55 protein-coding genes, 1 other RNA gene and 3 pseudogenes (2 of these 59 only partly in view) are annotated in these 56452 nt (G+C 57.6%); 31 read left to right on the plus strand and 28 right to left on the minus strand.

All coding sequences use genetic code 11. From position 1 onward, the window contains the following. A protein-coding gene (locus ABJD00_RS18490) for a CocE/NonD family hydrolase (RefSeq protein ID WP_413831785.1) crosses the window boundary here: on the minus strand, window positions 1-1864 show its 5' portion. The gene continues 89 nt to the left of window position 1, outside the view; 1864 of the gene's 1953 nt are visible here — the first part of the coding sequence; the start codon lies at window positions 1862-1864; the stop codon falls past the left edge of the window. A 43-nt stretch (window positions 1865-1907) separates the two neighbouring features. Continuing rightward, on the minus strand, window positions 1908-3008 hold the full coding sequence (locus ABJD00_RS18495) for a glycerate kinase type-2 family protein (RefSeq protein WP_413831787.1): 1101 nt from the start codon (window positions 3006-3008) through the stop codon (window positions 1908-1910). A gap of 340 nt (window positions 3009-3348) precedes the next feature. Between ABJD00_RS18495 and ABJD00_RS18500 the strand changes: the two are divergent. The 4 genes and pseudogenes from ABJD00_RS18500 to ABJD00_RS18515 all read left to right on the plus strand — a co-directional run. Beyond that, window positions 3349-3504, plus strand: a pseudogene (locus ABJD00_RS18500) (BapA/Bap/LapF family prefix-like domain-containing protein); the annotation flags it as partial. Window positions 3505-3651: 147 nt separating this feature from the next. Further along, window positions 3652-6393 (plus strand): beta strand repeat-containing protein, encoded by a 2742-nt coding sequence (locus ABJD00_RS18505; protein ID WP_413832032.1) that lies wholly within the window; start codon window positions 3652-3654, stop codon window positions 6391-6393. A gap of 190 nt (window positions 6394-6583) precedes the next feature. Continuing rightward, a pseudogene (locus ABJD00_RS18510) lies at window positions 6584-6889 on the plus strand (transporter); the annotation flags it as partial. A gap of 578 nt (window positions 6890-7467) precedes the next feature. Next, complete coding sequence (locus tag ABJD00_RS18515; RefSeq protein WP_413849856.1) at window positions 7468-8853, plus strand: mechanosensitive ion channel family protein; 1386 nt, start codon at window positions 7468-7470, stop codon at window positions 8851-8853. Between the two features lie 84 nt (window positions 8854-8937). On the opposite strand, the gene ABJD00_RS18520 is transcribed toward ABJD00_RS18515, so the two are convergent. The 7 genes from ABJD00_RS18520 to ABJD00_RS18550 form a co-directional block, all read right to left on the minus strand. Beyond that, window positions 8938-9462 carry a J domain-containing protein gene (locus ABJD00_RS18520; protein WP_413831791.1) on the minus strand — a complete coding sequence of 175 codons (525 nt, stop codon included), beginning with the start codon at window positions 9460-9462 and terminating at the stop codon, window positions 8938-8940. 189 nt (window positions 9463-9651) lie between these two features. Next, complete coding sequence (gene dtd / locus ABJD00_RS18525; RefSeq protein WP_413831793.1) at window positions 9652-10098, minus strand: D-aminoacyl-tRNA deacylase; 447 nt, start codon at window positions 10096-10098, stop codon at window positions 9652-9654. Further along, entirely contained in the window at window positions 10095-10769 is a 675-nt protein-coding gene (locus ABJD00_RS18530; protein ID WP_413831795.1) for a nitroreductase, read from the minus strand. The genes dtd and ABJD00_RS18530 overlap by 4 nt, the downstream gene beginning before the upstream one ends. Then, window positions 10766-11887 carry a TFIIB-type zinc finger domain-containing protein gene (locus tag ABJD00_RS18535; protein ID WP_413831797.1) on the minus strand — a complete coding sequence of 374 codons (1122 nt, stop codon included), beginning with the start codon at window positions 11885-11887 and terminating at the stop codon, window positions 10766-10768. The genes ABJD00_RS18530 and ABJD00_RS18535 overlap by 4 nt, the downstream gene beginning before the upstream one ends. After that, entirely contained in the window at window positions 11884-12303 is a 420-nt protein-coding gene (locus ABJD00_RS18540; protein ID WP_413831799.1) for a hypothetical protein, read from the minus strand. Before ABJD00_RS18540 ends, ABJD00_RS18535 begins: the two co-directional genes overlap by 4 nt. 344 nt (window positions 12304-12647) lie before the next feature. Next, window positions 12648-12959 carry a cupin domain-containing protein gene (locus tag ABJD00_RS18545; protein ID WP_413831801.1) on the minus strand — a complete coding sequence of 104 codons (312 nt, stop codon included), beginning with the start codon at window positions 12957-12959 and terminating at the stop codon, window positions 12648-12650. Between the two features lie 21 nt (window positions 12960-12980). Next, complete coding sequence (locus ABJD00_RS18550; protein WP_413831803.1) at window positions 12981-13724, minus strand: SDR family NAD(P)-dependent oxidoreductase; 744 nt, start codon at window positions 13722-13724, stop codon at window positions 12981-12983. A 193-nt stretch (window positions 13725-13917) separates the two neighbouring features. Between ABJD00_RS18550 and ABJD00_RS18555 the strand changes: the two genes are divergently transcribed. The 5 genes from ABJD00_RS18555 to ABJD00_RS18575 all read left to right on the plus strand — a co-directional run bounded on the left by ABJD00_RS18555 (window position 13918) and on the right by ABJD00_RS18575 (window position 18228). Further along, window positions 13918-14619 (plus strand): GntR family transcriptional regulator, encoded by a 702-nt coding sequence (locus tag ABJD00_RS18555; RefSeq protein WP_413831805.1) that lies wholly within the window; start codon window positions 13918-13920, stop codon window positions 14617-14619. Window positions 14620-14643: 24 nt separating this feature from the next. After that, window positions 14644-15159 (plus strand): peroxiredoxin family protein, encoded by a 516-nt coding sequence (locus ABJD00_RS18560; RefSeq protein ID WP_413831807.1) that lies wholly within the window; start codon window positions 14644-14646, stop codon window positions 15157-15159. 188 nt (window positions 15160-15347) lie between these two features. Beyond that, window positions 15348-16328 (plus strand): TRAP transporter substrate-binding protein, encoded by a 981-nt coding sequence (locus ABJD00_RS18565; protein ID WP_108837134.1) that lies wholly within the window; start codon window positions 15348-15350, stop codon window positions 16326-16328. A 79-nt stretch (window positions 16329-16407) separates the two neighbouring features. Next, window positions 16408-16935: a TRAP transporter small permease gene (locus tag ABJD00_RS18570; RefSeq protein ID WP_413831809.1), complete on the plus strand. Its 528-nt coding sequence runs from the start codon at window positions 16408-16410 to the stop codon at window positions 16933-16935. A gap of 9 nt (window positions 16936-16944) precedes the next feature. Next, window positions 16945-18228, plus strand: coding sequence for a TRAP transporter large permease (locus ABJD00_RS18575; protein WP_413831811.1), 1284 nt, complete (start codon window positions 16945-16947; stop codon window positions 18226-18228). Window positions 18229-18239: 11 nt separating this feature from the next. Here the strand turns inward: ABJD00_RS18575 and ABJD00_RS18580 are convergent, their stop codons facing one another. From ABJD00_RS18580 to ABJD00_RS18600, 5 genes are all read right to left on the minus strand, one after another. Next, window positions 18240-19343, minus strand: a complete 1104-nt coding sequence (locus ABJD00_RS18580) for an SPFH domain-containing protein (RefSeq protein WP_413831813.1) — start codon at window positions 19341-19343, stop codon at window positions 18240-18242. Window positions 19344-19365: 22 nt separating this feature from the next. Then, window positions 19366-20247, minus strand: a complete 882-nt coding sequence (locus ABJD00_RS18585; protein WP_413853669.1) for a DUF2927 domain-containing protein — start codon at window positions 20245-20247, stop codon at window positions 19366-19368. An 81-nt stretch (window positions 20248-20328) separates the two neighbouring features. Next, window positions 20329-21525, minus strand: a complete 1197-nt coding sequence (locus tag ABJD00_RS18590; RefSeq protein ID WP_413831817.1) for a toxic anion resistance protein — start codon at window positions 21523-21525, stop codon at window positions 20329-20331. Window positions 21526-21547: 22 nt separating this feature from the next. Beyond that, window positions 21548-22447 (minus strand): 5-bromo-4-chloroindolyl phosphate hydrolysis family protein, encoded by a 900-nt coding sequence (locus ABJD00_RS18595; RefSeq protein WP_413831819.1) that lies wholly within the window; start codon window positions 22445-22447, stop codon window positions 21548-21550. 254 nt (window positions 22448-22701) lie between these two features. Then, window positions 22702-23499 (minus strand): pseudouridine synthase, encoded by a 798-nt coding sequence (locus ABJD00_RS18600; RefSeq protein WP_413832034.1) that lies wholly within the window; start codon window positions 23497-23499, stop codon window positions 22702-22704. Window positions 23500-23554: 55 nt separating this feature from the next. On the opposite strand from ABJD00_RS18600, the gene ABJD00_RS18605 reads away from it, so the two are divergent. Together ABJD00_RS18605 and ABJD00_RS18610 are read left to right on the plus strand one after the other, a co-directional pair. Continuing rightward, complete coding sequence (locus ABJD00_RS18605) at window positions 23555-24004, plus strand: nucleoside deaminase (protein ID WP_413831821.1); 450 nt, start codon at window positions 23555-23557, stop codon at window positions 24002-24004. 64 nt (window positions 24005-24068) lie between these two features. Then, window positions 24069-24455: a nuclear transport factor 2 family protein gene (locus ABJD00_RS18610; protein ID WP_413831823.1), complete on the plus strand. Its 387-nt coding sequence runs from the start codon at window positions 24069-24071 to the stop codon at window positions 24453-24455. On the opposite strand, the gene ABJD00_RS18615 is transcribed toward ABJD00_RS18610, so the two are convergent. The 5 genes and pseudogenes from ABJD00_RS18615 to ABJD00_RS18635 all read right to left on the minus strand — a co-directional run bounded on the left by ABJD00_RS18615 (window position 24452) and on the right by ABJD00_RS18635 (window position 28999). Next, complete coding sequence (locus tag ABJD00_RS18615; RefSeq protein ID WP_413831825.1) at window positions 24452-25402, minus strand: nuclear transport factor 2 family protein; 951 nt, start codon at window positions 25400-25402, stop codon at window positions 24452-24454. The genes ABJD00_RS18610 and ABJD00_RS18615 overlap by 4 nt on opposite strands. Further along, window positions 25399-26379: an adenylate/guanylate cyclase domain-containing protein gene (locus ABJD00_RS18620; RefSeq protein ID WP_413831827.1), complete on the minus strand. Its 981-nt coding sequence runs from the start codon at window positions 26377-26379 to the stop codon at window positions 25399-25401. The genes ABJD00_RS18615 and ABJD00_RS18620 overlap by 4 nt, the downstream gene beginning before the upstream one ends. Next, window positions 26367-27332, minus strand: a complete 966-nt coding sequence (locus ABJD00_RS18625; protein ID WP_413831829.1) for an adenylate/guanylate cyclase domain-containing protein — start codon at window positions 27330-27332, stop codon at window positions 26367-26369. The genes ABJD00_RS18620 and ABJD00_RS18625 overlap by 13 nt, the downstream gene beginning before the upstream one ends. Next, window positions 27329-28312, minus strand: coding sequence for an adenylate/guanylate cyclase domain-containing protein (locus ABJD00_RS18630; RefSeq protein ID WP_413831831.1), 984 nt, complete (start codon window positions 28310-28312; stop codon window positions 27329-27331). The genes ABJD00_RS18625 and ABJD00_RS18630 overlap by 4 nt, the downstream gene beginning before the upstream one ends. Then, window positions 28309-28999: pseudogene (locus tag ABJD00_RS18635) on the minus strand (metal-dependent hydrolase). The gene ABJD00_RS18630 and the pseudogene ABJD00_RS18635 overlap by 4 nt, the downstream one beginning before the upstream one ends. A 131-nt stretch (window positions 29000-29130) precedes the next feature. Here ABJD00_RS18635 and ABJD00_RS18640 point away from each other — a divergent pair. The 8 genes from ABJD00_RS18640 (at window position 29131) to ABJD00_RS18675 (ending at window position 34667) form a co-directional block, all read left to right on the plus strand. Continuing rightward, complete coding sequence (locus ABJD00_RS18640) at window positions 29131-29895, plus strand: ceramidase domain-containing protein (protein WP_413831833.1); 765 nt, start codon at window positions 29131-29133, stop codon at window positions 29893-29895. Next, window positions 29831-30118 carry an Asp-tRNA(Asn)/Glu-tRNA(Gln) amidotransferase subunit GatC gene (gatC, locus tag ABJD00_RS18645; RefSeq protein ID WP_413831835.1) on the plus strand — a complete coding sequence of 96 codons (288 nt, stop codon included), beginning with the start codon at window positions 29831-29833 and terminating at the stop codon, window positions 30116-30118. The genes ABJD00_RS18640 and gatC overlap by 65 nt, the downstream gene beginning before the upstream one ends. Continuing rightward, window positions 30118-31596, plus strand: a complete 1479-nt coding sequence (gene gatA, locus ABJD00_RS18650; protein ID WP_413831837.1) for an Asp-tRNA(Asn)/Glu-tRNA(Gln) amidotransferase subunit GatA — start codon at window positions 30118-30120, stop codon at window positions 31594-31596. Before gatC ends, gatA begins: the two co-directional genes overlap by 1 nt. Window positions 31597-31633: 37 nt before the next feature. Further along, on the plus strand, window positions 31634-32386 hold the full coding sequence (locus ABJD00_RS18655; RefSeq protein WP_413831839.1) for a hypothetical protein: 753 nt from the start codon (window positions 31634-31636) through the stop codon (window positions 32384-32386). Continuing rightward, window positions 32383-33054 carry an N-acetylmuramoyl-L-alanine amidase gene (locus tag ABJD00_RS18660; protein ID WP_413832036.1) on the plus strand — a complete coding sequence of 224 codons (672 nt, stop codon included), beginning with the start codon at window positions 32383-32385 and terminating at the stop codon, window positions 33052-33054. Before ABJD00_RS18655 ends, ABJD00_RS18660 begins: the two co-directional genes overlap by 4 nt. A 121-nt stretch (window positions 33055-33175) precedes the next feature. Beyond that, window positions 33176-33552, plus strand: an RNA gene (gene rnpB / locus ABJD00_RS18665) — RNase P RNA component class A. A gap of 255 nt (window positions 33553-33807) precedes the next feature. Continuing rightward, window positions 33808-33975 (plus strand): 50S ribosomal protein L33, encoded by a 168-nt coding sequence (rpmG, locus tag ABJD00_RS18670; RefSeq protein ID WP_058315632.1) that lies wholly within the window; start codon window positions 33808-33810, stop codon window positions 33973-33975. A gap of 215 nt (window positions 33976-34190) precedes the next feature. Continuing rightward, window positions 34191-34667, plus strand: coding sequence for a GNAT family N-acetyltransferase (locus tag ABJD00_RS18675; protein ID WP_413831841.1), 477 nt, complete (start codon window positions 34191-34193; stop codon window positions 34665-34667). 143 nt (window positions 34668-34810) lie between these two features. Here the strand turns inward: ABJD00_RS18675 and ABJD00_RS18680 are convergent, their stop codons facing one another. Further along, window positions 34811-35584: a Bax inhibitor-1 family protein gene (locus tag ABJD00_RS18680; RefSeq protein ID WP_413831843.1), complete on the minus strand. Its 774-nt coding sequence runs from the start codon at window positions 35582-35584 to the stop codon at window positions 34811-34813. A gap of 195 nt (window positions 35585-35779) precedes the next feature. After that, complete coding sequence (locus ABJD00_RS18685) at window positions 35780-35998, minus strand: DUF1127 domain-containing protein (RefSeq protein WP_413831845.1); 219 nt, start codon at window positions 35996-35998, stop codon at window positions 35780-35782. A 124-nt stretch (window positions 35999-36122) separates the two neighbouring features. Between ABJD00_RS18685 and ABJD00_RS18690 the strand changes: the two genes are divergently transcribed. From ABJD00_RS18690 to ABJD00_RS18710, 5 genes are all read left to right on the plus strand, one after another. Beyond that, window positions 36123-37007, plus strand: a complete 885-nt coding sequence (locus ABJD00_RS18690; RefSeq protein WP_413831847.1) for a LysR family transcriptional regulator — start codon at window positions 36123-36125, stop codon at window positions 37005-37007. A 443-nt stretch (window positions 37008-37450) separates the two neighbouring features. Further along, window positions 37451-37825, plus strand: coding sequence for a helix-turn-helix domain-containing protein (locus tag ABJD00_RS18695; RefSeq protein ID WP_413831849.1), 375 nt, complete (start codon window positions 37451-37453; stop codon window positions 37823-37825). A 71-nt stretch (window positions 37826-37896) separates the two neighbouring features. Then, on the plus strand, window positions 37897-38691 hold the full coding sequence (gene hisN, locus ABJD00_RS18700; protein ID WP_413831851.1) for a histidinol-phosphatase: 795 nt from the start codon (window positions 37897-37899) through the stop codon (window positions 38689-38691). After that, entirely contained in the window at window positions 38688-40028 is a 1341-nt protein-coding gene (locus tag ABJD00_RS18705) for an 8-oxoguanine deaminase (RefSeq protein ID WP_413831853.1), read from the plus strand. Before hisN ends, ABJD00_RS18705 begins: the two co-directional genes overlap by 4 nt. Next, window positions 40028-40444, plus strand: a complete 417-nt coding sequence (locus ABJD00_RS18710) for a CAP domain-containing protein (protein ID WP_413831855.1) — start codon at window positions 40028-40030, stop codon at window positions 40442-40444. Before ABJD00_RS18705 ends, ABJD00_RS18710 begins: the two co-directional genes overlap by 1 nt. Before the next feature lie 41 nt (window positions 40445-40485). Here the strand turns inward: ABJD00_RS18710 and guaD are convergent, their stop codons facing one another. Then, the gene (gene guaD, locus ABJD00_RS18715; RefSeq protein ID WP_413831857.1) at window positions 40486-41784 is read right to left on the minus strand and encodes a guanine deaminase; all 1299 of its coding nucleotides are present in this window, start codon (window positions 41782-41784) and stop codon (window positions 40486-40488) included. A gap of 119 nt (window positions 41785-41903) precedes the next feature. Here guaD and mgtE point away from each other — a divergent pair, with 119 nt between their 5' ends. The 6 genes from mgtE to ABJD00_RS18745 all read left to right on the plus strand — a co-directional run bounded on the left by mgtE (window position 41904) and on the right by ABJD00_RS18745 (window position 48960). Continuing rightward, window positions 41904-43298: a magnesium transporter gene (gene mgtE, locus ABJD00_RS18720; protein WP_413831859.1), complete on the plus strand. Its 1395-nt coding sequence runs from the start codon at window positions 41904-41906 to the stop codon at window positions 43296-43298. Between the two features lie 67 nt (window positions 43299-43365). Then, window positions 43366-43920, plus strand: coding sequence for a 5-formyltetrahydrofolate cyclo-ligase (locus ABJD00_RS18725; protein ID WP_413831861.1), 555 nt, complete (start codon window positions 43366-43368; stop codon window positions 43918-43920). A gap of 103 nt (window positions 43921-44023) precedes the next feature. Next, window positions 44024-44833 carry a TIGR00282 family metallophosphoesterase gene (locus ABJD00_RS18730; protein WP_413831863.1) on the plus strand — a complete coding sequence of 270 codons (810 nt, stop codon included), beginning with the start codon at window positions 44024-44026 and terminating at the stop codon, window positions 44831-44833. Beyond that, window positions 44830-45759 (plus strand): DMT family transporter, encoded by a 930-nt coding sequence (locus ABJD00_RS18735; protein WP_413831865.1) that lies wholly within the window; start codon window positions 44830-44832, stop codon window positions 45757-45759. The genes ABJD00_RS18730 and ABJD00_RS18735 overlap by 4 nt, the downstream gene beginning before the upstream one ends. A gap of 37 nt (window positions 45760-45796) precedes the next feature. Continuing rightward, window positions 45797-47575: an SLC13 family permease gene (locus tag ABJD00_RS18740; RefSeq protein ID WP_413831867.1), complete on the plus strand. Its 1779-nt coding sequence runs from the start codon at window positions 45797-45799 to the stop codon at window positions 47573-47575. A 446-nt stretch (window positions 47576-48021) separates the two neighbouring features. Next, on the plus strand, window positions 48022-48960 hold the full coding sequence (locus ABJD00_RS18745) for a threonine/serine dehydratase (protein WP_413831869.1): 939 nt from the start codon (window positions 48022-48024) through the stop codon (window positions 48958-48960). Between the two features lie 128 nt (window positions 48961-49088). Here the strand turns inward: ABJD00_RS18745 and ABJD00_RS18750 are convergent, their stop codons facing one another. The 4 genes from ABJD00_RS18750 to ABJD00_RS18765 all read right to left on the minus strand — a co-directional run bounded on the left by ABJD00_RS18750 (window position 49089) and on the right by ABJD00_RS18765 (window position 53285). Beyond that, on the minus strand, window positions 49089-49574 hold the full coding sequence (locus tag ABJD00_RS18750) for a RidA family protein (protein WP_413831871.1): 486 nt from the start codon (window positions 49572-49574) through the stop codon (window positions 49089-49091). Between the two features lie 170 nt (window positions 49575-49744). Further along, on the minus strand, window positions 49745-51160 hold the full coding sequence (locus ABJD00_RS18755; RefSeq protein WP_413849860.1) for an FAD-binding protein: 1416 nt from the start codon (window positions 51158-51160) through the stop codon (window positions 49745-49747). A 324-nt stretch (window positions 51161-51484) separates the two neighbouring features. Beyond that, window positions 51485-52336 (minus strand): transporter, encoded by an 852-nt coding sequence (locus ABJD00_RS18760; RefSeq protein WP_413831875.1) that lies wholly within the window; start codon window positions 52334-52336, stop codon window positions 51485-51487. Window positions 52337-52400: 64 nt separating this feature from the next. After that, the gene (locus ABJD00_RS18765) at window positions 52401-53285 is read right to left on the minus strand and encodes an NAD-dependent epimerase/dehydratase family protein (RefSeq protein WP_413831877.1); all 885 of its coding nucleotides are present in this window, start codon (window positions 53283-53285) and stop codon (window positions 52401-52403) included. A 376-nt stretch (window positions 53286-53661) separates the two neighbouring features. Between ABJD00_RS18765 and ABJD00_RS18770 the strand changes: the two genes are divergently transcribed. Then, complete coding sequence (locus ABJD00_RS18770; protein ID WP_413831879.1) at window positions 53662-54732, plus strand: DUF389 domain-containing protein; 1071 nt, start codon at window positions 53662-53664, stop codon at window positions 54730-54732. Between the two features lie 149 nt (window positions 54733-54881). Here ABJD00_RS18770 and ABJD00_RS18775 read toward each other — a convergent pair whose 3' ends face one another. Further along, window positions 54882-55895, minus strand: coding sequence for an ABC transporter ATP-binding protein (locus ABJD00_RS18775; protein ID WP_413831881.1), 1014 nt, complete (start codon window positions 55893-55895; stop codon window positions 54882-54884). After that, window positions 55895-56452 carry the 3' portion of an MGH1-like glycoside hydrolase domain-containing protein gene (locus ABJD00_RS18780; RefSeq protein WP_413831883.1) on the minus strand. It continues 699 nt past the right edge of the window, so only the last 558 of its 1257 coding nucleotides appear in the window; the start codon falls outside the window, past its right edge; its stop codon occupies window positions 55895-55897. The genes ABJD00_RS18775 and ABJD00_RS18780 overlap by 1 nt, the downstream gene beginning before the upstream one ends.

Consider the following 56452-nt stretch of genomic DNA (forward strand, 5'->3'; position numbering starts at 1 on the left):
GAAAATAGGTCGCATCAGACCACATTTCGCAGGATGTTTCGGTGCGAAGGGCGATACCGTCGCGTTCCAATTCGTCCGTCCAGTGACATTTGCCGCGCGCCGAAAGAGGATCGTCAGGGTGGATGTCCCACTGCTCGCGCGCGATTGATCCTGCGATCAGGCCGTGGTCGCAATCTCGGACTTTGCCGAAATCATCCTCGATCACGAGGCTGGTGACGCCAGTGACCATGTCGGTTTCCTGTCTGCGGACGTGGTTTTCGGCCCGCAGTTCTTCGGTGTCCCATGGGGGGGCGGCATCCGGCGGCGGAAAGGTCCAATCGCCTGCTGTGCTCAACCCTTGAACCTCCAATGCCCCGCCATGCAGTTGAAGAGTTGCGCGTGCCGGGCTTGGCCAGATGAGGGGCCAATAGGCTGTGGAAATTGCAACACGCAGACAGTGGCCTGCGGGCACTGTGTACGCAATGTGGTCCAGAGCGATTTCAATCTCTTCGCTCTGTCCCGGCACCAATGGACGTCCAAGGTAACGTGCGAGGTTAAGCACGCCGTAGGTGATCCGCGTTGCAGCACCATCCGGGTGCACATGGACAAGTCGAACCGCCAACTGCGCCACAGGTTGGTCAGAAGAAAGAGTAAGGCGCACAAGTGGTGCGCCCGTGACGGAAAGGTCAGCTTTCAATGGTCCTGTGTCAAAGGACAGACCTCGCGCATCATCGCGCCTCTGATCGCCTGGCATTTCAGGGCCCAACCAGATTGCACAGTACTCGCCCGCATCACTCCCGGTGTCTTGTGGAGAGGCGACAGTCTGTTTGAGCGGTCCGGGCGCGTCGCTAAGACCGCCGTCGGTCAGGTGCCATTTTCGAACCTCACTTTGCGCATCCGCCAGCCATCGACCGGAACGCTCTGTGTACCATGTGGCGGGGCGCACGCCGTCCATCAAATAGGTGCGCAGGTCGGGATCATTTTCGACGCCTGTGTCGATGTCCTTGAGCCACTTGTCCCACCATCTGAGCGCCTCTTGCAGAAAGCCGATGCGCGGTTCAGGTACAGCAAAATGTGGGTACTTGTGCACCCAAGGCCCGATGACCCCCTTGGCTCCGGGCAGGGCGGCCACCAGTTGTGGCACCGCGTTTTTATAGGCATCGCCCCAACCGCCGACGGCAAGGACTTTCGCCTTCATAGCGTCGTAGGACTCGATGACCGAACCGTGTTTCCAGTACGCATCGCGGCTTTGATGGCGCAGCCAGACGGACGGCAGGAACGGTTCATTCTCCAACCGCTCCAACCACATCTCGCGCCAATCCGGGCGCAAGGCAGGGTCCGGTGCACGCGAGGAATAGCTCCACATCGTTGCGCCCCAGCCAAGATTTTCGTTAAGCAGGCAGCCGCCTTTATAATGAATGTCATCGTTGAAACGATCCACGGTCGAACAAAGCGTGATGACAGCTTTCAGCGCCTCGGGGGCCATCGCTGCCACTTGGAGGGAATTGAACCCGCCCCAACTGATGCCCATCATTCCAACGCGGCCATTGCACCATGGTTGCGCGGCAACCCATTCGATCACCGCGACAGCATCATCCAATTCCCGTTGGGTATATTCATCTTCCATCAGCCCGTGGCTGTCGCCATTGCCGCGCATGTCCACCCGCAGACAAGCATAACCGCGGGCAGCGAAATAAGGATGGGTCAACGCATCGCGCGCGCAGGTGCCGTCACGTTTGCGGTAGGGCAGGTGTTCAAGGATCACCGGCACCGGATCGTCCATCGCATCAACAGGTCGCCACATGCGCACTGACAGGCGGATGCCGTCGGGCATCGTGATGCCAAAGTCGGGGTGCTCTTCAATCTCGCGCAGAGTGTTTTTCATGCGCGCACGGTTTCGTCGCTATGAAGCGCTGTCAAGCCGCTGTTTAGTCTTTGATGGCAACCAGCAGGTCGGCGACGTTGGTGCCTGTAGGGCCACTCTTGACCAGAGCCCCTCGCGCCTCGAGCCACGAATAGGCATCGGCACGGGCCAAAGCGTCCGCACCGCTCTCCTCCCATGTCTGATCGTCAACCAGTGCGCCTGCGGCATCCGTTGGCCCGTCCGTTCCGTCCGTGCCAGCCACCAAAATGCGCAACCCTTCCGTGCCTGCAATCTCTCGTGCCAGATGCAAGGCAAGCGCCATGTTGCGTCCGCCCTTGCCGGGGTTGGGGGGCAGGATCACCACCGGCTCGCCGCCGATGATCACAACGCCAGACGGCGCCGCATGTATCTGGGCACTCAACTTTGGAACCAGATCCGCGACGTCGCCATACAGCGTTTCGGCATTTGCGGTTATGGGCAAGGCACTGGCTGCGGCGACCGCATCGCGGGCGATGGTGTTGCTGGCGACAATGTGGGGGTGAAAGGCAAAGGGAGGGTCGGACGGGGCGTCTGCGATGCCGGACCCGATCGTTGCCAGCGCGTCGCCCTCAACATCGGATAAGGCCAGTGTAGTCACGCGCGCGCCCCCAAATCCTGCCAGCAGTTTGCCGCCCTTGATTTGAGATCGCGCGGTGCGGTGGGCGTTCATCTCTGCAATGGTCGCGCCGGATGCAAGCAAAGCGTTGGTGCTGTCCATAAGGTCGGTCAGGCTCAGCCCTTCGCTGGGCACTTCGGCCAACGCAGACGCCCCGCCCGATACCAGCATCAACAAATGCGTGTCGGGGTCACAATCGGAAACGGCTTCCTGCAAGGCACGCCCGGCTGTGATCGAAGCGGCATCCGGGACCGGGTGCGCTGCCTCCAACACGGTTGCTCTGGTCGGGGCATCTGCGGCATGGTCGTATTTGGTCACGATAAGACAGGGGGCATCCGGCCACTTTTCGCACGCAGGTTTTGCCATCGCGACTGCCGCCTTGCCAACAGCAATGATACGGTCGGGTCTTGGCACAAGCCCGTCTTCAATCGCACGTGCGACAGCCACGTCGCCTCGCACGGCCTGAACGCCAGCTTTCCACAAGGACAGGATGTTATCGGTCAATTCCATGCGCTTTTCCCTGTGCTGCGCGGCGCAGAAGAGTCCTGCGCCCTACAATATTTACTCTTGCACGCCCCAAATTGTGTTTGGACGACAAAAAGACTCTATCCCTTGATTCGGGATTCCGTTATGGTTCTGCCCACAACAGGTTGACAGCACCGCAAATAAAGCGGGCGGCGGTGTAAAACAATGGACCGCAAAAAGCGGCCAGCGGCGAGAGTAGTATTGGTGTGAAAGCGATTGATTTTGTCGTCCGTGATGGCGCGGGCTCTTTGCAGCGTGGCACTGTCCCCGTGGATCAGGACGCGAGCGTTGTCCTGTCCAGTGGGCAGAGGAAGTTTCCCTCAACCTAAGGCAAATTGACTTCGCCAGTCAGCAGCGCAGTGGCGAGGATCTGATCCTAACCCTTGTCGACGGGCGTACGATCACGCTTGAGAACTATTTCAATGATGCCGGTCCGGCCAACAGGTTGTTCATCTCGGCCGATGGGTACCTGAACGAAGTTGTCTTTGTCGAATCCGCGAATGGCGCGCTTTATGCGCAATACGGACCGACAGAACAGTGGGGCAAATGGAGCCCGTCTGACGACCTTATCTACCTTGGCCGAACCGAAGTGGCAGGTGCTGCCGCAGCGGATGAAGAAGGCGTTTCGATGTTGGGTGCCGCCCTGTTGGGTGGGATTGGTGGTCTTGGCGGCGGCGCGGCGCTGCTTTCCGGCAGTGGCGGTGGCGGTGGTGGTGGCAGCGGAGGCGGTGCAGCCAGCCAGCCTGCCAATCCAACAGTCGATGAGGCGGGCACATCTACCGAACTTGGTGGAGACGATATAACGGCGCATATTTTTGTTGTTTCTGGTTCGGGCGAGCCCGGCGACACCGTCGAAGTGGATGCTGGCGGATCAATTCAGACGACAACGATCGCAGATGATGGCACGTGGTCCGTAACCTATGAAGGGAGCACATTCCCTATTGATGGCACAGCGGTCACATCCGTGCTGTTCACACACGCAAGTGGCGGCGAGACCACATTGGAAGGCCCAGTTTTTGTCATCGACACAACTGGACCGGATGTTGCCTTTGGAACGGGTGTGGAAAGCACAGGTCACATTGTAAACGCCACTGAGTTGGCGAGTGGCGTTACGTTGACCGGCACCGGCGAGGCGGGTGCCGCACTTGAGATTACGATTGCGGGTGTGACACGGACAGCCACGGTTTCGGACGCAGGAACGTGGACAGCCACATGGCAGGCTGGTACGTTGGCCGAGGGCGAATACGCGTCCGACGTGACGATTGTCGCTGCGGACTCCTTTGGCAACACAACCACGGTCTCCGATATGCTTGTCGTCGATACTGTCGCCGAGTTGAACATGACCACAACCACCGTCGAAGGTGACGGCACGATCAACGCGGCTGAGGTAGCGGATGGCGTCGCTGTAACCGGTACGGCGCAGCCTGAATCAACTGTTGAGGTGACCTTCAATGGCGTGACGCAGGATGCGACGGTGGATGGTTCGGGCAACTGGACCACGACATATGATCCTTCCGACATCTCCTCAGGTGAAACGCAGGTGGATGTGTCCGCCACGGCGACCGATGCGGCAGGGAACACCTCGACCGCGAGCGGCACAGTCAATGTGGACACGCTGGTCAACACGCTTGAATTCACTTCGACCTCAGGTGGGGAAGACGGAGTGATCAATGCGGCTGAAGCGGCCTCTGGTCTTATCGTCACCGGCATCACTGAGCCGGGATCGACTGTTCTTGTGACGATGGGAGCAACCTCAACATCTGCTGTCGTAGCAACTGATGGCACTTGGACTGCAAATTTCTCCAGCGACTCCATTGCCCAAGGCACCTATTCCACCCAAGTCATCGCGACCGCGACCGCGACCGATGCTGCAGGAAACACGCGCAGCATCAATCAGGCTTTCGACATCGACACCGAGGCAAGCGTGCTGACCATTCACAGCCCGATTGAGGGCGACGACATCATTAACGGGATTGAAGCCAACGACGGCGTCATCCTGTCAGGCAACGCTGATCCCGGCACCGTGGTCAGCGTGACCATGAACGGTGTCACCCATCAGGCTGTGGCGAACGCAGCCGGGGTCTGGCAGGCGGATTATTCAGCGGCTGAAATCCCACAAGGCACCTATCAGGCGCAAATCACCGCGACCACTACGGACGCCGCGGGCAATACTGCAACGGTCAGCGATACGGTGCAGGTAGACACTCAGTTGGATAACCTGTCCCTCGCCGCAGATGTGATTGAGGGTGACAATGTCATCTCAGAGTCCGAGCGGGCCGACGGTGTCGTTTTGACCGGAACAACAGAACCCGGATCAACCGTATTCGTGACCATGGGCGCACACACGGTGCAGGCTGCCGTGGACACGCAAGGCAACTGGCAGGCGCCGTTCACGCCCGCACAAATCCCATTGGGTGAATACGTCACAGATGTGAGCGTGACCGCAACCGATCTGGCAGGCAACATCGCCTCAGTCAGTGACACGGTGCGGGTCGATACGTTGGTGAACCAGTTGGACATTCAGGACTCGGTGACATCTGACGATGTGATTTATGGGGCGGAAGCACGCAGTGGCATTGACCTCGGCGGGCAGGTCGAAGCGGGATCAACCGTGATGGTGGATTTCAACGGCAGTGTACTGGCAGCAGTCGTGGATGCGGATGGGACGTGGTCCCTGACAATACCACCATCGGCCATTCCCAGCGGCACGTATGATGCGGACATCACGGTGATGGCCACTGATTCGGTGGGCAATACCGATGCGATTAGCTATACGCTGGCCATCGACACCGAAGCGCCCAATGGCCCGGTCATCGCAAGTTATACACGGGACGGCGACGGCATTCGCGGCATCTCAACCGAGCAAAGTGATGGCGATCTGAGCGTTGCTCAAGTCAACGCAAACGGCGTAGTCGACGACGTGACGGCCACCCAGGTTGAGATTGACGTGCTGGGCGAGACGAACTTCCAGTTCGCTTCCAACGTACCTGATGGCTCGCACCTGATCGTCAATTCGACCGACACCGCTGGAAACACCAGCGGCACCTATGTGGTGCTGGACGACGAAAGCGCGAACACAGCCGTGGATCTTTCGAACCCGTCCTTGGGCGGTTACCAGGTCGAGGCGGTGGAGTTGCAATTCGCTGAAGAGGCGAACCTGACCATAACAGAGGCGCAGTTGCTGGGTCTGTCGGATGCCACGAACACGCTGACAGTCCACGGAGGCGCGGATGATACCGTGACCATCGCAGGCGCCACGCGCACCGGATCGACCAGTATCGATAGCCAGACATACGATGTTTATTCCCTTGGCACCGAAGGCACCCTTATTATGGACGAGGACATCTCGGTCAACACTGCCGTTGGCTAACAGTCAGAACAAAAACGAAATTATCACTGGGCAAGACAACAAAAACAATATCGAGCACTCCAGAAAGACATGAGGCGCGGACCGGATCATTCGCAACCGCGCCCACCTCAACAACAATAAACCCGAAACGGGACAGGACGATGAGGCAAGGTGGTATCAAGGTGGCGGCGGTTTGCGTCGCGGCATCCCTGTACGCCCCGGTCAGGAGGCGACGATCGAGCTGAGCGCTTATGATTACACGATCTATGGTTCGCTCAAAGGGCGGGTGCGTCTTATCTCGGCGGATACGTTCAAGGACGAACGCAAGGCTGATGGCAACCCGCATTACAAGGTGACGCTTGGGGTGGATACGTCTGATCTGAGCGTCCGGCAAAGAAGCATCGCGATCTGGCCGGGGATGCAGGCAGAGGTGGAGCTGCACACGGGTTCGAAGACCGTGCTTCAGTACCTTTTGAAGCCACTTTATAAGTCGCGTGAAGCGTTTCGAGAGCCCTAAGGTTTTGGGTAGTTTGAGGCGCACCCTGTGCAGGGGCACAGGTTTACTCACAGAATTTCTATCAGGCGCTAGGGCGAATTGACTGCTTGCCCGAAAATAACGGTGCATCTCACGGAAATTTATGCGCCGACCACCACAACGCCAATAACGATCCCATGCCTGAAGTTGCCGGTCCTTCTGAAAGTGTGCCCGGCGAAACCACTCTGGGTTCAACGAACATCTCGCCGCCGCGCTATCGAGCATACTTTCCCGGTTGAACCTCGTGTGCAAGGGTCGTCCACGCAGAAAGAATCTAAGGGAGTGCGGCTATGAACGGAATTGGTCATTGGATAAGAAGCAATGGGATTGCGGCCTTGTCCTGTGTGGTGTTCTGCATTTTGTCTTCGTTGTCATCCGCTCAGGAGGCGTCGGACAAAGCCAGTATGGATTTGGCAACTTCCGTGCTTGATGACGGAATTCTTGCGGCACCGGTCACATTCGAAAACGAAAAGCTCTTTCTGGTCAGAGGCACATCCGTTCTGCCTGCAACTGAGCGTGCAAACAGGATCGAGGAACGGATACGGCTGGCCGCCCGGTCAGTGAGCAAGGAAAAAATACAGCCGTCCATTGAAGATGTTCAGTTTGGTCGACAGATTTCTATCGGCGGCAATATGATAACGATCACAACGCTCGCGGATGCGAAACTCGAACAGATCGATATTGACGTACTTGCGGGGCTTCAGGCCGAAGCAATCGTCGATGCGATACTTGCATATCGTTCAGAACGGTCAACGGATGCCCGGGTCGAAAGTGCCGTGTCTGCACTGGGTTGGAGCATCGGTTTCGTCATACTGTCAGTTCTGTTCTTTCGATCGAAGGATAAAGCGGGCGAAATGGTTGCGAAATTGGTCCGTCGGAGATTTCAGGGGCTGGAGCAAGCAACAGGCGCCGTTGTCCGAGGTAAAGCACTGGCCAATTTGGCGAAGTTCGGTGTCAAAGTCTTGCTATGGGTCTTTTATCTCGTCGTTCTTTACTATTACCTGACCTTCGTACTGCTTGCGTTTGCGGAAACCCGTCCATTTGCAGAAGCGCTTTTGACGTATGTGTCTGCACCGCTTTTGGGGATATTTCAGGGTTTCGTAGATCAGCTTCCTAATCTGATTACTCTGACGATAATCGCCATTGTGACGCGATATGCGCTGAATGCGTTAAAACTGTTCTTCGACAATTTGGAAGCCGGCACTTTCACGTTGAAAGACTTTGAGCCACATTGGATTGGGCCGACGTTCTACCTGGCCCGTGTCATGGTCATCCTCATCGCTCTGGTGTTTTCGTATCCGTTCATCCCTGGCTCAGATTCCGTCGTGTTCCAAGGTTTGACGATACTCGCCGGGATTATGGTGTCTCTCGGCTCCAACACAGTTGTCAGCAATATGATGGCAGGCCTCTTCGTTATCTATCGGCGCAGCACCAATGTGGGAGACAGGATCGAAGTAGGGGATCGAGTTGGCGACGTTGTGGATATCAAGCTGATGGAAACCCTCATTAAATCAACGAAGAATGAGATGATCAGCATTCCGAATTCGCAACTGCTGAATTCCGAAGTCGTGAACTTTACGCGCAAAATCGATGGCAGTGGTCTGTTATTATACACCACCGTCGGAATTGGCTATGAAGAGCCCAAGGAAAAGGTCAAAGCCATGCTAATCGAGGCGTCGCGACGCACAGAAGGGCTTAAGAAAAACCCACATCCATTTGTTTTGTGCACTGGACTGGCAGACTACGCTGTCAATTATCAGATCAATGCATACAGCAGTCGAGGGGCGAGCAGACCCAAGATTTTGTCGGATTTACACGAGAATATTCTGGATGTTTTCAATGAAAACGGTGTGCAGATCATGACGCCATCTTACGAAGCCGATCCGACTGAGCCGAAGATACCAACGGAGGACTGGACTGGTGAACTGCACAGTGTGCGGTCGTAAGTCCGTTTCGTTCCGCCAAACAGCGTTTCAGGAAGCTTGAGGGTGAGAGCTTCCTGTGCTGGGACATGTTTGATTACATGCCGCCTAGAGCGAAAGCGAGAACTGGTTTTTGGGCTGCGTTGCAAGGTGGCTCAAAGCGGCAAGGAAACTGTCTTTTGCCCGTGTGTTAGGCCACACCGACTCACTGGCGGATTCTGCGGCAGCCCTTTTTAAAGCCTCTTGGCGATTCAGCTCGGCGGCGCGTTTTCGTGCTGCCGCTTCTTCTAAGCGCTGTTGTTTGAGTGCTTCAGTTTTCTGGTCAGCCTGTTTTTTGCGTTGGGCGGAAGCGCGTTCGGCGGTGGCTTTGTGTTTCGCTGCCGCCTTGCGTGACTGGGCAGCTTGATAAGAGGCGTAACCTACGCCTTCTTCTGTCCAGTCAGAGACCAGATCGAAGGCGGCGTTCAACTCTGCCAGCCGCCGGTTTCCTTCCGCCTTGTCGTTCTTGAATTGGTCAGGGTGATAATGGCGAACGATCTTTTTCCATGCCGATCGAATAGCATTCAGATCCGCATCAGGAGAAACTCCAAGGCAATGAAAAGCATGCCGCATTTCGGATGTAAGCTTGGCCACAGGATCACCTTTTTCACTGCATGATCCGCGTGTGGCCCCCGCGCACTCGGATTAAACCGACTAAAATGAGTGATAAATTCTGATCTAATGCAGCGATAGGGTGTTTCTGAACACATGGTTAATACCAGAAAGTGTACGCACGCGGGCTTTCAACCATGTGGCACGAAACCTGCGCATGTGAACGTGTGATCAGGCGGCGTTTGTATCCAGCCAGATCGTAACGGGTCCATCATTGATCAAGGATACGGCCATATCAGCGCCAAATGTGCCTGTTTCTGTTTCAATTCCGAGATCGCGCAAGGACTGCGCGAAGTGAAGGTAAAGCGCCTCGGCCTCTGCAGGACCTGCAGCTCCGGAAAAACCGGGTCGGTTGCCGCGTGAGGTGTCCGCTGCCAGCGTGAACTGACTGACTACGAGGGCGCTACCGCCGGTTTGAAGGATAGACAGGTTCATCTTGCCTGCCTCGTCCTTGAACAGGCGCAGCTTGGAGATTTTCAAGGCAAGAGACTCGGCGGTGCCGGTGTCGTCGCCGGGCATGGCGCAAACGAAGATCAGGAGGCCAGCGCTACTCTGGCCGACGGTTTGCCCCGCGACATCGACGCGCGCTTCGCTTACCCGCTGCAGTAATGCTCTCATGTGTTGCGCCAATCGATGATTTCATCAAGCTCGGCCCGTTCGGTGCGGAAGCCGTTGGCGGGATGGTCTGGGTCTGCATAGCCAAATGAGATGGCGCAGAGGATCATCTCATCCTCGGGGACGTTGAAGTGCCCGCGCACAAAAGGGGCCTGTGCGGCGATGGCTGCTTGGGGGATGGTGGCAACCCCCAGCGATTGTGCCGCAAGGCAGAAGGCGGTGACAAAGCCGCCGGTGTCCATTGCCCCGTAAGGGCCAAGGGCACGCGGCGCCGTCACTATGGCCACGTGGGGTGCGCCGAACAGTTTGTAGTTCTCCATCATTTGAGCGCCTGATGCCGTCCGGTCGCCTTTTTCTATCCCCACAGCCTCATAAAGCTGGAACCCGCAAGCCCGTCGCCTGTCCCCATAGATGCCGGGGTAGCCTTCAGGCCATGGAAGGTCGGGCGATGGAGGCGTTTTGCCGGCGGCTTCAAAAAGCGCCGTGCGGAAAGTGTCTGTTGCGGCCCCTTGCGTAATGATCAACTGCCACGGCTGAGCGTTGCACCAACTAGGGACGTGACGTGCCGCGGCAACGATTTTGGCGATGTCGTCCTGAGGTACGGGGGTCGACAGGAACGCCCTGCAAGAAAAGCGGGCTTGCAACAGATCCAGCAAGGTGTCGTAGTCGCTCATTGTTGCATCGCCATGGAAAAGCCGATGGCTCCGGCGATTAGCGCTCCGACGAGAACAGCAAGTAGGATTTTACCAGTCGAGTAGGGCCGTTCGCCCTGTACCCGGCCTGTGCGCCCATTCACGACAAACCGATAGGTTTCACCCCGGTATTTGTAAGCGGCAAGCCAAACGGGAAGCAGGATATGTTTGAACGTGACCTCCCCAAGTTTCGTGTCCACGGAATGGATGCGCTGCCGATCCCCGCCGATGTCAAAGCGGATGTCGCGGGCGATGATATTGTCCATTCGCACGCGGGCCTCGGAAAATCCCTGATCCAGTTCTACTGAATAGCCTTCCGCCCGGAAACCCGCGAGGAATTCGGGGGCGTAGGGTTGCAACGCGCTAAGGTCCCATGGCTCCAGCGCGTCCGTGAAATGCTTGGGTAGGGACGTCGACGCCAGGACAAGCACGTCGTCAAAGAACCGCGCGACTTTGCCTCTTGTGCGCTGCCAGCGGACTTTGGCCACGCGCACCTGACTGCGTTTGCCGTCCCGCACGACTGTCTGGGTTTCATAGTAGACGGTGCCGCGCTCGCCAGCATAGGCGCTGCGTGTGTCTGCATCAAACGTCCAGTAGGGAACGTAAATGCCCTGCATCGTCCGACCCTTGCGCGCGTAGTCCTTTAGCCCATTTGGCGCAAACCAAAGGCGCCCGAGCCAGTCGGTCATCGCCTTGCGGGCCTGCACCTCGCTCATGGCGAAAGGCAGGACGCCGCGTGGTTTGATGTGGCGGTGCGCGCCTGTGTCGGTGACCACGGGTGTGGCACAGAACGGACATTCGGCTGCGTGGATGTTGGCATCAAATTCAACTTGCGCTGCGCAATTGGGACATTTGGAAACGCGAGTTTCTTCGATTTCTGTGCTGGGCAGGTTCGCGTTTAGTGCTGCGCGGTAGTCAAGTTCGTGGATTGCAGTTGGAGCGGCATCGCGCGTCCCTTCGATGGTGCTGGTGTTGCCGCAGTGGTCGCAGATCAACGTGCCTGCTGCTGGATCAAAGCGGAAATCGGCCCCGCAATTGTCGCAGGGAAAGCGGTGATCCGCCGGCGGGGAACCGGTTGAAAGGTCGGGCAGGTCAGTCATAGCATACCTTGCATCATCGTTGGCGTGATCCGGCGCAGCTCACCGTCGCCAAGGGCAGTGTGTCGCCATAAATGGAAAATTGCGTGAAGTGACGAGGCGGAGAGCAAATAGAAGTAGAGTTCCGATAGACTGGGCCCGCCCCAGTCACCGCCTAGCAGGACCCACATTGTGATCGCGGCGACCCCGCCAGTACCCACATACATCGCCCGACTTAGCCAAGGGTGGGTTGCGCGTAACGTGCCTTGAAGCTTGGGGCCGGGGCCGTTCATCAACCCGCGCAAGGTTGCAACCGCGCAGATGGCAAGCCCGCTAATCGCGAATATCCATGCCAGAAACGGAATCGGCCCGCCTGCCACCAACAAAATGACCAGCCCGAAGTTTAGCCAGTGGAGCGTCATTGTGGCATTGCGGCGCATGGGTTTGCGTCCTTTGCGAAGTGGCTGTTTCGGGCGCGTCGAGTCTGTTTCTTCAGGTGTAGCCGGGTCAGACATCCATGGCCATAATGAATGGCCATCGCTTTGACCTGCGAACAGCCAAAAAGTGCTTGAGCAGGCGTTGTGGCTGCATGGCCCGGTGAAGTCACTTGACGACCGTTTGCAGGGTATATACGAAAAATAGAGTGGGATGCAGAAAAGTCACCCATGGAAGAGTGATATGGCTGCACCCGTGTAAAGATCACCGCGCCCGTACACCCCAACGACTGCCGGGCAGGGCAATTATGCGCGTCCTGCCCAGTATGTGCGGTGCATATCCGGCAGGCTCAAAGAAAGTCGTCGCGGCGTGGGGTAAAGCAATCCACCAACTGGCCTGGTTCCAGACATACGCATCCGTGGGTTTGATTCGAGGGTACGACAAAGCTGTCGCCCGGGCCTACCTCGCGTGTTTCTTCACCCAGGGTGAACCGGAACCGCCCGCTTTCCACATAAGTGGACTGGACATGTGGGTGGTTATGGAGCGCCCCTTCGGCCCCTGCCGCATCAAAGCGAAATGCGACGACCATCAAATCTGGATGGTCCGACAGGACTTGTCGGGACACATTTTCACCGGTGGAGACGATGGGAAAATCAGACATGTTTGTAGCCTTTCCGAGAGGTCAGGAGAACAGCATACCGCCGTTGATGTCGATATTGGTGCCAGTGATAAAGGCCGAGTCGTTGCAGGCTAGGAACAGAATCAGATTGGCGGCGTCATCAGTGTTGCCCTGTCGTTTGACGGGGGCAGCGGCCTCAAAGCCGCGGCGACCTGCATCCGGCGTGTGCACGTTGTGAAAGTCGGTGTCGATCATGCCCGGGCACAGCGCATTGACCCGGATGTCCGGACCCAGTTCTTTGGCCAGCGCGCGGGTCATGGTCATTACAGCCCCCTTGGACGTTGCGTAGGCCACGGCGCCGGGGCCGCCACCATCACGACCTGCCTGGCTGGCAAGGTTCACGATTGCACCAGTTTTCATATGTTCAAGGCACGCTTTGGTCATCAAAAAGGTGCTAGTCAGGTTCAAGTCCATCACAGCGTTCCAGTGATCGAGCGGCATGTCCGCAATCGTCTTGCGTGCGATCAGGCCACCTGCGTTGTTGACCAGTACGTCAATGCTGCCGAACTCAGCTACGGTTTTCGAAACAAGCGCATCGACATCTTCTGGTTTTGTGAGATCTCCTTTGAGAGCAAAAGCCTGCCCGCCTTCGGATGTAATGCGCTCGACGGCAGCATCCGCACCATCGCTGCTGGAGAAATAGTTGATCGCTACCCGCGCACCTTCTGCGGCCAGCTTTAGCGCTGCGGCTTGTCCAATATCGCGCCCACCACCGGTGATGATTGCCGTCTGCCCTGCAAGTTTCATGTGCTGTTCCTCTATGTATGCGTTGGGACTGGTATACTAGTTAAACAACTGGTATACCAGTCCCAACTGTTCATATTGATCCCAAACCGAGGCATGCCAGTGTCAGGCTGGGCGCATAGAGCGGGTCAAGGTTGTTGTTTTTGCCTGCGTTTCGTTAAAAGGCGATGGAACGACCCAAAGGGGAGAGCGCGCAATGGTGCAAGTGACAAATTTCAACGAACGCCGCACAAGCGTGGACGACATATTCGATTATCTCCATGACGAGATTCTGTCGTTGCGGCTGCGCCCCGGTGACAAGATTTCCGAAGCCGACATTGCCGCGCAGTTTGGCGTATCGCGCCAACCGGTCCGTGATGCGTTCAGCCGTCTTGCCACCCGCAACCTTTTGTTGATCCGCCCCCAGCGCGCCACCGAAGTGAAACGGTTTTCATCCCGCGAGATCGTCAAGTCACGCTTTGTCCGTGCTTCCGTCGAAAAAGAAGTGCTGCGCCTAGCCGCTGAACGGTGCGACGCGCAGGGAGCCGCAGAACTAGACGCCGCCCTTGCCAGACAAGATCAGATGATCGCGGTTGGAGACAATGATGCGTTCGGCAAGCTGGATTATGAATTTCACGAGACTCTGTGTCGAATCGCACAAGCGGAGTTTGCCTTTGATGTGATCATGGCTGAAAAATCCAAAGTTGACCGGTTGTGCACATTGAGTCTGGAAAAAGTCGATCGACTGCCGGAGCTGGTTGAGGATCATCGGAGTATGGCCGAAGCGATCAAACGCCATGATGCGGCTGAGGCCATAAGGTGTGGCATGCTTCATTTGTCCCGACTGGACAAAACGATCGAGCAGATATCGGCGACCAACGCCAACTACTTCGAACCCGAAACACCCCCGACTAAGTAGGGCACAGACGCTAAAGGTATTGCTATGACCAACTCCAAACCCAGAGTCGGCGCTCCCATTGATGAGATGTCCTGGTCCACCACGTCCGGAGACACCGTTTCGGTTGGTCAGGACAAAGATCGCTGGACGATGCTTTTTGTTTATCGCGGCAAGCATTGCCCGCGTTGCAAGCGGTTCCTGAACAAGCTGAATGCGGTGCTGCCCGCTTGGCAGGCGGTCATGGACGTGGTCGTGGTATCTGCGGATTCGGAGGAGAAGGCGCAGGCAGACAAGGCTGAGTTCGGCTGGGATTTCGATCTGTGCTATGGGCTGAGTGAGGCAGAAATGCGCGCGCTGGGTCTTTACGTTTCTGACCCACTGTCAGAGGCAGAAACGTCTGCGCGTTTTGCTGAACCCGGTGCCTTTGGAATCTGGCCAGACGGCACGCTAATGCTGGTCGATATCTCTAACGGCCCGGCGGCACGTCCTGATTTGGAAGAGCTGCTGGACGGCATGATCTTTAACATTGAGAACAATCGCCCCGTGCGTGGCACTGCCTAGACGGGCCCATTTTCTGCGATTTTATGGGGGATATTCGCAGTTGACAAATCTAGTATACTAGTCTTCTTTTGGGGGCGAGGAAGAAAACCGAAGTCAATTCAGGGCATCGCAGTTCGGAGGATCTGCCTGCCCGTACATGGAAAGACCAAGGTTAAAACAGAGTTCAAAACTCAAACCGGGAGGACACTATGTTCAACACACTTACAAAATCACTGATCGGTGCTGTCGCCGTCAGCGTGCTTAGCACAGCCGCTTTTGCCGAAAACTGGCGCGGTTGGAACATCCACGTGGACGGATATCCAAACACCGTTGCGATGGACAAATTCGCAGAGCTTGTTGCTGAAAAGACAGGTGGCGAAATCACGCTGCAGATGTTCCACGGCGGCACACTGGGCAGCCAGCCTGACGCGGTCGAGCAGGTCCGTCTGGGCGGTCTGGAAATCGGCAACTTCAACCTGGGCCCCATCGGCCCGATTGTGCCTGCGGCCAACGTCGTATCCCTGCCGTTCATCTTCAAAGATGTCCCTCACATGTTCCGCGTTCTGGACAGTGAAGGTGGCGCAGCCATCGCCGCTGGCATGGCCGAAAAAGGACTGCTGCCACTGGCATGGTATGACGCCGGCGCCCGGTCGTTCTACAACGGCGAAAAGGCGATCAACACGCCTGCCGATGTTGTTGGCATGAAGGTGCGGGTCATGAACAACGACCTGTTCACCGGCATGATCAACGAAATGGGCGGCAACGCTTCTCCAATGGCCTTTGCCGAAGTCTACCAAGCCTTGAAAACCGGCGTTGTGGACGGTGCAGAAAACAACTGGCCTTCTTACGAATCCACTGGCCACTTTGAGGTTGCGGGCTTCTATTCGCTGTCCCAACACCTGATTATCCCTGAGTGTATCTGCATCAATGCCGACACGTTCGCGGGTCTGTCTGCCGACATGCAGGCGGCAGTAACCGAAGCGGCACAGGAATCTGCTCTGATGCAGCGTGATCTGTGGGCCGCACGTGAGGCTGCAAGCCGTGAAGCGGTTGAAGCGGCAGGCGTTGTTGTCAACGAAGTGGCAGACAAAGCACCCTTCCAAGCTGCAATGGGCCCGGTCTATGAGGCCGCCTTTGAATCCAACCCGGATTTGCGCCCCTTGGTCGAGTTGATCCAGGCGACCGACTAAGCCCGGATCTGCTTTAAGAATAAGGCGTCCGGCCCCGCATCTCTTGGGGCCGGGCGCTTTTTTTGACCGGAGAACATCCATGCAAGACGCAAGTGATCTGCCCCCCGCCATTCGCCGCATGACCAAGACCCTCGATACGATCGCCTGGATCTGCCGCATCCTCACCGGGATCGCGCTGGTGGTGCTGACGGTCATCTTTGGCTGGTTGGTTTTCGGGCGCTACGTTTTGAACGCTACACCTACATGGGTCGAACAGGTCGCATTGTTGCTTGTGATGTTCATCGCCTTCATCGGCGCCGCCGTGGGTGTTTATGAAAACACGCATCTGTCTGTTTCTCTCTTACGCAGTGCAGTGCCGACACGCGTACGCATCATATTTGTCGTCCTAACTGATCTGATTATGGCGGGGTTTGGGCTGCTGATGCTGTGGTATGGTGCGCAACTTACCATCTTCAAATGGGGTTCGCTGATCCCGCTGATCCAATTGCCCGAGGGTCTGCGCTCTCTCCCTTTAACCATCAGTGGCGGGTTGATCCTGCTGTTTTCCGTCAGTCACCTTATCCGCCATTACCTTGGTGTGGATGAGCGTTGCGACAGCATCGAATAGGGGGTTGATATGGGACTAATGGTACTCCTTGGGGTTTTTGCCTTGTGTGTTGTGATCGGCACGCCAGTGGCCTTTGCGCTTGGAATCTCGGCCATCGCCGCCTTCTGGTATGAAGGGCTGCCGCTGATGATCGGGTTTCAGCGGATTGTATCGGGCATCAATGTTTTTGCTCTGATGGCTATCCCGTTCTTCATCTTTGCTGGCGAGTTGATGTTTCACGGCGGCATTGCGATGCGTTTGGTGCGCTTTGCTCAAGCCGCCGTAGGCGCGGTGCGTGGTGGGCTTGGCATCGTCAACGTGTTCTCGTCGATGCTCTTTGGCGGCATTTCCGGCTCAGCCATTGCCGATATTTCGGCCCTTGGTTCGATCCTTGTGCCAGTTATGAAGGAAAAGGGGTACGATGCGGATTATGCGGTGAACGTCACCGTCACATCCTCCATCGCAGGGATTATCATCCCGCCCAGCCACAACATGATTATTTTTGCCATCGCCGCTGGCGGCGGCATTTCGATCTCAAAGCTGTTTTTGGCCGGCGTCGTGCCCGGTATCCTGATGTGCCTGTGTCTGGCGCTGGCGGCCTATCTTGTGGCAGTGAAACGCGGCTATCAGGCCGAGAGGTTCCCGGGCTGGACCGCACTGGTCATGGCGTTCTTTGGCGCGATCCCAGGTCTACTGACAGCCGTTATCATCGTGGGCGGCGTATTGTCGGGTATCTTTACGGTCACCGAGTCCGGCGCTTTTGGCGCGATCTATGCCTTCATCGTCACTCTAGTGGTCTACCGTTCAATCACAGTGGACAAGTTCCGCCTTGCTGTAACGCAGGCCGTGCGTACCACGGCTATGGTGATGATCCTGATCGCCTGTGCTGGGGCGTTTGCCTACATGCTCACTTTTTACCGGGTGCCCAACCTGACAGTCGATTTCCTGACTGGACTGACTGACAACCCCATCCTGATCCTGTTGATGATCAACGTGGCTCTGCTGATTTTGGGCATGATCATGGACATGGCTGCCCTGATCCTGATCTGCACGCCGATCTTTCTGCCCGTTGCCAACGCTCTCGGGGTGGACCCCTACCAGTTCGGGATGATCCTGCTGGTCAATCTGGGTCTCGGCCTGTGCACGCCACCTGTGGGCTCGTGTCTGTTCGTCGGATGCGCCGTGGGCAAGTTGCCGATGGAAAAGGCCGTTCGCACGATTTGGCCCTTTTACCTCGCCATCTTTGCCGCACTGATGCTGATCACCTTCGTTCCGGCGATTTCGCTGACGCTCCCCTCGTTGATCGGCGGGTAACGCCAACTCCATCACGCCCCCGGTGGCGGGGGCGGCAGGATCGTGAAGAGTTGCGCGAGTTCGGTCACATCCTCGGCCTTCAGCCATCCGTCCTGGCCTGCAGTCCACACATAGGTCTCCCGCGTGAGTTCGCCTTCTGCGGCCATCCGGGCCATCCGCGCCTTGGAAAACGGACCCTTCGTCTGGCCCCCTTCAGCGGTGTGCCAGACGTGTTCGACCGGTGGCGGTGTGTTGCTGCCACCTGCCGAGGGCCGGGCACCCCAAGGGCCTTGCCCGGCTGCCATGTTGCCCATCTGTAAACCCATCGCAGCCCCAAGGCCGGCCTGCATCGCATCGCCTGCGCCGCCACCTTCGCGCCCCAGCGCCTCAGCGGCCTGAAACTGCATATAGTTATTGAGGTTCCCGACCACGCCCATCGAAGATCGCTTGTCCATCACCGCCTCGACTGCGGGGGGCAGCGATATGTTTTCGATGTAAAGTTCGGGGATCACCAGGCCGTATTCCGCAACCTGGGCCGAGATTTCCTTGGCCACGATGTGGCCCAGCTCGCGCGTGTTAGCGGCCATATCCAGGACGGGAATGCCGGACTTGGCGAGCGAGCGCGACATTTCCTGCACGATGATGTTGCGGATCTGAAAGCTGATCTCGTCCATCGTGAACTCGCCGTCGGTGCCAACGATTTCGACGAGGAACTTGGCGGGGTCCGCGACCTTGGCCGAATACGTCCCAAAGGCGCGCAGGCGAACAGGTCCAAATTCGGGATCGCGGCAGATGATTGGGTTTTTGGTACCCCACTTGAGGTCGTTGTAGCGGGTCGTGTTGACGAAATAGATTTCCGATTTGAACGGACTTTTGAATCCGTGATCCCAGTGCTGAAGCGTCGTCATGATTGGCATGTTATTGGTCTCAAGCATGTAAAGACCGGGGGTGAAGACATCAGCCAACTGCCCCTCGTGTACAAAGACCGCTGCCTGACCCTCGCGGACTGTCAGCTTGGCGCCATACTTGATCTCGTGGCCTTCGCGTTCGAAGCGCCAGACCATGGTGTCGCGGGTGTCGTCCACCCAGTGGATGACATCGATGAATTCACCGGAGAGGAAGTCGAAAATACCCATGTGGGGTCTCCTTTGGTCAGGATCAGAGCGGGCCTTGAACGGCCTCACGTGCAAGAATGCGCACAATCGGGCGCGCGGTGTCCAGCCCCATGCCAGGGGCCAGGCGGGTGTCATAGAGCATGCCCAGAAGGGCGTCGTCATGGTTGGTCAGCAGTGCAAATTCATCGTCATCATTGAAGATGGAAGGGCGTGCATTGGGGCTGTCGTTGGCCAAACCCAGCCCTTGTGCCAGTTCCTCGTGAATGCAGGATAGGCGCAAGAGGTCGGGGTTTTCGGCCCGGATGACGGCGACGGCGGCTGTATAGGCCGTGCGTTCGGCGCCGCTGGCATAGGCGGCCACTGCGCAATACGCATCGTCGGGCAGGTTGCGCAGGGCAGCAAGATTGGCTTGGGTCACGCCGGGCAGGCGAGGTGCTATTTTGTCCAGCGTTTCGGCGCGGTCATCTTCGCTGGCGAAAACCACCATGAAATTGGGAGTGCCTGCCGTCGACACCGGGTGTCCAGTGCTGCGAGCCAACCGAGCCGCGAACGCTCGTACATCAGCGCGGTCCTGTATTCGCTGGCTGGGAGGAACAGATGGCCCAAACGCAATCCCGATGCGCACCGGCCCGGACCAGCGGCGCAAGTCGCTTGGTCCACCGCGCGGCGCACCATTGCGCGCATATTCGTTGAAAAACACGATCTGTTCAAAGTTGCGCGCCAGCATGTTGGCCGTAAAAGGCGTATCCGGCCCGCCCCCATCCTGACGCAGCAGGCCGGAGGTCAACTGGCTTGACTGCACTTGGGTGAGGTATTGGCGCAGGGTCGCGCTGCGTTCGGACGTGGCGCGTTGCGGGATTGGGTCTGCGAGGCCGGCAGAGGCGGGGCTTGCCTGTGGGTTCAGCGACGAGTCTCCAGGTGGCATGTCACAGGCCGCAAGAAGAGTAAACGCAGCAAGGCCACGCCATACTCCCCCTTTGATCCAGCCCCATGTCATGCGATGTGATCAGCTGGGGACGGCCGTGCCAGACGTGTCGCCAACTCCGTCTTTGCGCGCCTTGGCCGAGGCCAGTGTGTCGCGTAGCTCGGCCTCCATCTTCTTGAGGTCTTCCTCGGCTGCGGCGCGTTTGGCTTTGCCTTCGTCGGCGATTTTGAGGCTGTCCTCGATGGTCCCGATTAGATCGGCATTGGCCTTTTTGACCGCTTCGATGTCGAAGACGCCCCGTTCCATTTCGGTGCGGATCGCTTTGTTGCTTTCACGCAGGTTGGCCGCGTTTGAGGTCAGAAGCTCGTTCGTCAGATCATTTGCGTCACGCACAGCGGCGGCGGCCTCTGCACTGCGTTGGATGGTGACGGCTTGGGCCAGTTGGGTTTCCCAGAGAGGCACGGTGTTGACGAGGGTCGAGTTGATTTTGGTCACAAGTGATTTGTCGTTTTCCTGAACCAGACGGATCGAAGGCAGTGACTGCATTGTCACCTGACGGGTCAGTTTGAGGTCATGCACCCGGCGTTCCAGATCGTCACGCGCGGCACGCAGGTCGCGCAGTTCTTGCGCCACCATGACCTTGTCGGCTTCGGCGGCGGCTTCGACATCTTTTTCCTTGGCGGGGATCGTTGTCTCGTCCAGTTCTTTGATCTTTTCCGCGCCCGCGGCAATGTACAGCGCGAGTTCATCATAGAACTGGAGCGTCTTTTCATAGAGCAGATCGAGGGATTTGATGTCTTTGAGCAGGGTATGCTCGTGCTCAAGCAGGTTGTCGGTGATCTTGTCGATCTGGGCTTGGACTGTTTCAAACTTAGCCGTGAATTTGGCGAAGGGTGCTGCGCGTCCGATCAGCTTTTCCCACCATGACCGGTCGCGGCGCACATCAAGTTCTGAGATCGAGAAGCCTCGGATCGTGGTGACGATCCCGCGCAAGCTATCGCCTGCCGGTCCGACATCTTTGTTGCGCACATCCGTTAGCATCGCCTGAGAGATTTCCTGCAACTCGGCTTGCGCTGCAGACCCGAACGAGACGATGGAATTGGTATCACCCATATCAATCTCGTCCATGCGGGCGCGGATTTCGCTGCCCACAGGCGCGTCGGCCTCGGCCAGTGGCACGATGGCCCCTGCATCTTTGGGTTCGGGAAGGACAACAGCAGTCACTTCTTCGACTGCGGCAAGGGTGGCTTCGGCCTTTTGGCGGACGGTGTCAGACATGTTGGGGTACCTTGTTCCTTAATTAAATATTGTTTGTTGGGGTGCGTACCCCTTCGCGTTGCAATCGGTCTCGCAGCACGTCGATTTCGATGTTCAGATCGCTGCGGTCGTCGACCAGTAGCTTGCGGGTGCGCGCGGCAAAGTTGTCGCTCAGATCGTCCAGCAGATCGCTGTAGTCGGCGCGGGCTTGAGTGTCGCGGGTGCGAGAATAGATGTCCGCAAACTTGATCGTCGCATCGCGTGCGCCGATCAGATAGACGCCCAGATACTTGCGCGCCGCTGTCAGGTCGCGCGGATCTTCTTCGACTGTGCGGATCAGGTCGCGGGCAGTGGCTTGGAATTTTTCGAGCTTCAGGGCAATCTGGCGATCTTCGGCACGTTTCATAGCATCGGTCATTGCCGCGAGATGGGTTTCAGCCTCGTCCACGACGCGGGCAACGCGGTCTTGTTGGAATGTATCGATGCCTTCCATTCCCTTGTCTTGCAAAGGGTCGATCCCAAAGGCGGCCAGATGCAATCCGCTGGCGGCGACACCAAACAGTATGGGGGCAACCAGACCGGGTTCATTACGATACGCTGCCATGGCAATGCCGATACCCGTCAGAACAGAGGAAAACAGCTTGCGTGGGATGGCTGGGCGGCGTGCCACTTTGCGCGAGATATAGGCCGCTTCGGCAACCAACCCACCGCGCAAGAGCCAGGCGGCGAGGGTCAGCAGCCCTGCCGACACAAGGGCCAGTGTCAGGTTCATAGCGCCGTCATTCAGCGCAAGAAATACCATGGGGATTGCGGGAATGAACAAAATGTTGGCACGTGCGCCAACCGGACTTACCTGCGCGCCCTGATAGGCGCTGCGTTCTTGCGATGCAGAATCGTCCGTGTTGCCATCGGGACTGTATTTTCCACCAAAGCGTTGAGCCATGCGTCAAAGCCCCCCGATCAGGCCGGTGGTCACGCCGAACATCAGCGCAATCAAGACCGCATATGCGATTTTTTGAAACGCAGTTGGTTGCATTACAGTCCCCCGACCCAATGAATGTTTCGATTATATGTGCTTTGTGTCTGTCGCACTAGTGTGGAGCAGTCCCTTACAAGGTGGTCTGCCATTCTTATCTCAGAAAGGTATGATAGTGCGATGGGAGCACAAGGGGGAGTTTTGCATTTGATTTGGCAGATTTAGCGCGGTTTGCGCTTTCGCACCGGTCTTTTGGGACTGGGTTTGGCCGTACCTGTCTGGTCGCTGGCTTCGATCCCAAGTTGGTCGCGTACGATCTTGCGACGTACCTCTTCAACTTCACCAGCCTTCAAATCGCCCAATTGGAAGGGCCCATAGCTGATGCGTATCAGCCGGTTTACGGTAAGCCCAATACTGTCCATGGCGCGGCGGATTTCGCGGTTCTTGCCTTCGCGCAGGCCCACGGTCAGCCAGGCGTTTGCCCCTTGTTGGCGATCAAGGGTGATCTGCATCGGCTGGAACCGCTCGCCCTCGACAGTGATCCCTTTGCGCAATGGCTCAAGATCGCGGTCGGTAGGTCGCCCGTTGATCCGGACGCGGTACCGCCGCATCCAACCAGTGGAGGGCAGTTCAAGTTTGCGTTTGATCCCGCCGTCATTGGTGAGCAGCAGAAGCCCTTCGGAATTGATGTCGAGCCGTCCAATGGACATCACGCGTGGCATGTCTTCGGGCAAGGCGTCATAAATGGTGCGCCGTCCTTTTTCATCCGCGTCCGATGTCACAAGGCCAACGGGCTTGTGATAAAGCCACATGCGTTCGGGCTCGGGTTCTTGCAGGGCTTTGCCATCTACAACGATGCGGTCGTCGGGGGTGACGTTCAACGCGGGGCTATCGATCTGCTTGCCGTTCACGGATACGCGGCCTGCGGCGATGATCGTTTCGGCGCCACGGCGCGATGCGAGGCCAGCGCGAGCCAGTACTTTTGCGATGCGGTCGCCTTTTGGAGGGGTGTCAGTCATGAACAGGCCATAGCGGTGGCTTGCGCTGCTCGCAAGGGACGTGGAAGGTGAGGGCATGGAGTTTCGCTCATTCATGGACATAGCGCTGGAAGAGGCGCGCAGCGCTGGTGGGCGCGATGAAGTGCCTGTCGGGGCGGTAATTGTGTCGCCTGCGGGTGAGGTTGTGGCCCGTGCCGGGAATCGCACGCGCGAATTAAACGATCCCACCGCCCATGCCGAGGTGCTGGCGATACGGGCTGCCTGTGCCGCTGCGGGGTCCGAGCGTCTGGGCGGCCATTCTTTGTATGTGACGCTCGAGCCTTGTGCGATGTGCGCCGCCGCCATCGCAGCGGCGCGGATCGAACGTCTTTATTACGCAGCATCAGATCCAAAGTCGGGCGGGGTGGCGCAGGGCGCGCGCGTGTTCGCGCACCCGCAAAGCCATCATGTACCACAGATTTACGACGGGATAGCAGCGTCCGAAGCCGAAGAATTGCTGCGCGACTTCTTTGCCGCCAAACGCTAGACAGCGCGCGCATCTTCGCGGCAGGGTAGAGGTACATTTCAAACCAACCCAAAGGTTCGCCCCCATGTCATATAGCATTGAACAAATCGCCGCCGATTACACCGCCGCGTGGAATTCCAAATCTCCTGAGGCTGTGGCTTCGTTCTATGCCAAGGACGGCGTGATCGTGATCAATCGGGGCCAACCGTGGGCCGGGCAGGACCGCGTCGCTGAGATGGCGGCTGGGTTTTACGCTGACGTGCCCGATTTGACCTTGACGTGTGACGAGGTGCGCCCCGCGGGCGCCCATGTGATCTTTGTCTGGACTTTTACGGGGCATGATGCGGGTACGGGCAATCCGCTGGAAGTCAAAGGCTGGGAAGAGTGGGACATGGACGCCGAGGGTAAAGTCAAATCCTCGCGCGGGTGGTTCGATGGCGATGACTATGCGCGCCAAGTGGCCGGCAGCTAGTCCAGCACATAGACCGACTGTGTGCCGCTGATGCCTTTGAGGTCGACTTCGATTGGGTCCGAATAGGCGAACCCGGTGCTCACCATCAGTCGCGTGGCGTCCGACACCCGGGTTTGGCCGGGCAGGGCAGTGTCGGCGATCCGGGCGGCCTTGTTCACTACGGTGCCAAAGAAATCGTCCTGCGCGCGGATCACTTCGCCTGTGTGTATGCCGATGCGGATTTCGATTGGAGGTTCGGTGATGGCGGCATTGACCTGCGCCTGAATGGCTTGCGCTGCTGTCAAGGCCGCGCGGGCAGAAGAAAAGGCGGACATGGTCCCGTCGCCCAGCGATTTGACCAAATCGCCGCCATGGGCGTCGATCTCTGCGGAGACCAGCTTCATGTGGGCGGAAAGAGCGGTCATCCACACACGATCTCCTGCGGCCTGCGCAAGGGCGGTGGAATTGGCGATGTCGGTGAACATGATCGAAGCCAACCCTTCGGTGCCAAAGTCATGCGCACTGGCTTGTGCGGCGTCGATCAGGGCAGAAAACGCGCTGTGCTCGACCCCCATCTTTTCCATGTTGCTATCGGGTTGGCTAATATGGTGCTGCACCATCTTCCAGCGGCCTCGTTCCAGCACAAAGACAAAGGTGGCCCGGTGTGTGCCGCTGGTTCCAGTGCCGGGAAAGTAGAACGTGCTTTTGTAGTTGGCCCAACCGGTGTCTCCGTTTTCCCAGGCATCAATTTCGACGTCTTCTTCGATGAAGTCGGGCACTTCGGACATGTGATCCGCTATCCCGTCGCGCACCAACTGGCCCCGCCAACTCTCTCCGTCGGCGGTCCCGATGTAGATCAGCGCTTCGGATTGGGACAGGTAGTGCGGCAAATCACTGACCGTGTGTGTGCGGATCAGATTGGTCCAACGCGTGACGATACTGGCGATTTCGGGAGATGGTCGGATCATGGCTTCCACGTGAGGCGGTAAAGCGTTTGCTCTCCCGTTATTCCTTTGAGGTGCACTGTGATTGCCTCGGAAAAGCTAAGGCTTTCATCCGTCCCCACCATCATCCGAGTGACGTTGGATATGCAAACTTCACCCGGGCCGGCGGCGGCGGTGATGCGGGCGGCGGTGTTTACGACAGTGCCGAAAAAGTCGTCATCCGATTGCACGACATCGCCGGTGTGCAAGCCGATGCGCAGACCCAACCGGGGTTCACTGGTGTCTGCGTCAAGCGACGTCTGTATGTCGCGCGCTGCTGCGAGCGCGCTACGGGCTGAGGAAAAGCTGGACATTGTCCCGTCCCCCAAGGACTTCACGAACTGCCCGTCATATGCTTCCACATGTCTGCGGATCATGGCAAAATGGGCTGTTATGATTGGGGTCCAGACTTGGTCACCGAGTGCTGACGCAAGCGTCGACGATCCAACGAGATCGGTAAACATAACCGAGGCCAGCCCCTCACTCTGGGTCAGCGAAAACCCCTGCTGGGCAGCATCCACTAGGTTTCGAATTGCATTGTGTTCGTGTCCGGTGATTTCCATATTGGGGGTGGGGACCGACGCGTGACGCTGCACGATCTTCCAGCTTCCGTTTTCCAAAGAAAAGATCAGCGTGGTTCTAAACACGACCGTCACATCGGGGCGGTTGGCAAACCTGAACATGTGGGAAAAGCAGGACCAGCCCGTTTCGCCTTGTTCAAAGGCTTCTGCCTCGAGTTCTTCCTTTTCAATGACTGCCGGTACTTCATCGAAATGTGCACCGATTGCACGTCGGACAGACTGACCAGACCAAGACTCGCCCTCCGCCGAACCAACGAACCGCAGATGCTCTGTCGACGAAAGGAAATTTTCCAACTCACTGTGTTTGCGTACCACGATCGCTTTGTACCAGCGCCGCGAGACGGCGAGCAATTCGGGTGAAGGTTTGATCATGTCTGCCATGTCAAACCGTGTACCATGTGGCTTCCCTCGAATCCTTTCAACTGCACCTCAGTGCTGTCAGCAAAGATGAAGTCCTGAGCGCCGCCAATCATGACGCGGGTAGCATCGGATACAAGGATTTCGTCGGGTGCTGCGGCGGTGGCAACGCGCGCTGCCTTGTTTACGACGGTGCCAAAGAAATCATCGCCCGCTTCGATCACATCACCTGTGTGCAGTCCGATGCGAATGCGCAGACGCGGTTCTTCTGTTTGGGAGGCAAGCTTGCGTTGGATCCCTTGGGCGGCGCGCATGGCACTGCCTGCGCTGGCAAAGGTCGACATGGTGCCGTCGCCAAGCGATTTGATCAATCGCCCCCCGGCAGCACTGATCGCCCCACTCAATTCATCGACATGTGCATTTACAACCTGGGTCCAGCGTGCGTCGCCAATCGCCTCAGCCAGCGACGAACTGCCCACGATGTCGGTGAACATTACTGTTGCACTGCCACTGCGTCCGACGTTCAGGTCAATATCGCGCGCGGAATGAACGAGATCGTTGAAGGCGTTGTGATTGACGCTCATGATCTTGTGATCGTCGTTGGAAAACGAGCTGTGCACGTGATGTGCCTTCCAAATCCCTTCTTCGAGGCGAAAGACGATAGAGACCCGCCAATGCGTGGTGTTCCCCGTTTCCCGGTGGCGCAAAGTACATTGCGACACGGCCCAACCTGTGCCTCCAAAGTCATGGGCAATCAATTCGGGGTCGTCCACGGCAATATTGCGAATTTCACCGATATGGGCCTCGATACTGTCTTGCAGGTGGCGCCCCGAGATGAATTCGTGGCGCGCACTGCCGACGTATGTGGCGCTTAGATCGCGGCTGAGCAGATTGCGCACCGTGCGCCCGTCGCCCGAAACCGTGGCGTTCACCCAACGCTTAAGGATCGCAATCAGTTCGGGGCTCGCGGTCGTCATGATGCCCATTCCAGTCTATAAATGAGGTGCTCGCCCTCGAGTCCTTTGAGGCGCATGTTGGTGGCGTCATCAAAGGTGAAGTCAGCCTGCCCGCCGATCATGGCGCGGGTGGCGTCGGAAACCCGGATTTCGTCTGGGCTGGCAGCGGCCGCCACCCGCGCAGCCTTGTTCACCACGGTGCCCAGAAAATCGCCCTGAGCCTCAACCACATCGCCAGTGTGGATGCCAATGCGCAGGCGCAGATGGGGTTCGGTCTGGCCACCGGCCGTGTCTTGCATGATGGCCTTGGCTGCTTGCATTGCCGCACTTGCCGATCCGAAGGTAGAGAGCGTGCCGTCACCTAGTGATTTGACCAGATTTCCGCTATGTGCGGCCACTTGCGCTGTGATGGTGGCAACATGGCCGGTGACAATCCGACTCCATTTTGCGTCCCCAGTGGCTGCCGCTAGTGCGGTGCTGTCCACGATATCGGTGAACATCACCGACGCAATTCCAGTGTTGCCCAGAATGATCTCGTCCTTGCCTGCAGCGGCGGCCAGTTTTTCCAGATGTGGTGAGGCATACCCCATCGCTTCCATGTTCGGTTTTGGGTTGGAGTTGTGGATGTGCACGATGCGCCACACTGCGTCTTCAAGCGAAAAAATGAAGGTATTGCGGAAATTCACCCGCATATCCGCTTCGGGTGCGAAAATAGTCAGCGTCGTGTAGGCCCAACCAAAATTACCCGCCTCGTAACCCGTCGCCTCAACGTTTTCGGGCACGAGCTTCACTTGTCCGTTTGTGAACGCGGCAAACGAGTCGCGTACGGCGTCACCGACAAATAATTCGCCTTCGTCCGAGCCGATGTACGTGACCGCATCCGATGTTGAAAACAACTGAGTGACGGCCAGCGAATTGCGCCCAGAATAGGTGTTTATCCAGCGCTTTGCGATGGCCGCAAGTTCAGGCGAAAGGGTAAAAGGGTCACTGAATGTGCTCACAAGGTGATCGCCTGCAACACTTCGGGCTCAATGACATTGACGCCCGGCACGCCGGCCTTCAGCGCATCCGCGCTTTGTTCCAGCAGCGGAAAGGTGCGGTAGTGGCAAGGGATCACTGTCTCGAAGTTAAAAAAGCGTTTGACCGCATAGGCTGCTCCCGCCATGTCCATGGTAAAGTACCCACCTGCTGACAGGATGCCGATGTCCGGTTTGTAATAGTCCCCGATCCAGTCCATGTCGGCCATGATGTCGGTGTCGCCTGAGACGTAGATAACCTTGCCTTCCCCCTTGAGGATAAAGCCGCATTCCGCGCCCATATAGACCCCGCGTCCGTCCACATCGATAGATGATGAGTGCGAGGCAGGAACCAGCGTGGCCGTGACATTGCCAAGTGCGATGGTGCCGCCCTTGCCATAGGCGTGACCCTCGATCGCCCCCAACCCGTGCAAATGTTTGCCCAACTCGTAGACGGCGGAAACGGGCGCGCCGGTGTTTTGGCTGATCTCGACCACATCAGCGGTGTGATCGAAATGGCCGTGGGTGATCAGGATGTGTGGCCCCGTTAATGGCTGCATCGCCTTGCCCTTCGGGCAGCATCGGGTTGCCGTTGATCCACGGATCGATCAGCAGCACTTGATCCCCGATTTCGATCCGAAAGCTGCCATGGCCGAGCCAGATGATGTTCATATCGATGTCTCCTTGAATTGGCCTACCTTAGCGTGGGTTTGAAATTTCGGGAGCCTCCGGCGGGGATTTTTTTGAATCAGAGAAGCCGGGGGGACGTGCAATGCAAAGGTTTGTGCGGGCTTGGAGAGCGTATGGAATTGTTGCGCGAGATTGATGGGTATTGTGAGCGATTGGATGCGTCCTATTGGGCGGAGCCGGTCAATGCGGTGACCAATGCCGCATTTATGGTGGCCGCCTTTGTGATGTGGCGGCGCAGTGCGGGTGTTCCGCTGGCCCGTGCCTTATGCGTTGTGTTGGGTGTGATTGGGGTGGGGAGCTATCTGTTTCACACTCATGCGCAAGTCTGGGCGGCGATTGCCGATGTCACCCCGATCCTCGGCTACATACTGCTCTACATCTTTGCGGTGAACCGGGATGTGTGGCGGATGCCGCGGTGGATGGCTGCGTTGGGCACTGTTGCGTTCATCCCCTATGCGCTTCTGACGGTGCCCATTTGGCAAAACTTACCTGTTTTGGGGGTATCAGCAGGTTACATTCCCGTGCCGGTGTTGATTGCCATCTATGCTGTTTTGCTGTGGCACCGGTATCCGGAACTTGCCTGCGGGTTGCTGATTGGGGTTGGCATTTTGATACTGTCCCTGACATTCCGGTCTATTGACGAAGCCTTATGCGATCGTCTGCTTATAGGCACCCATTTTGCCTGGCATTTGCTCAATGCGCTGATGCTGGGATGGATGATCGAAGTCTATGTGCGCATATCCGCGCCCATCCTCTTGAAGGCGTGGAACGCGCGCGCTAAAGCGTGGCGACTGACAATCGAAGGGTTTCCTGATGTCCATCGACGAAAGCACTGCTGCACGCGTGGCGAAACTTGCCCGCATCAAGGTCGAGCCTGAGCGCCTGACGGCCCTCGCGGCTGAGTTCAACACGATCCTCGGCTTTATCGAGCAGTTGAGCAAGGTTGATGTGGAAGGTGTCGAGCCGATGACATCTGTGACCCCGCAGCGACTCAAGCGCCGCGAAGATGTTGTGACAGATGGCAGCCAGCAAGAGGCCGTTCTTACCAATGCGCCCGATGCGCGCGAAGGATTTTTTGCTGTGCCGAAGGTGGTTGAGTAATGGGTGATCTGAACAAACTGGGACTGGCCGAGGCGCGTGATGCGTTGCGCGCCGGGGATGTTACGTCGGTGGAACTGACGGACGCGTGTTTGAGCGCGATTGACGGGGCAGGGGTGCTCAACGCCTTTGTCCACCACACGCCCGAAATTGCGCGCACGCAAGCCGCAGCTGCAGATGCTCGCATCAAGGCCGGAGACGCCCCGGCCATGTGCGGACTGCCTATTGGGATCAAAGACCTGTTCTGCACCAAAGGTGTGCCGTCCCAGGCCGGGTCGCGCATTCTTGAAGGCTTTCTGCCTCAATACGAAAGCACGGTGAGTCAGAACCTGTTTGATTCTGGCGCGGTTATGTTGGGCAAGCTCAACATGGACGAATTCGCCATGGGTTCGTCCAACGAAACCAGCGTGTATGGCAATGCTGTGAACCCGTGGAAAGTCGACAGCCGTCAGCTTACACCGGGCGGGTCGTCCGGTGGCTCGGCGAGCGCTGTGTCCGCAGATTTGTGTTTGGCGGCCACAGGCACCGACACAGGCGGGTCCATCCGCCAGCCAGCAGCCTTTGTCGGCATCACTGGGATCAAGCCCACGTATGGGCGCTGTTCGCGCTGGGGTGTTGTGGCGTTTGCATCCTCATTGGATCAGGCCGGACCGATGACCAAGTCTGTGCGTGATGCGGCCATTATGCTCGAAGCGATGTGCAGCCATGATCCCAAGGATTCCACGTCTGCCGACCTGCCAGTGCCGAATTTCGAGGCGATGCTGACTGGCGACATCAAAGGCAAAAAGATCGGTATTCCCAAGGAATACCGAATGGACGGCATGCCGGACGAGATTGAGACGCTGTGGACCAATGGCTCCGCGATGCTGCGTGACGCGGGTGCTGAGATTGTCGATATCTCCTTGCCCCATACAAAATACGCGCTGCCAGCGTATTATGTGATCGCGCCTGCCGAGGCCTCGTCAAACCTCGCCCGTTATGACGGTGTACGTTATGGGCACCGCGCGCGTCTGGACCAAGGCGACGGCATCACCGAGATGTATGAAAAGACACGCGCCGAAGGGTTCGGTGCCGAAGTGCAACGCCGCGTGATGATTGGGACTTACGTGCTGTCGGCGGGCTTTTATGATGCCTATTACAACCGGGCCCGGCGCGTGCGGACACTTATCAAAAAAGACTTTGAAGATGTGTTTGCCCAAGGGATTGATGCGATCCTGACCCCGGCCACACCGTCGGCGGCATTTGGTTTGGGCGAAGCATCGGATGACCCTGTTGAAATGTATCTCAACGACGTCTTCACGGTCACTGTCAACATGGCCGGTCTTCCCGGCATAGCGGTGCCTGCAGGGCAGGATGCGCAAGGGTTGCCGCTGGGGTTGCAACTGATTGGTCGCCCTTGGGAAGAAGGCGATTTGCTGAACACCGCTTACGCGCTGGAGGCACGGGCCGGATTTGTGGCAAAACCCGAAAAATGGTGGTAGGGGTCGCAAAACAGCACCCAAAAAGGGTTGAGCAGAAATGACGATCCGATACCCCCTGATCTTGTTCGCCGTGAGCGCGCTGGCAGCGTGTCAGCCTGCCGTTCCTGACAGCGGTGCCGGCGTGGTCGACACCGGGCGCGGCGTGGGCTTTGACAGTCCCGAAAGCTTGGCTGCACGACAGGCACGTGACGCGGAGTTGTCCGGAACAGCCATCGACGCTACGACATCCGCAACACAGAGCGCGGGCACAATCCGCGCTGTGAGCGACCCGGCTGGGCTGGATGCAGAATTGGCGCAAGTGGCGTCTCAGAACGACGCCGATGCCGCGCGCGCCAACTCTGGGCAAGCGGTGGTCAACGCCAGTCCCTCAAATTCGGCTCCGGTGATCCTGAACAATCCTGGTATTTCGGACGAAAACAACTTTGATGCTGTTGCGTCGCGCCAATCCATCGAAAGCGATGCAGCACGCATAGCCTCCAATCGTTCGCAATATGAAGTGATCCAACCTACGGCGCTTCCGACACGCAGCGGCAGCACGCAGCCAAATGTGGTGCAATACGCCCTGGAAACATCGCATCCCCGCGGTACAAAAGTGCACCGTCGGACAAACATCGCCTCAGCTTCGCGTACACAACGCAATTGCGCGCAATACAACTCAGCTGATGAGGCGCAAATCGACTTTTTGGCATTTGGCGGACCTGACCGGGATCGCAAGGCGCTGGATCCGGATGGTGATGGATATGCCTGCGGTTGGGACCCGGCCCCGTTCCGGCGTGCCTCTGGCGGCTGAGCGGGACGGTGGAAATCCACCAACATCCATCGCCAAATTGCGGCCCACGTCGGGACGGGTTGAGTCCGCAATTTGTTGTGCTGCACTATACGGCCATGGCCAGTGCGGATGCCGCATTTGAGCGTCTTTGTGATCCAGCATACGAGGTCTCGGCGCATTACGTGATCTGCAAAACGGGCCGCGTGACACAGCTGGTCGGCGAAGGGATGCGGGCCTGGCATGCGGGCGCAGGCGAATGGAAGGGGCTGCGCGATATCAATTCGCGCTCCATCGGGATCGAGCTCGACAATGATGGGCAGGGACCTTTTGCAGCACCGCTGATGCACAGCCTTGAGGCGCTGCTGGAACGGATTTTGTCCGGTTGGAACATCCCGCCACACAACGTGATTGGGCATTCAGACATGGCGCCGGGTCGGAAATTCGATCCCGGCCCATGGTTTGACTGGGCACGGTTGGAGGAGCGGGGGCTGGCAGGGAAGCGTGGGACGGACCCCGGGCCAACAGATGTCTCTCTTGGGGATTTCGCGACTTTTGCGCGAGACGCGGGCTATACGGCGGATTCGGACGCTGAAACACTTCTGGCTGCCGTGCGCCTGAGGTACCGCCCGTTCAAATTGGGCCCACTCGAACCCGAAGATTTAGCCCCCTTAGGTCACACAGCGCTCTGAACCTGATCGCGATCCCCAGTTTTTTCTGACGAAAATTTCCACCGCCGGAGCCGCGGCATCTACTGCAAACGCACACCTACCCATTGACGCGACCCACGAGCCCCGCGTATGCGCGTCCAGCGCGGAGGGGCGGATGACCGCGGCAGCAATGTCGAGGAAAGTCCGGACTCCCAAAAGACACGGTGCCGGGTAACGCCCGGGCGGGGCAACCCGACGGACAGCGCCACAGAAAACAAACCACCGGCCTACGGGTCGGCCAGGGTGAAACGGTGGGGTAAGAGCCCACCGGGGGGCTGGCAACAGTCCTCGCATGGCAAGCCCCACCGGGAGCAATGCCAAATAGGGACCGCGTGGGCCGCAAGGCCCGGGGCTGCTTTTGCCCCAGCAGGTCCGGGTTGGCAGCTAGAGGGGTGTTGGTAACAGCATCTCAAGAGGAATGGTCATCTCGGGGCGGTTCGCCGTCCTAGACAGAATCCGGCTTACAGCCCCTCCGCGCACCTACCACTGATCGCATTGTTCGCCCTGTTGGTAACGGTCTGTGGCTAGGTGGCATTGTTTCGCCATGTACAGCCGCTTGGCCTTGTTCTTCAGGTTGCTTGCCCGACAAGACGGACCGCGACGTAAAATCCGCCACCCGGGCCTTTTCGCATGCCAGCGGGGTTGACTCGGGGTGGCCTGCGGGTAAAAGCAGCGCTCTAACGAATTTCCCGTTGGTGTCCCATTTGGCGAGCCAGCGATGCAGGAGACAAGAAGATGGCGAAGCCAACCACGATCAAGATCCGCCTGAACTCGACCGCAGGCACCGGCCACTTCTATGTGACCAAAAAGAACGCGCGCACCATGACTGAAAAGATGGTTGTCAAAAAGTATGACCCCGTCGTGCGCAAACACGTGGAATACAAGGAAGGCAAGATCAAGTAAGATCGCCTGACTTCACGATTTCAAAGGGCCGCGCCGCAAGGACGCGGCCTTTTTCGTTTTAGGGAGTTGATGGACATGCAACGGAAGTTATTCGTCCGGATCTGCAGCGCAAGTGCGACCGAACGCGCTAAGCTCTTCGCGGCGGCGCCATCTCGCGTATGTGTGTATCATCTCTTGTCACGTCCCGCAGTGCGCCGCCTTGTGGAGGGCTTACCGTGCTGATCCGACCATCGACCAAAGATGATATGGCTGCGGTGGATGCACTGTTGGCGCGCACCTATCCAAAGCTGCTGAAGGCGGACTACCCACCGTCCGTATTGGTCACAGCCTTGCCCATCATCTCGCGTGCACGGCCTGAATTATTGGTGTGTGGCACCTATTACGTCGCTGAAGAGGATGGTGCCATCCTCGGTGCCGGGGGATGGACGCCGGATGCCAAAGACAAGAGCCTTGGCCATATACGCCATGTGGTCAGCGATGACCGCGCTTTGAGGCGGGGCATTGGGCGTGGGTTGATGGAGCGAAGCTTTGCGGTTGCACGCGCGGCTGGCGTCACCCGGATGGAGTGTTGGGCCACGCGCACTGCTGTGCCGTTTTATGAAGCGCTCGGCTTTGAGGTCATTGGCCCGATTGACGTGACGCTGGCAGGTGGCATCGTGTTTCCATCAGTTCGGATGATGCGCGATCTCTAGCCGGCCGTGATCCAAAGGTGTGCCTGCGGCACTCGCCATGTTTTGTTTGGAACAACTGCACGTCCGCCAAACCAGGTCTTCCTCTCGGACAAAAAAAGGCCGGTCACTGAGACCGGCCTTTGTCGACTTGGATTTGCGGTCCGCTATTCTTGCTGGCCCATGAACATCAGCAGGAACTGGAACATGTTCAGGAAGGCGATGTAGAGGCTCAGCGCGCCGTCGTAGGCGGCTTTGTCGAGCCATTCCTGGTCACCATGGCTTGCGTGCATGATGTACGTGTTCTTGATGTCCTGTGTGTAGTAGGCAGTAAGGCCTGCAAAGATCAGGATACCGATCGCCGAAATGGCGAACATCATCGCAGGTGACTGCAGGAAGATGTTGATAACCATCGCTACGATCAGACCGATCACGCCCATCATCAGGAACGTTCCCATGCCGCTCAGATTTTTCTTGGTGGTGTATCCCCACAGGCTCAGGCCCGCAAAGGCGATCGATGTCACCACAAAGGTCTGTGCGATCGAATAGGGCGTGTAGATCATAAAGATCGTGCCCATCGAGATGCCGATTACGGCGGCGAATACGAAAAAGCCCAGTTGGACTGTCGCAGCCGACCCGCGGCGCATCAGTGCACCCCAGCCAAAGAAGATGAACGCCAGAGGTGAGAACATGATCACCCATTTCAGTGGCGACACGAACAAGGTGTAGCCAAGCGACGTCAGATACTTGTCTGCGCCGATCTGGAATTCGTTTGGAACGGTTGTGATCGAGAGGCCAGCGATGGCCCATGCCGCAAGCGCGGTGATCAGCATGCCCACGGACATTGTGCCGTAGACTTTGTTCATGTGGGCGCGGAGCCCTGCATCGATCTGGGCCGCCTGTGTTTGAGACGCTGTCCGGATCGTATTCAACTCAGCCATTTTAGACCTCCAATTGATACAAGTTGCCGGTGGTTCGCACCGGAGCGCGGATTTATCGCCCGCATTGGGGCAAATATCGGGTCAGTGGCGTTCGCTTTCAAGGCTTTTCGTACGGATAGGTGGGGGTAGGCGGCGACATTCCGACTCTTTTTGTCATAAATCGGGTCAATCTGCCGCAGCCTGCCTGTTTCGCAGTCATGCGCGCCAGTTGGCGGGCACGTCCCAAATGGGCTTGGCGGCCTCTTTGTGCGCGCTTTTCGCGGAAATACCGATGTCGGCCAAAGCGTTTGCGTCTAGTTGCGCAAGTGCGCGGCGCGAACGCCAGACCGAAAACAGGGTTGTCAGGGAAAAACGCTTGTTGGCGGAATCGGTGCGAAAGCTTGCTTTTGCGTGGTTGAAATCAGTCAGTGCCATGATGGTCTCTCCTCAGGTCATGTGATGGTTTGTTGGGTTCGCATCAATTCTGTTGATGTATATGGCGGAGTGTGGCACATTTTAAAAACGAATGTTTGTGAGGCGATACATCAAGGATTGTGATATGCGGAATTTGGACATAACCACACTGCGCTCCTTCGTGGCGGTGGCGGAAAGTGGCGGAGTTACAAGGGCAGCAGGATTTCTGCATTTGACGCAGTCGGCCGTGTCGATGCAACTAAAGCGGCTCGAGGAATTGCTGGGTCTTGAACTGTTTGACCGCTCCGGGCGCAGCATCGCGCTGACGGCTTCGGGCGAGCAATTGCTGGTCTATGCCCGCCGGATGGTCGCACTAAACGACGAGGTGATCACCCGACTTACCGATCAGGCCTATGAAGGGGAGATCACGCTGGGTGTGCCTCATGACATCGTTTATCCAGCAATCCCACAGGTCCTCAAACAGTTTCACTCTGCCTTTCCACGGGTCAAAGTGCAGTTGGACAGTTCCTTTACTCTGCGACTCAAGTCCGAATTCGCCAAAGGGGCCTGTGATATCATTTTGACCACTGAAACCGGCCTTGATCCGGGCGGCGAAGAGTTGGCGGTCAAACCACTTTGCTGGGTGGGTGCGCCCAGTGGGTCGGCCTGGAGGCAGCGCCCACTCAAGCTGGCGTTTGGGCGGCAATGCACGTTCCGTCCTCGGGTCGTGGAGAATTTGGATGAAGCGGGAATCCCTTGGGATGTCGTCGTAGAAACCGATAGCGATCGCACGATCGAGGCGACTGTAAGCGCTGATTTGGCTGTGCACACAATGATTGAGGGCACCGAGCCGCCACATCTGGATCGGATCGATCACGGTGGTCTTTTGCCCGATCTGCCGGCGCATCGCATCAACCTTTATGGCGCGTCTCGCGGCGGCGGTGAGGTGCAAGAGGCGCTGGTGGCCATGTTGCGCCGTGCCTTCAAGGTGCCGGAGCCTGTGCAATTGCGCGCTGTAGGTAAGACGTGAGGCAGGAGCTGCGATTCGCTCGGCCTTTTGTGGGGTGATGCCTGTAATGAGCCAATTCCCGCCGGTTCGATTTGCGCCAACAAAAGCACTTACGAAGGAGTGCCGAAAGCTTGGGTGGTCAACAAGATTCTCGCTAAGGTTGTGTGTCTGGAGGTGAATGCTAAAGCGTTGATACGGTATGACAATCGTTGGACGCGATCCGTATTCGTGGCCCATCGAACTTGGCAAGCGGCTGAAAAGGTTAACAAGACTCACGGAAGAGTTAACAACCTTTGGTACGCGCTGTCCCAGCGTCACTCGCCCATCGCGGGTGGAAAGCGTTGAAAACCAATTGAGTGCGGCATATGCTGAAGTACAACCTATGGAGATGTGCATAATAATGCACGCCTGGGCGAGATTGCGCTAAGTCTTAGTGTGAAGCAAACAGCAGGCTGGAACTTCGTATGGCACATACCGTTGACGTCCATGTTGGCAAACGCATTCGTCAGAGGCGTTGGCTGATCGGAATGACCCAGCAGACACTTGCAGATATGGTGGGCATCAAATTCCAGCAAATTCAAAAATATGAAACCGGTTCGAACCGAGTCAGCGCCTCCCGTCTTTGGGATATTGGCGAGGCGATGGGCGTGCCGGTGGCTTTCTTCTTTGAAGGCCTCAAAGACACGGACCAACATCCCGGCGCAGAGTCCCAATACGCCGCGCCTGACCTGCTGAGTGACAAAGAAGCGATGGAACTGGTGCGCACCTATTATGCCATTCCTGAAAATCAGCGCCGCCGCTTGTTTGAGCTTGCCCGGGTGCTGAGCGAAGTGGCCTAATCGTCCAGTCAAACTCTTTGCGATCCCAACAGGCACTTGCGTCCTTGTGACGTGTCTGGCACGCCGGATGCATGAACTACGAAATTGAAGAACTCAGGCTTGTAGCCAACGAGCTGGCAGATGCGGCGCGCGCTGCCATCCTGCCCTATTTTCGCGCTCCCGACCTTGCAGCAGACAATAAGGTACCGGGAGGCTATGACCCCGTCACGGTGGCGGATCGTGCCGCCGAGCAAGCGATGCGAAGCCTGTTGGCCGAGATGCGTCCTCATGATGCGATCTTGGGCGAAGAATTTGGAACCAAAGAAGGCACATCCGGGCTAACTTGGGTGCTTGATCCGATTGACGGGACTCGCGGCTTTGTCGCTGGGACACCCACATGGGGTGTGTTGATCGCTGTAGGCCCGGAAACTGGCCCGATCCTTGGTATCATCGACCAACCCTACATCGGAGAGCGATTTGAAGGGGCCGCTGGCACTGCACAGATGAGTGGCCCGCTTGGGACGCGTGCCATCACAACCCGGCCCACCCGTGATTTGGGCGAAGCGATCGTGTTCACAACTTTCCCTGAAGTTGGCGCTGACGTTGATCGTCTTGGGTTCGAGGCGGTGGCGACAGAGGCCAAGCTCGTGCGTTATGGGATGGATTGCTACGCCTATGCGCTTGTCGCTGCTGGGCAGGTGGATCTTGTGATTGAGGCGGGATTGCAAGCCTACGACATTCAGGCGCCAATCGCTGTGATCGAGGCTGCCGGCGGTATCGTCACTGATTGGGAAGGTGGCCCTGTCCATCAAGGCGGGCGCGCATTGGCTGCCGCCAACCGCGACATTCACGCAGCTGCTTTGGCTATCTTGCAGGTACAGACATGAGCGAAATGCTGATCCGAAATGCGGACTACCTTGTCACAATGGACGATACCCGCCGGGTACTGAACGGCGCCGATATTCTGATCCGAGACGGGGCTGTCGCGGCCGTTGGTTCTGGCCTTGTCACGGACGGCGAGGTTTTAGAGGCGGCTGGCTGTGTGATCACTCCAGGTCTCGTGAACACGCATCACCACCTGTATCAGACGCTGACCCGCGCTGTACCGGCGGCACAAGATGCACTGCTATTTGGCTGGCTCAGCACGCTCTATCCGATCTGGGCGCGCTTTACGCCAGAGCATATGTTTGTCTCGGCGCAGGTCGGGTTGGCCGAATTGGCGCTGTCGGGCTGCACAATGAGCACGGATCACCTTTATCTCTATCCAAACGGTGCGCGGCTGGAGGATACGATTTCGGCGGCGCACGAGGTCGGCTTGCGGTTTCAGCCGATGCGCGGCGCGATGAGCATTGGTGTGAGCGACGGTGGCTTGCCGCCCGACAGTCTGGTCGAAGACGAAGCCGCGATCCTTGAGGACTGTATCCGCGTGATTGACGCCTTTCATGATCCGTCCGCGTCGTCCATGTGCCGGGTTGGAGTGGCCCCCTGTTCGCCCTTTTCCGTCAGTCGAGAACTGATGCGTGATGCTGCCATGCTGGCGCGGGACAAGGGGGTCATGATGCACACCCATCTGGCCGAGAATGACGAGGACATCGCTTATTCTCTGGCCAACTTTGGCTGTCGCCCCGGACAATACGCCGAAGACCTTGGTTGGGTCGGTTCGGATGTCTGGCATGCCCACTGCGTGAAGCTGGATCCGTCCGAGATTGCGTTGTTTGCAGCCACGGGCACGGGCGTGGCCCATTGCCCGTGTTCGAACTGCCGCCTTGGATCGGGCATCGCGCCGGTGCGGGCTATGCGGGACGCGGGCGTTCCAATCGGTTTGGGGGTTGATGGATCAGCCAGCAATGATGCAGGCAATCTGGTGGCCGAGGCGCGTCAGGCGATGCTGCTTCAGCGCGTGGCGCGTGGGGCGGACGCGATGTCGGCCATGGAAGCACTGGAGATCGCGACGCGCGGTGGTGCAGATATGCTGGGCCGCCCGGAATGTGGGCGGCTTGAGGTTGGTGCCCGCGCGGATATCGCGATTTGGGATGTCTCTGGGGTGGCCTCAGCGGGCAGTTGGGACCCGGCGGCGTTGTTGTTGGCTGGCCCAACGACCGTACGTGATCTGTTCGTCGAAGGGCGTCAGGTGGTGCGCGATGGGCATGTGGTCACCTTTGATTTGCAAAGTGCTGTGCGTCGCCAAAATACTCTGGCCCGTGAACTGAGCGAGGTGGCGTAATGCGATGCGTGATTGTGGCTCTGTTGATGGTCGCGACAACGGCGCAGGCTGATCGCGCAGCGCTTGCAGTCGTGAACAACGCGCGCGCGGCGGAAGGGCGGTCCGCGCTTGTTTATGACGACCGACTGGAAACAGCAGCGCGTGCCCATGGGGAGGACATGGCCGCGCAAGGGTTCTTTAGCCACACCGGATCGGATGGGTCGGATATTGGAACGCGGTTGCGCAGGGCGGATTATGATTTCTGCTTTGGTGCCGAGAACATCGCCGCAGGTCAGAAAAGCCTCGTGGATGTGATGGCCGCGTGGATGCAGTCGCGCGGACACCGGCGCAACATTCTGCACCGCAAAGCCAAGGCTGTGGGCATCGCGCGCGTGAAGGGTGACCGCTGGGTCATGGTGTTGGCGGCACCCTGCTAGGCGGGGCGGTTTGCGAAATCGGAAAACGTGATGGAACTGTGTCAGTTTCCGCCGCGCAAAGGCTGGCCATTCACCCAGACAGACGCGACGGCACGGTCGTCTCCCATCATGATCGTCGGGAACACGGCATCCCAAACATGCGCGGCCTCATGGGCGCGTTGTGCAATCGCCGGGATTGATGCGAGGTCGAGCACACAGATATCTGCCGCAAGGCCCGGCGCGAGGGTTCCGATTTCATCACCGCGGTGCAGTGCCGCCGCTGACCCGGCCGTGGCAAGCCACAGCAACTGGGCGGCATGTACGGCTTCACCGCGCAACTGAGCAATCTCATAGGCGGCGGCCATTGTGCGCAACATGGAAAAAGATGACCCACCCCCTGTGTCGGTTGCCAGTCCCACGACCTGATCTGCCCGCGCCAGTCCCATCAGGTCGAAAAGGCCTGAGCCGATGAACGTGTTCGATGTGGGACAATGCACGACAGCCGCACCAACTTCGCGCAAACGATCGATTTCGCGCGGGGTGAGGTGGATGGCGTGCCCATAAATCCCTCGGGCGCCCATCAGCCCAGTGGCCTCGTAGGTGTCGAGGTAATCGCGTGCGTCTGGGTAGAGGTCCTGCACCCATGCAATTTCATCCACCTGCTCGCTCAGATGGGTCTGCATCAAGGCGTCCGGGTGCTCGGCCCAAAGTGCGCCAAGGGCGTGCAGTTGTTCGGGTGTCGAAGTGGGTGAAAATCGGGGCGTGACCGCGTAAATCGCGCGGCCCGTCCCGTGCCATCGGGTCAAAAGCGCTTTGCTGTCGTCATAGGCCGTTTGCGCCGTATCTTGGAGCGCGTCCGGGGCGTTGCGGTCCATACAGGTTTTACCCGCCACCACGGCCATGCCGCGCTGTTCAGCCCCTTCAAAAAGCGCATCCACACTGCCGGGGTGGATTGTACAAAAGCTGGCCACGCTGGTGGTTCCGTGATCGAGTACCAGATCAAGATACCGGTTTGCGATTGCGTTGGCATATGCAGGATCGCCTAACCGGATTTCTTCAGGAAATGTGTAGGTGTTGAGCCAGTCTATCAACCGCTTGCCCCAGGACGCAATCATGGCGGTTTGGGGATAATGCGCATGAGCGTCGACAAATCCGGGCAGGATCAATTGCCCGGTGTGGTCATGGATCTGTGCATCCGGCCCAGCGGCGGTGCGCGCGGCCTCTCCCACTGCCAGAATTTGCGTTCCTTCAATCAGAAGGGCGCTGTTTTCAAGGATGCGCACAGCACTGTCCCATGGCATGGTGAACGGATTGCCGGAGAATTGCAGCACATGGCCCAATAGAAGATGGCGTAATGTCATACCTGTCTTATGGCCTGACTGACGGCATGCTTGCAAAGCCTAAAGCGGCGCCCATTGTCAGGGGCAGGTCCGCCCCCTATTGTTTGCCTGAAATCACAGCCGAACCGATGAGGGATATCATGTCAGAAGACGTCGATGTGCAGGAGCCGGTTGGGGAGGATGCGGGCTATGTGCTTGAGCGCAAAGATGTATCTGCGATTTTATATGCGGTCGATATTGAGGATCGCGACCAGCTGATCACATTGATGGAGCCGCTGCACGCAGCGGACATCGCGGACCTATTAGAGCAGATCAACGCGTTTGATCGTGCGCGGCTGATCCGTCTGTATGACCGCGAATTTGACGGCGATATCCTGTCTGAACTTGACGAGTCGATCCGCGAAGAGGTGATGGCCGTCCTCAAACCGCATGTTCTGGCCGATGCGGTTCGCGATCTCGACAGCGATGATGTGGTCGATCTGATCGAAGATCTCGACGACGCTCAGCAAGAGACCATTCTAGACGCGCTGGAAGAATCTGACCGCGCAATGGTCGAACAGGCGATGGCGTTTCCGGAGTACTCGGCAGGCCGGCTGATGCAGCGCGAAGTTGTTATGGCGCCTGAGCATTGGACCGTGGGGGAGGCCATCGATCGACTACGCAGTGCCGATGAAAAAGATCTGCCGGGTCAATTCTATCATCTGGTTCTGGTTGATCCGCGCCTGCACCCGGTGGGCAATGTCACCCTTGGCAAGCTGATGCGCTCGCGCCGCGAGGTGTTTTTGCATGATCTGGTGGAGGAGACCTTTCGCGTCATCCCCGCCACTCAGGCCGAAAGCGAGGTGGCCTACGCGTTCAACCAATATCACCTGATCTCTGCTCCTGTGGTGGATGATGAAGGCCGTCTGATCGGCCAGATTACCATTGATGACGCGATGGCCGTGCTCGACGAAGAGCATGAAGAAGACATTCTGCGTCTGGCCGGGGTTGGCGAGGAATCTGCATTGTCGGATTCTGTGCGCGAGACCACCAAGCGCCGCCTCCCATGGCTGACAGTGAACCTGATAACGGCGATTTTTGCTTCTCTGGTTATCGCGCAGTTTGAGGCAGCGCTCGCGCAGATTGTGGCGCTCGCTGTACTCATGCCAATTGTCGCTTCCATGGGCGGAAATGCGGGTACGCAATCGCTGACGGTGGCGGTGCGCGCGCTCGCGACGAAGGATTTAACGACCGCGAACCTCTGGCGAGTCATCCGCCGCGAGGTGTTGGTGGGACTGTTCAATGGTTGTGTCTTTGCTGTGGTGATGGCCGTTGTGGGCATGATCTGGTTTGGATCTCCTCAGCTTGGATATGTGATTGCAGCCGCGATGGTGGTGAACATGGTGGTTGCGGGCTTTGCCGGTACTGTCATTCCGGTTGTGCTGGACCGTCTCGGGATTGACCCGGCGCTTGCCTCGGGCGCATTTGTGACGACCGTGACAGATGTGGTCGGGTTTTTTGCATTCCTGGGCCTTGCCGCGCTGGTGTTGTTGTGACTGCGTCGGGGTCGGCCTGTTTGCCTTTTCGGGTAAAGGCGCCCGCCGAACGACCCAGAGTGTGTGCATGGATTTGAGCGAACAAAAGGCGCAAGCGCGCAAGGCGGCCCTTCGCGTACGCAAGGCTGCATTCGATTTGGACCGGGGCGGGGCGTGCGGTTTGTTATCCTCTGTTCTTGCGGGGTATCGTGGTGTGCCCTTGGCTGGCTACATGGCAATCCGTTCTGAGATTGACCCTTTGCCTGCGATGGCAGAGGCGTCTGCCCATGGACCTGTTGGCGTGCCCGTGATCCTTGGCGCTGGGATGCCTTTGGAGTTTTCGCGCTGGACACCCGAAGGGGCGATGCGTGACGGGCCTTTCGGGGCGCGTGTTCCTGCGGTTGATGATTTCTTTGACCCCGAGATTGTGATTGTTCCACTGGTCGCATTTTCGCGCGCAGGGGGACGGTTGGGATATGGCGGCGGTTTCTATGACCGCACGTTAGAGCGGTTACGCGACAGGGGCTCCGTTTTGGCGATTGGGTTTGCCTATGGCGCGCAAGAGGCTGATGCGCTGCCTTCGGAGCCGACCGATCAGCCACTGGATTTGATTGTCACTGATGCTGAGGTGATTGAAGTCTGAAGCGGCTCTGCCTCTGCCTCTCGGCCGCCGCCCCGATGGTATTTTCGGCACGCAGAAACATGATGTGCTTGCCCCTTTGGGCGATTGCGACATATGGGGCGTCATGAACATTCTTTTTCTGGGTGATGTGATGGGCCGATCTGGTCGTCAGGCGATCACCGAACAACTGCCCCGTCTGCGTGACCAGTGGAACCTCGATTTCGTTGTTGTCAACGGCGAGAATGCGACGTCTGGCATGGGGCTTTCTGGGGCGCATGCCCGTGCACTGCTTGAGGCTGGCGCGGATTGCATCACTTTGGGTGATCATGCCTTTGATCAAAAGGACATGTTGCAGTTCATCGAGTCTGAGCCGCGCATTTTGCGCCCTTTGAACTTTTCCAAGGCGGCGCCGGGTAAGGGTGCGCGCCTGTTCACAGCGCGGGGCGGGAAGAAAGTGCTTGTGACGCAAGCGCTGGGCCAGGTGTTCATGAAACGCCCATTTGACGATCCGTTTTCGGCCCTTGAGACCGTGTTTCGCACCCATCCTTTGGGCGGAGAAGCCGATGCGATCGTGGTTGATTTTCATTGCGAGGCCACCTCAGAGAAGATGGCCATGGGACATTGGTGTGACGGACGTGCCAGCCTGATGGTGGGCACGCACACCCATGTCCCAACGAGCGATGCAATGATCCTTGCAAAGGGGTGCGGGTATCTGACGGACGCCGGTATGTGCGGCGACTATAACTCGGTCATCGGCATGCAGCGCGATGAACCCCTGCGCCGCTTTATTACCGGCATGTCGAAGGAGCGCTTTGCTCCGGCCCTCGGACCCGCCACATTGTCGGGGGTTTACATCGAGACTGACGACAAGGGCCGCACGACCCGGATCGAGATGGTACGAGAGGGCGGAGCCTTGAAACCCACCGGGCCATGACTCGGTCTGAGACCCTGTTTTGTGTCGCCATGCTGTTTGTGTTGGGGGCAGGGTGGGGCATGACGATGCCCCTGACCAAGATTGCAGTCAGCACCGGATACAAGCATTTTGGGCTGCTGTTCTGGCAGTTGGCGATTGGGGTCTTGGTCATGTCGACCATCGCGCTGGTGCGCGGCACGCGTCTGCCTTTGGGAGCCGCCCAGTTGCGGGTCTATGTGCTGATCGCGCTGATTGGATCGGTCTTGCCCAATACGGCCAGCTATCAAGCGGCAGTCCACTTGCCAGCCGGCGTTTTGTCTATTCTGTTGTCTATGATCCCTATCTGGGCTTTCCCGATCGCGCTGACTCTGGGGCTGGATCGCTTCGAGTGGATGCGTTTGGGCGGGTTGGTGGCGGGACTGTGTGCCGTTCTGCTGATCGTTTTGCCGGGGGCGGACATGTCCGGTACAATACCAGTTTTCTGGGTTCTGATCGGGCTTATTTCCGGGCTGTTTTACGCTTTTGAGGGGAACTATGTCGCCCGCTGGGGCACAGCCGGCCTGGATCCGATCCAAGTCCTGTGGGGTGCATCCCTGGTCGGGACCTTGATCGCTTTGCCGCTAGCGCTTTCCAGCGGTCAGTGGATTGATCCGCGTCCGCCCTTCGGGGCGCCTGAACAGGCGTTGGTGGCAAGTTCGATCCTGCATGTGCTGACATATACGGGCTATGTTGGGCTGGTGGGGCGTGCAGGTCCGGTGTTTGCGGTTCAGATCAGCTATTTGGTCACCCTGTTTGGCATTTTGTGGGCCTGGTTGATCCTGAGTGAGGCTTATCCGCCCGTTATCTGGGCGGCATTGGTGCTGATGTTGGTTGGCATGTACCTTGTTCAGCCGCGGCGCAAACCGGCGCTTGATGAGGACCCGGCAATACGCGAAACTGGCCTCTAGGGCTGCGCCTGTTGCGCGCCAATGGGATGACGTGTTGATGTCGCTGCTTGCTGCCTCGCCTTTAATCTCTCCGCTTTTGGCCTTGTCACTGGTCGTGGTGATGTTCGTGCTTTTCGTGCGCGAGACGTTTTCGACTGAGGTGGTGGCGATTGCGGGGGCGGCCTGCATGCTGGCCACCGGCATTTTGCCGTACGATGCGGCCCTGTCGATCTTGTCCAACCCCGCGCCTTGGACCATAGCGGCGATGTTCATCGTGATGGGTGCATTGGTGCGGACGGGTGCGCTTGATGTTTTGACCCGGACGGCTGAGCGATCTGCCAAGACACGGCCCAAGACGGCTGTGGCCTCTGTGATCCTTGCCGTCATGGCGGGGTCGGCCATCATGAACAACACGCCCGTCGTTGTGGTGATGATCCCTGTCATGGTGCAGTTGAGCCAGAGCCTTGGTGTCAAGGCCTCTCGCCTGCTGATCCCGCTGAGCTATGCGGCCATCATGGGCGGATCGCTCACCCTGATCGGGACCTCGACCAATTTGCTCGTGGATGGGGTGGCGCGTGAAGCTGGGTTGGTGGCGTTCAGTATCTTTGAAATCCTTCCGATTGGGCTTGTGGTGTGTGTTTGGGGGCTGATCTATTTGTCGATCTTTGCCCCTCGCCTGTTGCCGGACCGGGACAGCATGGCGAGCATGCTGTCGGATCGCTCGAAGATGAAGTTCTTTACTGAGGCCGTTATCCCGCCCGACAGTAACCTGATTGGGCGCGAGGTCACGAGCGTGCAGTTGTTCAAGCGCGAGGGGGTGCGGTTGATCGACGTGGTACGCGGGGACCTGTCTCTGCGTCGCGACTTGGGGAACGTGGTGTTGCAGGTCGGCGACCGGGTGGTGCTGCGCACGCAGATGACCGAGTTGCTGGGCTTGCAAGCCAACAAAGAGTTGCGCCGAGTCGATCAGGTGTCTGCGGTGGAAACCACGACTGTCGAAGCGCTCATCACGCCGGGATGCAAGATGGTCGGCCGCTCTCTCGGTTCGCTCCGTTTGCGGCGGCGGTATGGGGTGTACCCACTGGCGGTGCACCGGCGGAACCAGAATATCGGGCGGCAGTTGGATGCGCTTGTGGTCAAGGTGGGAGACACGTTGCTGCTGGAAGGGGCGCCAGAGGACATCCAGCGCCTTGCAGCGGATCAGGAGATGGTTGATGTGTCCCACCCCTCCGCACGCGCCTACAGACGTGCCCACGCGCCTATCGCGATCGCGGCCCTCGTGGGCATCGTGATTCTTGCGGCCCTCAATGTGGCGCCCATCCTTTTGCTTGCGGTTGTGGCGGTAGCTCTGGTGCTAGTCACGGGCTGTATCGATGCGGATGAGGCGTTTTCCTTTGTGGATGGGCAATTGTTGGCGCTGATCTTTGGAATGCTGGCGGTGGGGGCGGGTCTGCAGAATTCGGGGGCCATCGCGTTGCTGGTCGATGGGGTTTCGCCAGGACTTGCGATGCTGCCCGCACCTTTGATGCTGTTTGTGGTCTTTGTCATGACTTCGACCCTGACAGAGATCGTGTCCAACAATGCTGTGGCCGTCATAATGACGCCCATCGCGATCAGTTTGGGGGCGGCGCTAGGGTTGGACCCGCGCCCACTGGTGGTAGCGGTGATGATTGCGGCCTCTTGCGCCTTTGCCACGCCGATTGGGTATCAGACCAACACGTTGGTTTATGGGCCCGGCGGATACAAGTTCAGCGACTTTATGAAGGTCGGGATTCCGCTCAATCTAAGCGTGGCAATACTGGCGTCTTTGGTGATCCCGTTTATCTGGCCCTTGTGAGGGTGTCCCATGCTGGGACATGTTTCTCCCTTAGGAATTTCAATGGGTTAAAGTGGCGGACTCAGTATCTGTTGAGGAACGAAGAGGCGCTGAGCGTGGGCTAAGGTGGGCCATTGCCAGTCCGCTTGATGGCGCATCACGTATATTCTCGGGTGCTCTATAGACCTAAGATATCGCGACGATTGCCTGCTGCACCACGGCCATAAAAATCGCAAGCCCGGTGGGGCGGACTGGCCCCTCTCGGCAGAATTGGCTCCCGCCAAATCGCCTGCCGGGCAATGGATCGATAGACGCACTGCACGCTTTGTTCTGTTCTGGGTGCTTAGGTTGTGGACCTGACATGCGACCAGAAGCGGCCGTTTTCCATATTGCAGGCGAAAGTCCGACTTGTGGGACAAATGAACCGTGCAATTGACGGCCAACGACGCGCAGTCCATCGTCTGCGCATGACCAAACTCACCCCCGACGACATTACCGCCGCCGCCGCCCGCATCGCGGGCCATATCCGCCCTACGCCCGTCCTGGAGGTGGAGGTAGGTGCGCTTGGACTGCACTACCCTGTCACGCTGAAACTTGAACACACGCAAGTTACAGGCTCCTTTAAGGTGCGTGGCGCGTTTAACAACCTGCTCAGCCGCGACGTCCCCGCGGCAGGCGTTGTCGCGGCTTCGGGAGGGAACCATGGGGCCGCCGTGGCCTATGCGGCGACCAAGTTGGGTCATAGATCTGTGGTGTTCGTCCCTCGCGCTATTGCCAAGGAAGAAAAGCTGCGCCGGATGCGTGATTTCGGTGCCGAAGTCATTCTGACAGACGGCAGCGTCGCCGATTGCATGACGGAATACGCAAAGCATGCAGAAACCACCGGAGCGCTGTCAGTGCACCCCTACGACACGGCGCCCACCTTGGCGGGGCAGGGCACTATCGCATTAGAGATGGAGGCACAGACCGATGGGTTCGATACCATCATGGTTGCCACTGGCGGTGGCGGGTTGATCGGTGGCATTGCCGCTTGGCTGGGCGATCGTGTGCGCGTCGTTTCGGTCGAAACCGAAGGCACCAACACTCTTGCCCGATCCCTTGAGGATGGCCCGGACATCGACGTGGCCGCCAGCGGTGTTTCCGCGGGCTCGCTGGGCGGGCCACGATTGGGCGACCTGTCCTACACCATCATCAAGGAAAGGGTCACCGACGCAATTGTGCTGCCCGACGCCGCCGTATTTGATGCCGGAAAACGGCTATGGGAAGGAACAAGGCTGGTCGGCGAACCCGGCGCTGCGACCGCATTGGCCGCGCTCACATCGGGCGCTTACAAGCCAAGTCGGGACGAACGGATTGCTGTCCTTGTCTGTGGTGGAAACGCCGAACCCCATTGGTTTTTGGACTGACAGACATTTAAAACGAAAATTATGGTTTACCCAATGTGCTGTTTGCCACAGAAACGCGTTCTGCGCACCGCACGGGGCGTCATTGCTCTCTGTAGATTGGATCTATCAGCATTACGCCGAGGGACCATTTAGACGTCGATCAACAGTTCGCCTTCGATTTCCATGGCAAACCCAAGAGGCAAACCTGAAACGCCAATTGCTGAGCGCGCGTGACGACCAACATCTTGGCCAAAGACATCAATAACAAGATCACTAAACCCGTTCACAACGACATGTTGTTCCGAATAGCCCGGCGCGGAGGTTACCATGCCAAAAACGCGAACCCATCCCGATATTCGTGACAATTCGCCAATTTCAGCTTTGATATTTGCCAATACGGTCAGCGCCACTTCACGCGCATCGTCATATGCTTGACCCGTTGTTATATCAGCCCCCACGACGCCAAAAGGGCCACTCAGGGAACCGTCCATCGCGCTTTTGGGATGTCCTGAAAAAAGAACGCGATTGCCTCTGACATTGACAAATTCGAAGGGCAAAACCAGACCCTCGGGCAACTTTGTCGGGCGAGGTAGTTTCAGGCCCAATTCTTCCAGCCTGTTTTCAGGTGTCGACATATCTTTCCTCAGGTAACTGGATGTTCCAGTACATTAAACGAAGTGAGAATACTTGTCTCGCTTAGGGTTCAGAGCGGTCGTTCGCTGCGCGCTGGCTGAATGACTGCCTTGCGGACAAAGCGGTCATTGGCGTTTTCTGCTTCCAGCGCAAAAAAAGGCGTCAATTACTTTCAAATCCGGGCGAGATAATTGTCCCACAAAGCGTTTCTGAAAATAGTCTTTGGGTCTGTTTGCCGTTTGAATTGGCCAAATTCGCTGGCCTGCTTGTAGCCCTCAGAAAACTGAGCAACGGTCGCATGTGGCCGATAAGGCAGATAGTAGCTGCCCCCAAGTGCAAGAACCGCGTCTATGAGGTCACGGGTCATCACTTTCATATCGTTCTCTGCTCGTGCACTCATTTCCTGACTAAAGGACAATACCGATGCGATCCGTGGACCCGACGGCGCGTAGGAAAGAAGTGACACACTATCCTGCTCCACCCAGCGCATCGTGATATTCAACAATTCTTGGTAGCTGCTTGGTATAATATCTCTGCACACCGTCAGGAAATCGTTGAATCGGTCCGGGGCAACAAAATACTCATGAATAATGTCGGTACGGTCTGGCCCGCTTTCACCCAAAAGCGTCTTTACGGACTCATTCATGACACCGGATCGCGACACAGGTCCGGCCAATATTGGCCCTAAGCCAGTTTCCATGCCCCACCGACGGCGTTTCACCCATTCGTTTCCAGTCTGAGACCTGAATATCTTCCGGGTGAGATAAGAGCGATAACCGGGAACCGAAGCTTTGGGCAATTCGCCTTCGACAGCTCTGTAAGTGATAAGCAACGCATCTTTGAAAAAATTCGCACGATCTATGTTCAATCGTCCATACGCCATAGGAACGTTCCGCGCGACGTTTACAAAAGTCTCAGCAAAGTTTTCTGCGGGCATTTCATCGAATGACGGCTCCAAGAGAGCGGCTGGAGCGGCCTCCAACTCAAGTTCGATAAGTAATCCGATTAATCCATAACCGCCCATAGCCGCAGCAAAAATATCTGGATGCTCGGATCTAGATGCGGAAACAAGACTGCCATCGGCGAGCATTATCTTTATCGATCGTACTGTTGACCCCATGGGACCAAATGCAGTGGGCCATCCATGGGCGTTGACGCTGAAAGTTGCGCCGATTCCGAAATCGCTATTTGTTTGCATAACTTTCGGAGAGAGCCCGACTGGGTCTAGGGCACCAATCACATCTTTCCATCGGGCACCCGCCTGAACCCTATAAATTCCATCTCCCGCTTCTACCCAAGCGTTCTGCAAAGTGATTGCATGGCCATCTCTTGGGATCGCTTGGCCACCCATTGAATGCCGAGCGGCACCTATGTTCACAGCTCGACCGCTTTGTTTTGCTTCTGCCAATTCATTTCGAAGAGCAGAGATCAGCGCCTCGCCAGGGTCATCTTGAAGAATTATGTGCTTGTAGATTGGTGTTTCGGACAACCGCGAAGCATCGTTGAGAGTACTTTTCTCCTTGCTCGGAACAATCAAGTTCACACCATCAAGAACCGGGTTCTTTGGAGAGATCTCTCGAGTCGCCATCACTGCCGCGGCAGCGGCACCACCAGCGAGAAGTACACGTCTTGTCAGGGCGATGGTGCTACTCCTTGGTGCTACTGAAAGTTCTACGGCGAAGACAACGTCGAAGTTAATACACTAGGTTTTGGCAATCAAACGCGCAAAAGTTAATCGCCAAACTTTCCTTAGGATCAAGTCCGTTTTGGGCTCGAAGCCGCCGTTCGCTGCGGAGCGCATCAAAGTCCAATTTTTGGCGTTCCACGCTGTTCGCTTTAATGGGTCCTGAGCCTAGGACACAGAAGGTCTGCATGGCAGCCAGATAAAAACTGAAAAAGGGTCGCCCCTAAATCACTTGGGAAACAGGTAAGTTACAATAAGACGGGCGCCAAAGTCATCGGGTCCGTTCTCCGGACTTTCAGCCCAATATCTGACGCCCCCGGTAATCTGGACCGGCTGATCACCGATGGTCAGCACCTTACCAATCAGAAAGTTGATAGGAACCGTCCACTGGCTCTCGTCCCAGTTATAAACCGCTTCCGTGTTGACCGTGAAACTAACCGCTTTTTTCGTGGTGTAGGACAAAAACGGCTGAAGGAAGGTGTTGTTGATTTCCGTATCGCCACTCACGTCCCACAAATGGTTGGCCAGCGCGCCGTATGTCCACGGTCCCGTCTGTTTCAGCGCAACGGCCGTCGGACCGATGGCCCATTGATCCTCACCAAACTGATCATCAGTTGACGTCGGGAACTGGATCACCGGACCTGCGCCCCAGATCCAGCCGCCACGTGTCGGCGCTTTGGGCGAGAAAAACAGGCTTTGCAGCACATTCCCGACACCGAATTCCGTTTCGCCAGGCACAAGACCATCTCCATAGCTGAGCGGGACGATCGTGCGCGAAATCAGGTTCCAGTTTTCACCGATACTAAAGGGAATGACCGGCTGGACATTGAGTACGGTCTTTTTTCCGCTTCCATCCGCTCCGAACCCTTCATCGTAGTTCAGCTGGAACGGTAAACTGATGAGCGATGCAATCGGATTGCTCAGTTGCTTTGCAAGTTCTTCAGCTGATTGCGCAAAGGCATTCGTTGCGGCCAAGCCGCAGATGGCAACGCCGCCCAAGGCTCCTGAAATGTATTTCATGCTGCGCTCCAAACCGATTGCTCTCTCTTGAAGCTTTATGCAATGCGGCGCACCGGTCAAGCCTCGCACGTGCCGCAGGTATCGTTTGGGCGTTCAAGTTGCGCAGCGCTCAGCACGCTGTCTTTCACCCGACCGCGTCCCGCCATCCGAACTGAGGCGCGAAACCGACAAGCCTTTTTGCCTTGGCGTTGGAATAGAACGTCTCGTGCACGCCCATCTCTGCCGCCTTAATACCTTCGTAATACCGCGCCTTGATGTCATTCGTTTCCAACGCCACCGAGGTGTCGTCGTTGGCGACGTTGAACACCTCATAGCCCAGCCCGTCTGTGTCGAGGCAGCATTGCACCATGTGTCCCAGATCGCGGGCGTCGATATAGCCGAAGATGTTGCGCAGGCGCAGGTCCGGGTTTTCGATGTAGGCGGGAAAGTCAGTTTCGTACTCGTGCGGCTCGATCACATTGTTGATCCTGAGCCCGTAGATATCCGCACCCGAACGACGCTGGAAACTGTGTGCTGTGACTTCGTTGCAGATCTTGGACATGGCATAGCTGTCTTCGGGGATCACCGGGTGGTCTTCGTCAACCGGCAGGTAGTTCGGCTTGCGCGTTCCGTCCGCGAAACAGACCCCGTAAGTGGTTTCGGATGAGGCAAAGATGATCTTGCGCACCCCGGTCTTAAGGGCCGCATCGATCACGTTGTAGGTACCAAGCGTATTGACCCGGTAGCATTCAGCGTCCCCGGTGACGAGGATGCGCGGAACGGCAGCGAAATGAACAACGGCGTCGAATTTAGGAACCCCGGTTCCGGGCAGCAGGTCGTCAAAGCCCGCAATACTGGTAAGCGCGTCATAGACCTGTCCAAGGTCCGTCATGTCGCCAAGGCGGTCGTCCACCCCGTCAAGCCCCAGTGGCACCCGGTCGAAATTGACAATCCGGTGTCCTTGGTCACGGAGGTATTCGCAGGCGTGTCGCCCGGCCTTGCCCGAGCCGCCAGTAAAGAGGATGCGCATGCGTGTTGTCCTTTCGTTTTCCGCTACTCTAGGGGGCGGCGCGGATGTGGACCAGCGCTGCAAACATTTGGTTCAGAACCTATGTAAGCTGACCAAAAGCGATCATCCCCTGTGGACCAGACAAAGAACCGCTCAGTGGGACTTAGCGGCCTGATGCAATTGCAGCAAATTTCGGTGGACCCGCCCAATCAAGACCAAGAAAGTTCGCGGCACTGCGGCGCAATTTCTCCAAACCGGACGCTCACAGCCTCCCAAATCGCCAAAACTCAATCCGGCCGTTCGCTGTACTGGGGGCCGATGTCTCACATGCGGACAAAACAGTCACGATGAGCAGCCAAGGGCTTGAAAAAACGGGGGCAATTTTTAACGTGTTGGAATGACGGCAAATAAATTCAGCACAACCAAAGACATTCTCAAGTTCGAGGGCTCGGATGCTAGAGGTTATTGGAAGCGTTTCAGTATGCTTCTTGCTCTTTCGGTTGTGATTGCGACGATGGGCTTACTTAGAAACTCATCTGCCGTTGTGATTGCAGCGATGCTGGTTGCTCCTCTAATGGCCCCAATTTTGGGCGTTGCCGGTGCGTTAGTATTGGGAAGGGTTCAGAGAGCCGGGTATCTGCTTTTGGTGGTGACCCTAAGCGCGTCTGCTTGCGTAGTACTTGCGTGGTTTTTGGTCTACATGTCAGACTTTCCCAAAGGTATCTTGATCCAGGAGCAAGTGCTCGCAAGGACCGACCCAGGAATCGAGGATCTCATAATCGCGCTCGCAGCCGGAGTAGCGGGTGCCTACGTACAAATACAAAAGTCGGAGATCAGCCTATTGCCCGGCGCCGCAATCGGAGTGTCGCTGGTCCCACCTCTGTCTGCGTCAGGCATACTCCTATACTTCGGCGAGTACTTGTATGCCTATGAAGCAGCATTACTTTTCGTTACAAACCTTGGTGCAATAATCCTGTCCGCATGCGGGGTATATGTAGCATCAGGTGCTCTTGCCGCGGTTCTGAACAAGGGCAAGAGAAGAACCGGATTTTCTATAGGCGTGACGGTAACGATAGTTGGTGTATCGTTGATATCCTATCAACTGGTTAGATCAACCTATGAGAGATACTTAGAGACGAGAACAGAAGCCGATCTGGTGGAAGCACTTCAGGCTTGGGCTTACCCTACGTCGCTGGAAATCATTCGTGCAGACGTAAACGTAAAAAATTCGACTGCCGACCTTTGGTTAATAGTCGACCTTTCCTTGGACACTCAGGACCTCATAGCAACAGTTTCGGATCTTCTCCCACAACATTTAAAAGACAGACAGATCAGGACAGTTCTTAAGGAAATACTTGGGCCAGATTATGTGGTCGCGGTCAGATACCAGACCCGTATCGCAGGAAAACTGGAGTTGGCGACCGATAAAGTGACAACGGCACCTTCTCCTGACAAACCGAAGGATTAGCTCTGTCTGCGGTTTATTGGGTCAAACAAATTGAGAAATTCGGCGGCGCGGCTTGGGAAGCTTTGGGCTCTGACCGGCCCTTCGCAGCGGAGTCCCCCAAAGTCCGCTTTGCACCAAAATATCCGCTTTTGGCCCTTTGGGTTCAAAACCTAGAAAGCCAAGCCTTGGGCATCAAACTTATGGACCACATTGTCGCTGAAGTTGAGCCCCACGGGGTCTCCGGGTTTCAGAGACGCGCTGCCGTTTACGCGGACGGTCAATTGGCCTGCTGCGCCACAGGACACGATCACGAAAGTATCGGCCCCGAGGTATTCGAGCACGTCGACCGTTCCGTCGATGCGGCCTGCGCCCGCCTCTACGAGGGCGATGTGTTCGGGGCGCACGCCAAAGGATTTGGCCTCGGCTGGCAGTTGGACTCCCGGTGCGGATGCTGCTTCAGCGACATTCATGCGGGGGGAGCCGATGAACTGCGCCACGAACAGGTTTGCGGGATTTTCATACAACTCCCTCGGGCTGCCCACCTGTGCGATTTTGCCAAATTCCAGCACGACGATCCGGTCGGCCAGTGTCATCGCCTCGACCTGATCGTGGGTGACGTAGATCATCGTCGATTTGAGGGTCTGGTGGAGCTTTGCGATCTCGTAGCGCATTTCGACCCGCAGGGCGGCGTCGAGATTGGACAGTGGTTCATCAAAGAGGAACGCTGTGGGGTCGCGCACGATTGAGCGTCCGATGGCCACGCGCTGGCGTTGCCCGCCGGACAGGTCCTTGGGGCGGCGATCCATGTAGGCTTCGAGTTTCAGGACGCGGGCGGCCTCGTTCACCTTGGCCTCGATCTCAGCCTTGGGCAGGCCTGCGGATTTCAGGGGAAAGCCCACGTTGTCGCGCACCGACATGTGCGGATAAAGCGCGTAGGACTGGAACACCATCGCCAACCCGCGTTTGCTGGGCGGTTCGGCGGTGACATCGCGATCCCCGATCATGATCTCGCCGCGCGATGTTTCTTCCAGCCCCGCGATCATGCGCAGCAGGGTGGATTTGCCACAGCCCGAAGGGCCCACGAAGATGACAAATTCACCTTCGTTGATGGCAAGGTCCACGCCTTTGATGACCTGAATGTCTCCGAACCATTTTTCGACTGCGTTGAGTGAGATTGACGGCATTAGGCAGCCCCCCGGTTTTCTTCTGCATCTAGCCCGGCCCAGGTCAGCCAGATGGCTGCTGTCCAGCTGAAATCCATGCCCCCACACGCGGTTGCGTCCAGCGGATCAAAGTATTCGGCAAAGCCGTTTTTGGCGATGGCCGCAGCGGTTTCGCGCCGCAATCTGTTGTCCAGATCATGGCGGCCCATGTCGCGAAATCCGATTGCAATTAGTGCGTTGAGGAACGGCCATGAAGGGCCGCGCCAATAGCGGCGTGCATCAAAGGAGGGATGGTGCGGATCGGCCGATGGGATGCCGTAGTTGACCGCGTCCCAGACCCGCATCAAATGTGCGTCCAGTTCCGGGTTTCCCGCATTGGCCACATAGGCCAGCAATGCGCCCGAGCCGAGCACACCTGCGAATTCGCCTGTGCGCAGGTTCTTGGCGTCATAGGCACCCAGATCGTGATTCCAGATTTCGGGCAGGGCGGCGCGGAGCGTTTCGGCCCAATGCGCGATCTCCTCGGTGTCTTCACCAAGGGCCTGACCAAGAGCAATCAGGTCTTCGTGTGCGCGCAG

Origin of the sequence: Tateyamaria sp., assembly GCF_039945315.1 — a bacterium.
Taxonomy (GTDB): domain Bacteria; phylum Pseudomonadota; class Alphaproteobacteria; order Rhodobacterales; family Rhodobacteraceae; genus Tateyamaria.

Bases quoted from the DNA above. Each gene is read 5' to 3' on its own strand.
- ABJD00_RS18590 (WP_413831817.1), bottom strand. From the start codon at position 21,525: ATGTCTGACACCGTCCGCCAAAAGGCCGAAGCCACCCTTGCCGCAGTC.
- ABJD00_RS18745 (WP_413831869.1), top strand. From the start codon at position 48,022: ATGACCAAACTCACCCCCGACGACATTACCGCCGCCGCCGCCCGCATC.
- ABJD00_RS18570 (WP_413831809.1), top strand. From the start codon at position 16,408: ATGCAAGACGCAAGTGATCTGCCCCCCGCCATTCGCCGCATGACCAAG.
- ABJD00_RS18690 (WP_413831847.1), top strand. From the start codon at position 36,123: ATGCGGAATTTGGACATAACCACACTGCGCTCCTTCGTGGCGGTGGCG.
- ABJD00_RS18605 (WP_413831821.1), top strand. From the start codon at position 23,555: ATGGAGTTTCGCTCATTCATGGACATAGCGCTGGAAGAGGCGCGCAGC.
- ABJD00_RS18765 (WP_413831877.1), bottom strand. From the start codon at position 53,285: ATGCGCATCCTCTTTACTGGCGGCTCGGGCAAGGCCGGGCGACACGCC.
- gatA (WP_413831837.1), top strand. From the start codon at position 30,118: ATGGGTGATCTGAACAAACTGGGACTGGCCGAGGCGCGTGATGCGTTG.
- ABJD00_RS18580 (WP_413831813.1), bottom strand. From the start codon at position 19,343: ATGGGTATTTTCGACTTCCTCTCCGGTGAATTCATCGATGTCATCCAC.
- ABJD00_RS18585 (WP_413853669.1), bottom strand. From the start codon at position 20,247: ATGCCACCTGGAGACTCGTCGCTGAACCCACAGGCAAGCCCCGCCTCT.
- hisN (WP_413831851.1), top strand. From the start codon at position 37,897: ATGAACTACGAAATTGAAGAACTCAGGCTTGTAGCCAACGAGCTGGCA.
- ABJD00_RS18610 (WP_413831823.1), top strand. From the start codon at position 24,069: ATGTCATATAGCATTGAACAAATCGCCGCCGATTACACCGCCGCGTGG.
- ABJD00_RS18775 (WP_413831881.1), bottom strand. From the start codon at position 55,895: ATGCCGTCAATCTCACTCAACGCAGTCGAAAAATGGTTCGGAGACATT.
- ABJD00_RS18725 (WP_413831861.1), top strand. From the start codon at position 43,366: ATGGATTTGAGCGAACAAAAGGCGCAAGCGCGCAAGGCGGCCCTTCGC.
- ABJD00_RS18545 (WP_413831801.1), bottom strand. From the start codon at position 12,959: ATGTCTGATTTTCCCATCGTCTCCACCGGTGAAAATGTGTCCCGACAA.
- ABJD00_RS18600 (WP_413832034.1), bottom strand. From the start codon at position 23,499: ATGACTGACACCCCTCCAAAAGGCGACCGCATCGCAAAAGTACTGGCT.
- ABJD00_RS18550 (WP_413831803.1), bottom strand. From the start codon at position 13,724: ATGAAACTTGCAGGGCAGACGGCAATCATCACCGGTGGTGGGCGCGAT.
- mgtE (WP_413831859.1), top strand. From the start codon at position 41,904: ATGTCAGAAGACGTCGATGTGCAGGAGCCGGTTGGGGAGGATGCGGGC.
- ABJD00_RS18505 (WP_413832032.1), top strand. From the start codon at position 3,652: ATGTTGGGTGCCGCCCTGTTGGGTGGGATTGGTGGTCTTGGCGGCGGC.
- ABJD00_RS18685 (WP_413831845.1), bottom strand. From the start codon at position 35,998: ATGGCACTGACTGATTTCAACCACGCAAAAGCAAGCTTTCGCACCGAT.
- ABJD00_RS18535 (WP_413831797.1), bottom strand. From the start codon at position 11,887: ATGACTGACCTGCCCGACCTTTCAACCGGTTCCCCGCCGGCGGATCAC.
- ABJD00_RS18680 (WP_413831843.1), bottom strand. From the start codon at position 35,584: ATGGCTGAGTTGAATACGATCCGGACAGCGTCTCAAACACAGGCGGCC.
- rpmG (WP_058315632.1), top strand. From the start codon at position 33,808: ATGGCGAAGCCAACCACGATCAAGATCCGCCTGAACTCGACCGCAGGC.
- ABJD00_RS18565 (WP_108837134.1), top strand. From the start codon at position 15,348: ATGTTCAACACACTTACAAAATCACTGATCGGTGCTGTCGCCGTCAGC.
- ABJD00_RS18595 (WP_413831819.1), bottom strand. From the start codon at position 22,447: ATGGCTCAACGCTTTGGTGGAAAATACAGTCCCGATGGCAACACGGAC.
- ABJD00_RS18555 (WP_413831805.1), top strand. From the start codon at position 13,918: ATGGTGCAAGTGACAAATTTCAACGAACGCCGCACAAGCGTGGACGAC.
- guaD (WP_413831857.1), bottom strand. From the start codon at position 41,784: ATGACATTACGCCATCTTCTATTGGGCCATGTGCTGCAATTCTCCGGC.
- ABJD00_RS18705 (WP_413831853.1), top strand. From the start codon at position 38,688: ATGAGCGAAATGCTGATCCGAAATGCGGACTACCTTGTCACAATGGAC.
- ABJD00_RS18560 (WP_413831807.1), top strand. From the start codon at position 14,644: ATGACCAACTCCAAACCCAGAGTCGGCGCTCCCATTGATGAGATGTCC.
- ABJD00_RS18730 (WP_413831863.1), top strand. From the start codon at position 44,024: ATGAACATTCTTTTTCTGGGTGATGTGATGGGCCGATCTGGTCGTCAG.
- ABJD00_RS18750 (WP_413831871.1), bottom strand. From the start codon at position 49,574: ATGTCGACACCTGAAAACAGGCTGGAAGAATTGGGCCTGAAACTACCT.
- ABJD00_RS18530 (WP_413831795.1), bottom strand. From the start codon at position 10,769: ATGAGCGACTACGACACCTTGCTGGATCTGTTGCAAGCCCGCTTTTCT.
- ABJD00_RS18640 (WP_413831833.1), top strand. From the start codon at position 29,131: ATGGAATTGTTGCGCGAGATTGATGGGTATTGTGAGCGATTGGATGCG.
- gatC (WP_413831835.1), top strand. From the start codon at position 29,831: ATGTCCATCGACGAAAGCACTGCTGCACGCGTGGCGAAACTTGCCCGC.
- ABJD00_RS18615 (WP_413831825.1), bottom strand. From the start codon at position 25,402: ATGATCCGACCATCTCCCGAAATCGCCAGTATCGTCACGCGTTGGACC.
- ABJD00_RS18575 (WP_413831811.1), top strand. From the start codon at position 16,945: ATGGGACTAATGGTACTCCTTGGGGTTTTTGCCTTGTGTGTTGTGATC.
- ABJD00_RS18755 (WP_413849860.1), bottom strand. From the start codon at position 51,160: ATGGCGACTCGAGAGATCTCTCCAAAGAACCCGGTTCTTGATGGTGTG.
- ABJD00_RS18495 (WP_413831787.1), bottom strand. From the start codon at position 3,008: ATGGAATTGACCGATAACATCCTGTCCTTGTGGAAAGCTGGCGTTCAG.
- ABJD00_RS18695 (WP_413831849.1), top strand. From the start codon at position 37,451: ATGGCACATACCGTTGACGTCCATGTTGGCAAACGCATTCGTCAGAGG.
- ABJD00_RS18620 (WP_413831827.1), bottom strand. From the start codon at position 26,379: ATGGCAGACATGATCAAACCTTCACCCGAATTGCTCGCCGTCTCGCGG.
- dtd (WP_413831793.1), bottom strand. From the start codon at position 10,098: ATGAGAGCATTACTGCAGCGGGTAAGCGAAGCGCGCGTCGATGTCGCG.
- ABJD00_RS18710 (WP_413831855.1), top strand. From the start codon at position 40,028: ATGCGATGCGTGATTGTGGCTCTGTTGATGGTCGCGACAACGGCGCAG.
- ABJD00_RS18740 (WP_413831867.1), top strand. From the start codon at position 45,797: ATGTCGCTGCTTGCTGCCTCGCCTTTAATCTCTCCGCTTTTGGCCTTG.
- ABJD00_RS18655 (WP_413831839.1), top strand. From the start codon at position 31,634: ATGACGATCCGATACCCCCTGATCTTGTTCGCCGTGAGCGCGCTGGCA.
- ABJD00_RS18625 (WP_413831829.1), bottom strand. From the start codon at position 27,332: ATGACGACCGCGAGCCCCGAACTGATTGCGATCCTTAAGCGTTGGGTG.
- ABJD00_RS18770 (WP_413831879.1), top strand. From the start codon at position 53,662: ATGACGGCAAATAAATTCAGCACAACCAAAGACATTCTCAAGTTCGAG.
- ABJD00_RS18540 (WP_413831799.1), bottom strand. From the start codon at position 12,303: ATGCGCCGCAATGCCACAATGACGCTCCACTGGCTAAACTTCGGGCTG.
- ABJD00_RS18735 (WP_413831865.1), top strand. From the start codon at position 44,830: ATGACTCGGTCTGAGACCCTGTTTTGTGTCGCCATGCTGTTTGTGTTG.